At 58.0% G+C, this 56,865-nt stretch carries 55 protein-coding genes (2 of these 55 only partly in view); 31 read left to right on the forward strand and 24 right to left on the reverse strand.

Features of this window, described 5'->3' with window-relative positions; all coding sequences use genetic code 11:
• On the reverse strand, positions 1-541 hold the 5' portion of the coding sequence (locus DK510_RS15415; protein WP_160116548.1) for a hypothetical protein. It extends 20 nt beyond the left edge of the window; only the first 541 of its 561 coding nucleotides appear in the window; it begins with the start codon at positions 539-541; its stop codon lies off the left edge, out of view.
• A gap of 268 nt (positions 542-809) precedes the next feature.
• Between DK510_RS15415 and ettA the strand changes: the two genes are divergently transcribed.
• Positions 810-2,465 carry an energy-dependent translational throttle protein EttA gene (gene ettA, locus DK510_RS15420; protein WP_109312841.1) on the forward strand — a complete coding sequence of 552 codons (1,656 nt, stop codon included), beginning with the start codon at positions 810-812 and terminating at the stop codon, positions 2,463-2,465.
• A 237-nt stretch (positions 2,466-2,702) separates the two neighbouring features.
• Here the strand turns inward: ettA and DK510_RS15425 are convergent, their stop codons facing one another.
• A complete protein-coding gene (locus DK510_RS15425) occupies positions 2,703-2,909 on the reverse strand; it encodes a hypothetical protein (RefSeq protein WP_109312842.1) in 207 nt (68 codons plus the stop codon).
• Positions 2,910-4,202: 1,293 nt separating this feature from the next.
• Here DK510_RS15425 and DK510_RS15435 point away from each other — a divergent pair.
• Entirely contained in the window at positions 4,203-4,409 is a 207-nt protein-coding gene (locus tag DK510_RS15435; RefSeq protein ID WP_058273677.1) for a cold-shock protein, read from the forward strand.
• A gap of 178 nt (positions 4,410-4,587) precedes the next feature.
• Positions 4,588-5,148 carry a L,D-transpeptidase gene (locus tag DK510_RS15440; RefSeq protein ID WP_058278724.1) on the forward strand — a complete coding sequence of 187 codons (561 nt, stop codon included), beginning with the start codon at positions 4,588-4,590 and terminating at the stop codon, positions 5,146-5,148.
• Positions 5,149-5,153: 5 nt separating this feature from the next.
• On the opposite strand, the gene DK510_RS15445 is transcribed toward DK510_RS15440, so the two are convergent.
• Together DK510_RS15445 and DK510_RS15450 are read right to left on the reverse strand one after the other, a co-directional pair.
• Positions 5,154-5,768, reverse strand: coding sequence for an SOS response-associated peptidase (locus DK510_RS15445; protein ID WP_109312843.1), 615 nt, complete (start codon positions 5,766-5,768; stop codon positions 5,154-5,156).
• Positions 5,769-5,772: 4 nt separating this feature from the next.
• A complete protein-coding gene (locus tag DK510_RS15450; RefSeq protein WP_109312844.1) occupies positions 5,773-6,414 on the reverse strand; it encodes an arylesterase in 642 nt (213 codons plus the stop codon).
• 51 nt (positions 6,415-6,465) lie between these two features.
• On the opposite strand from DK510_RS15450, the gene DK510_RS15455 reads away from it, so the two are divergent.
• Both DK510_RS15455 and DK510_RS15460 read left to right on the forward strand, forming a co-directional pair.
• Complete coding sequence (locus DK510_RS15455; RefSeq protein ID WP_109312845.1) at positions 6,466-7,161, forward strand: ABC transporter ATP-binding protein; 696 nt, start codon at positions 6,466-6,468, stop codon at positions 7,159-7,161.
• Positions 7,158-9,686, forward strand: a complete 2,529-nt coding sequence (locus tag DK510_RS15460) for an ABC transporter permease (protein WP_109312846.1) — start codon at positions 7,158-7,160, stop codon at positions 9,684-9,686. The genes DK510_RS15455 and DK510_RS15460 overlap by 4 nt, the downstream gene beginning before the upstream one ends.
• Here DK510_RS15460 and DK510_RS15465 read toward each other — a convergent pair.
• The gene (locus DK510_RS15465; RefSeq protein ID WP_109312998.1) at positions 9,683-10,135 is read right to left on the reverse strand and encodes an Rrf2 family transcriptional regulator; all 453 of its coding nucleotides are present in this window, start codon (positions 10,133-10,135) and stop codon (positions 9,683-9,685) included. The genes DK510_RS15460 and DK510_RS15465 overlap by 4 nt on opposite strands.
• Positions 10,136-10,230: 95 nt before the next feature.
• Between DK510_RS15465 and DK510_RS15470 the strand changes: the two genes are divergently transcribed.
• Positions 10,231-10,800, forward strand: a complete 570-nt coding sequence (locus DK510_RS15470; RefSeq protein WP_109312847.1) for a gamma-glutamylcyclotransferase family protein — start codon at positions 10,231-10,233, stop codon at positions 10,798-10,800.
• Between the two features lie 52 nt (positions 10,801-10,852).
• Here the strand turns inward: DK510_RS15470 and gltX are convergent, their stop codons facing one another.
• Together gltX and DK510_RS15480 are read right to left on the reverse strand one after the other, a co-directional pair.
• Positions 10,853-12,178, reverse strand: a complete 1,326-nt coding sequence (gene gltX / locus DK510_RS15475) for a glutamate--tRNA ligase (protein ID WP_109312848.1) — start codon at positions 12,176-12,178, stop codon at positions 10,853-10,855.
• 60 nt (positions 12,179-12,238) lie between these two features.
• Positions 12,239-12,673, reverse strand: coding sequence for a DUF1801 domain-containing protein (locus DK510_RS15480; RefSeq protein ID WP_109312849.1), 435 nt, complete (start codon positions 12,671-12,673; stop codon positions 12,239-12,241).
• Between the two features lie 117 nt (positions 12,674-12,790).
• Here DK510_RS15480 and DK510_RS15485 point away from each other — a divergent pair, with 117 nt between their 5' ends.
• Entirely contained in the window at positions 12,791-13,723 is a 933-nt protein-coding gene (locus DK510_RS15485; RefSeq protein WP_058278732.1) for an MBL fold metallo-hydrolase, read from the forward strand.
• 4 nt (positions 13,724-13,727) lie between these two features.
• Here DK510_RS15485 and DK510_RS15490 read toward each other — a convergent pair whose 3' ends face one another.
• The 3 genes from DK510_RS15490 to DK510_RS15500 all read right to left on the reverse strand — a co-directional run bounded on the left by DK510_RS15490 (position 13,728) and on the right by DK510_RS15500 (position 17,438).
• Positions 13,728-15,056 carry an FAD-binding oxidoreductase gene (locus DK510_RS15490; protein ID WP_109312850.1) on the reverse strand — a complete coding sequence of 443 codons (1,329 nt, stop codon included), beginning with the start codon at positions 15,054-15,056 and terminating at the stop codon, positions 13,728-13,730.
• A 154-nt stretch (positions 15,057-15,210) separates the two neighbouring features.
• The gene (locus tag DK510_RS15495) at positions 15,211-15,444 is read right to left on the reverse strand and encodes a hypothetical protein (protein WP_109312851.1); all 234 of its coding nucleotides are present in this window, start codon (positions 15,442-15,444) and stop codon (positions 15,211-15,213) included.
• Between the two features lie 335 nt (positions 15,445-15,779).
• Entirely contained in the window at positions 15,780-17,438 is a 1,659-nt protein-coding gene (locus tag DK510_RS15500; protein ID WP_109312852.1) for an NAD+ synthase, read from the reverse strand.
• Between the two features lie 147 nt (positions 17,439-17,585).
• On the opposite strand from DK510_RS15500, the gene DK510_RS15505 reads away from it, so the two are divergent.
• The gene (locus DK510_RS15505; RefSeq protein ID WP_109312853.1) at positions 17,586-19,043 is read left to right on the forward strand and encodes an MORN repeat-containing protein; all 1,458 of its coding nucleotides are present in this window, start codon (positions 17,586-17,588) and stop codon (positions 19,041-19,043) included.
• Between the two features lie 5 nt (positions 19,044-19,048).
• Here DK510_RS15505 and DK510_RS15510 read toward each other — a convergent pair whose 3' ends face one another.
• Positions 19,049-19,714, reverse strand: coding sequence for an SDR family NAD(P)-dependent oxidoreductase (locus tag DK510_RS15510; protein ID WP_109312854.1), 666 nt, complete (start codon positions 19,712-19,714; stop codon positions 19,049-19,051).
• 288 nt (positions 19,715-20,002) lie between these two features.
• Here DK510_RS15510 and DK510_RS15515 point away from each other — a divergent pair, with 288 nt between their 5' ends.
• On the forward strand, positions 20,003-21,577 hold the full coding sequence (locus DK510_RS15515; RefSeq protein ID WP_109312855.1) for a 2-isopropylmalate synthase: 1,575 nt from the start codon (positions 20,003-20,005) through the stop codon (positions 21,575-21,577).
• Positions 21,578-21,632: 55 nt separating this feature from the next.
• On the opposite strand, the gene DK510_RS15520 is transcribed toward DK510_RS15515, so the two are convergent.
• From DK510_RS15520 to DK510_RS15530, 3 genes are all read right to left on the reverse strand, one after another.
• On the reverse strand, positions 21,633-22,130 hold the full coding sequence (locus DK510_RS15520; protein ID WP_109312856.1) for a DUF2141 domain-containing protein: 498 nt from the start codon (positions 22,128-22,130) through the stop codon (positions 21,633-21,635).
• Between the two features lie 18 nt (positions 22,131-22,148).
• Complete coding sequence (locus DK510_RS15525) at positions 22,149-23,048, reverse strand: sterol desaturase family protein (RefSeq protein WP_109312999.1); 900 nt, start codon at positions 23,046-23,048, stop codon at positions 22,149-22,151.
• A gap of 176 nt (positions 23,049-23,224) precedes the next feature.
• A complete protein-coding gene (locus DK510_RS15530) occupies positions 23,225-24,016 on the reverse strand; it encodes a 23S rRNA (adenine(2030)-N(6))-methyltransferase RlmJ (protein WP_109312857.1) in 792 nt (263 codons plus the stop codon).
• Positions 24,017-24,171: 155 nt separating this feature from the next.
• Between DK510_RS15530 and DK510_RS15535 the strand changes: the two genes are divergently transcribed.
• From DK510_RS15535 to DK510_RS15560, 6 genes are read left to right on the forward strand one after another with little or no spacing between them, the layout of a single operon-like run.
• Positions 24,172-25,218 carry a rod shape-determining protein gene (locus tag DK510_RS15535; protein ID WP_039523195.1) on the forward strand — a complete coding sequence of 349 codons (1,047 nt, stop codon included), beginning with the start codon at positions 24,172-24,174 and terminating at the stop codon, positions 25,216-25,218.
• A gap of 59 nt (positions 25,219-25,277) precedes the next feature.
• On the forward strand, positions 25,278-26,180 hold the full coding sequence (gene mreC, locus DK510_RS15540) for a rod shape-determining protein MreC (RefSeq protein WP_108860807.1): 903 nt from the start codon (positions 25,278-25,280) through the stop codon (positions 26,178-26,180).
• Positions 26,173-26,709, forward strand: coding sequence for a rod shape-determining protein MreD (locus DK510_RS15545; RefSeq protein ID WP_109312858.1), 537 nt, complete (start codon positions 26,173-26,175; stop codon positions 26,707-26,709). The genes mreC and DK510_RS15545 overlap by 8 nt, the downstream gene beginning before the upstream one ends.
• Complete coding sequence (gene mrdA, locus DK510_RS15550; protein ID WP_109312859.1) at positions 26,706-28,655, forward strand: penicillin-binding protein 2; 1,950 nt, start codon at positions 26,706-26,708, stop codon at positions 28,653-28,655. The genes DK510_RS15545 and mrdA overlap by 4 nt, the downstream gene beginning before the upstream one ends.
• On the forward strand, positions 28,652-29,791 hold the full coding sequence (gene rodA, locus DK510_RS15555) for a rod shape-determining protein RodA (RefSeq protein ID WP_058273483.1): 1,140 nt from the start codon (positions 28,652-28,654) through the stop codon (positions 29,789-29,791). The genes mrdA and rodA overlap by 4 nt, the downstream gene beginning before the upstream one ends.
• Positions 29,792-29,806: 15 nt before the next feature.
• Positions 29,807-30,739: a glyoxylate/hydroxypyruvate reductase A gene (locus tag DK510_RS15560; RefSeq protein WP_109312860.1), complete on the forward strand. Its 933-nt coding sequence runs from the start codon at positions 29,807-29,809 to the stop codon at positions 30,737-30,739.
• Between the two features lie 5 nt (positions 30,740-30,744).
• Here the strand turns inward: DK510_RS15560 and DK510_RS15565 are convergent, their stop codons facing one another.
• The 6 genes from DK510_RS15565 to DK510_RS15590 all read right to left on the reverse strand — a co-directional run bounded on the left by DK510_RS15565 (position 30,745) and on the right by DK510_RS15590 (position 37,335).
• Positions 30,745-32,760, reverse strand: coding sequence for a M3 family metallopeptidase (locus DK510_RS15565; protein ID WP_109312861.1), 2,016 nt, complete (start codon positions 32,758-32,760; stop codon positions 30,745-30,747).
• 105 nt (positions 32,761-32,865) lie between these two features.
• On the reverse strand, positions 32,866-33,915 hold the full coding sequence (locus DK510_RS15570) for a molybdopterin-synthase adenylyltransferase MoeB (RefSeq protein ID WP_109312862.1): 1,050 nt from the start codon (positions 33,913-33,915) through the stop codon (positions 32,866-32,868).
• Positions 33,915-34,370 carry a dUTP diphosphatase gene (dut, locus tag DK510_RS15575; RefSeq protein WP_058273487.1) on the reverse strand — a complete coding sequence of 152 codons (456 nt, stop codon included), beginning with the start codon at positions 34,368-34,370 and terminating at the stop codon, positions 33,915-33,917. The genes DK510_RS15570 and dut overlap by 1 nt, the downstream gene beginning before the upstream one ends.
• 15 nt (positions 34,371-34,385) lie before the next feature.
• Positions 34,386-35,582, reverse strand: coding sequence for a bifunctional phosphopantothenoylcysteine decarboxylase/phosphopantothenate--cysteine ligase CoaBC (coaBC, locus tag DK510_RS15580; protein WP_109312863.1), 1,197 nt, complete (start codon positions 35,580-35,582; stop codon positions 34,386-34,388).
• A 62-nt stretch (positions 35,583-35,644) separates the two neighbouring features.
• On the reverse strand, positions 35,645-36,460 hold the full coding sequence (locus DK510_RS15585; protein ID WP_109312864.1) for a ChaN family lipoprotein: 816 nt from the start codon (positions 36,458-36,460) through the stop codon (positions 35,645-35,647).
• Positions 36,457-37,335, reverse strand: a complete 879-nt coding sequence (locus DK510_RS15590; RefSeq protein ID WP_058273490.1) for an RNA polymerase factor sigma-32 — start codon at positions 37,333-37,335, stop codon at positions 36,457-36,459. The genes DK510_RS15585 and DK510_RS15590 overlap by 4 nt, the downstream gene beginning before the upstream one ends.
• A 100-nt stretch (positions 37,336-37,435) precedes the next feature.
• On the opposite strand from DK510_RS15590, the gene cobU reads away from it, so the two are divergent.
• The 4 genes from cobU to DK510_RS15610 are packed head-to-tail and all read left to right on the forward strand — an operon-like array spanning position 37,436 to position 41,035.
• Positions 37,436-37,957 (forward strand): bifunctional adenosylcobinamide kinase/adenosylcobinamide-phosphate guanylyltransferase, encoded by a 522-nt coding sequence (gene cobU, locus DK510_RS15595; RefSeq protein WP_109313000.1) that lies wholly within the window; start codon positions 37,436-37,438, stop codon positions 37,955-37,957.
• The gene (locus tag DK510_RS15600; protein ID WP_109312865.1) at positions 37,954-38,532 is read left to right on the forward strand and encodes a histidine phosphatase family protein; all 579 of its coding nucleotides are present in this window, start codon (positions 37,954-37,956) and stop codon (positions 38,530-38,532) included. Before cobU ends, DK510_RS15600 begins: the two co-directional genes overlap by 4 nt.
• A 58-nt stretch (positions 38,533-38,590) precedes the next feature.
• The gene (locus tag DK510_RS15605) at positions 38,591-39,475 is read left to right on the forward strand and encodes a glutathione S-transferase (RefSeq protein WP_109312866.1); all 885 of its coding nucleotides are present in this window, start codon (positions 38,591-38,593) and stop codon (positions 39,473-39,475) included.
• Between the two features lie 45 nt (positions 39,476-39,520).
• On the forward strand, positions 39,521-41,035 hold the full coding sequence (locus tag DK510_RS15610) for a YifB family Mg chelatase-like AAA ATPase (RefSeq protein WP_109312867.1): 1,515 nt from the start codon (positions 39,521-39,523) through the stop codon (positions 41,033-41,035).
• Here DK510_RS15610 and gshB read toward each other — a convergent pair.
• The 3 genes from gshB to rsmI all read right to left on the reverse strand — a co-directional run bounded on the left by gshB (position 41,032) and on the right by rsmI (position 43,256).
• A complete protein-coding gene (gshB, locus tag DK510_RS15615) occupies positions 41,032-41,964 on the reverse strand; it encodes a glutathione synthase (RefSeq protein ID WP_109312868.1) in 933 nt (310 codons plus the stop codon). The genes DK510_RS15610 and gshB overlap by 4 nt on opposite strands.
• A 61-nt stretch (positions 41,965-42,025) precedes the next feature.
• On the reverse strand, positions 42,026-42,397 hold the full coding sequence (locus tag DK510_RS15620; RefSeq protein WP_058273496.1) for a YraN family protein: 372 nt from the start codon (positions 42,395-42,397) through the stop codon (positions 42,026-42,028).
• 1 nt (position 42,398) lies between these two features.
• Positions 42,399-43,256, reverse strand: coding sequence for a 16S rRNA (cytidine(1402)-2'-O)-methyltransferase (rsmI, locus tag DK510_RS15625; RefSeq protein ID WP_109312869.1), 858 nt, complete (start codon positions 43,254-43,256; stop codon positions 42,399-42,401).
• Positions 43,257-43,344: 88 nt separating this feature from the next.
• On the opposite strand from rsmI, the gene DK510_RS15630 reads away from it, so the two are divergent.
• From DK510_RS15630 to murJ, 3 genes are read left to right on the forward strand one after another with little or no spacing between them, the layout of a single operon-like run.
• On the forward strand, positions 43,345-44,517 hold the full coding sequence (locus DK510_RS15630) for a penicillin-binding protein activator (protein ID WP_109312870.1): 1,173 nt from the start codon (positions 43,345-43,347) through the stop codon (positions 44,515-44,517).
• Between the two features lie 7 nt (positions 44,518-44,524).
• Positions 44,525-47,296: a [protein-PII] uridylyltransferase gene (locus DK510_RS15635; RefSeq protein ID WP_200833251.1), complete on the forward strand. Its 2,772-nt coding sequence runs from the start codon at positions 44,525-44,527 to the stop codon at positions 47,294-47,296.
• Complete coding sequence (gene murJ, locus DK510_RS15640) at positions 47,293-48,834, forward strand: murein biosynthesis integral membrane protein MurJ (RefSeq protein ID WP_109312872.1); 1,542 nt, start codon at positions 47,293-47,295, stop codon at positions 48,832-48,834. The genes DK510_RS15635 and murJ overlap by 4 nt, the downstream gene beginning before the upstream one ends.
• On the opposite strand, the gene DK510_RS15645 is transcribed toward murJ, so the two are convergent.
• On the reverse strand, positions 48,835-49,521 hold the full coding sequence (locus DK510_RS15645) for a rhomboid family intramembrane serine protease (protein WP_109312873.1): 687 nt from the start codon (positions 49,519-49,521) through the stop codon (positions 48,835-48,837).
• An 86-nt stretch (positions 49,522-49,607) separates the two neighbouring features.
• On the opposite strand from DK510_RS15645, the gene trpS reads away from it, so the two are divergent.
• The 9 genes from trpS to DK510_RS15690 form a co-directional block, all read left to right on the forward strand.
• Positions 49,608-50,636 carry a tryptophan--tRNA ligase gene (gene trpS / locus DK510_RS15650; RefSeq protein ID WP_109312874.1) on the forward strand — a complete coding sequence of 343 codons (1,029 nt, stop codon included), beginning with the start codon at positions 49,608-49,610 and terminating at the stop codon, positions 50,634-50,636.
• A gap of 59 nt (positions 50,637-50,695) precedes the next feature.
• Positions 50,696-51,559, forward strand: a complete 864-nt coding sequence (locus DK510_RS15655) for a branched-chain amino acid aminotransferase (protein ID WP_109312875.1) — start codon at positions 50,696-50,698, stop codon at positions 51,557-51,559.
• Between the two features lie 65 nt (positions 51,560-51,624).
• A complete protein-coding gene (locus DK510_RS15660; RefSeq protein ID WP_109312876.1) occupies positions 51,625-52,080 on the forward strand; it encodes a universal stress protein in 456 nt (151 codons plus the stop codon).
• 9 nt (positions 52,081-52,089) lie between these two features.
• Entirely contained in the window at positions 52,090-52,683 is a 594-nt protein-coding gene (locus DK510_RS15665) for a 2-hydroxychromene-2-carboxylate isomerase (protein ID WP_109312877.1), read from the forward strand.
• A 69-nt stretch (positions 52,684-52,752) separates the two neighbouring features.
• On the forward strand, positions 52,753-53,316 hold the full coding sequence (locus DK510_RS15670) for a NifU family protein (RefSeq protein WP_109312878.1): 564 nt from the start codon (positions 52,753-52,755) through the stop codon (positions 53,314-53,316).
• Positions 53,306-53,890 (forward strand): tRNA (adenosine(37)-N6)-threonylcarbamoyltransferase complex dimerization subunit type 1 TsaB, encoded by a 585-nt coding sequence (gene tsaB / locus DK510_RS15675; RefSeq protein WP_109312879.1) that lies wholly within the window; start codon positions 53,306-53,308, stop codon positions 53,888-53,890. Before DK510_RS15670 ends, tsaB begins: the two co-directional genes overlap by 11 nt.
• Positions 53,890-54,303: a GNAT family N-acetyltransferase gene (locus tag DK510_RS15680; RefSeq protein WP_109312880.1), complete on the forward strand. Its 414-nt coding sequence runs from the start codon at positions 53,890-53,892 to the stop codon at positions 54,301-54,303. Before tsaB ends, DK510_RS15680 begins: the two co-directional genes overlap by 1 nt.
• Positions 54,304-54,462: 159 nt before the next feature.
• Positions 54,463-55,461, forward strand: coding sequence for a BMP family protein (locus DK510_RS15685; protein ID WP_109313001.1), 999 nt, complete (start codon positions 54,463-54,465; stop codon positions 55,459-55,461).
• An 89-nt stretch (positions 55,462-55,550) separates the two neighbouring features.
• Positions 55,551-56,865, forward strand: the 5' portion of a protein-coding gene (locus DK510_RS15690; protein ID WP_109312881.1) for an ABC transporter ATP-binding protein. Its footprint extends 215 nt past the window's final position; only the first 1,315 of its 1,530 coding nucleotides appear in the window; its start codon is at positions 55,551-55,553; the stop codon falls past the right edge of the window.

Consider the following 56,865-nt stretch of genomic DNA (forward strand, 5'->3'; position numbering starts at 1 on the left):
AAAATCTATGTGCGCTGTCTAAGATGTTCAAATGTAAACAAGAGTAAACGTTGTAGCCGGACTGCTGCCATAGCTTGCGTTGGTCTTCCGTTGGATTGCCTCCTTTTTCCACAATTTTGCCCTCACTGTGGATCGCAACCATCACCAAATCTAAGAAGCTCAATTTTCTAACGTCTTTGACGGGTTTTGCTTGAGATTGCGTATGAGTGCCGCCCATCTTGTCTGCCACAAAGCGTGCTATTTCTTCCCGCGTAATGAATTTTCCTGAAGAATACCCAACTTTTTGTACCCTGAACGCATTCAAGTCATAGATAGTATCGCCTTTCTTACATCGTGACGTTACCTCAGCATCTTTTATGAATTGCACCTCAACCGCGAGGCCAAGCGGAACCGGAACCGCGGCAAACCATTTGTTTATTGCCTTTTTAATTTTAGCCTCATTCACAAATCCAGAATGGTCTGGAACACTAAACATAGATTGTTGGCCGCCAAGCTCTTTATGAACAGGATTCATACCGTTGTCGCACATCCATTTTCTCAAGATTGGCGCCAGTATCTACCTTATCTCATGCTGAGAGGGGAACTCATGGTTGGGTGAAACTTGGTAACGAGAGAGTATATCAAGATCGCCTTTTAATTCATCAATCAAGGTGTCAAAAGAATACAAATCCGCCTCCGCAATTGATGTTCGGAAATAGATAAGTAATCATTTTTGATAGTAAATATGTATGTCAGCCGCCGCTTGCCCCTCCGAGATACCTCCGCTATCACCCCGCCCAACCTGATTTCCCCGACCCAGAGGACGCGACATGGCCGCCTATCAATATGTCTACCACATGCAGGGTGTCTCCAAGACCTATCCCGGTGGCAAGAAGTGCTTTGAAAGCATCCACCTGAGCTTTCTGCCCGGCGTGAAAATCGGTGTTGTCGGCGTCAACGGCGCCGGTAAATCGACGCTGATGAAGATCATGGCGGGCCTCGACAAGGACTTCACCGGCGAGGCCTGGGCCGCCGAGGGTGCCAAGGTCGGCTATCTGCCGCAGGAACCGAAACTGGATGAAACCCTCAGCGTTCGTGAAAACGTCATGCTGGGCGTGGCCGAAAAGAAGGCGATCCTTGATCGCTATAACGAACTGGCGATGAACTACAGCGACGAAACCGCTGATGAGATGGCCAAACTGCAGGACGAGATCGACAGCCAGAACCTTTGGGACCTCGACAGCCAGATCGACGTCTCGATGGAGGCGCTGCGCTGCCCGGCCGACGACGCCAACATCGCCAACCTTTCGGGCGGTGAGAAACGCCGCGTCGCGCTCTGCAAACTGCTGCTGCAGGCCCCCGACATGCTGCTGCTCGATGAACCGACCAACCACCTGGACGCCGAAACCATCGCCTGGCTGCAGCAACACCTGATCGACTACAAGGGCACCATCCTGATCGTCACCCACGACCGCTATTTCCTGGACAGCATCACCGGCTGGATCCTTGAACTCGACCGTGGTCGGGGTCTGCCTTACGAGGGTAACTACTCCGCATGGCTTGAACAAAAGGCCAAACGGCTGGAGCAGGAGGCGCGCGAGGACAAGTCCAAGCAGAAGACCCTACAGCGCGAACTGGAATGGATGCGTCAGGGCCAGAAGGCCCGTCAGGCCAAATCCAAGGCCCGGATCAACGCCTATAACGAGCTGGCAGACCAGTCCGAACGCGAAAAGCTGACCCGCGCCCAAATCGTCATCCCCAACGGCCAGCGCCTTGGCGGCAAGGTGATCGAGGTCGCGGGCCTATCAAAACACATGGGCGACAAGCAACTGATCGAAGGTCTGGACTTCGCCTTGCCCCCCGGCGGCATCGTCGGTGTCATCGGCCCCAACGGCGCCGGTAAATCGACCCTGTTCAAGATGCTCACCGGGCAGGAACAGCCCGACAGCGGCACCATCACCCTGGGCGACACGGTCGAGCTGTCCTATGTCGACCAGTCCCGCGACGACCTCAAGGACAACGACACTGTGTGGGAGGCGATCACCGGCGGCGCCGAGATCATCCAGCTGGGCGACGCACAGGTCAATTCCCGCGCCTACTGCTCGTCCTTCAACTTCAAGGGCGGCGATCAGCAGAAAAAGGTCTCACTGCTATCTGGTGGTGAGCGCAACCGCGTCCACATGGCCCGACTGCTGAAAGAGGGCGGCAACGTCCTGCTGCTCGATGAACCAACCAACGATCTGGACGTCGAAACCCTGCGTGCGTTGGAAGACGCGCTGGTCGATTTCGCCGGCTGCGCCGTGGTCATTTCCCACGACCGCTTTTTCCTCGACCGGATCTGCACGCATATTCTGGCGTTCGAGGGTGATGCCCATGTGGAATGGTTCGAGGGCAACTTCGAGGACTACGAAGAGGACAAAAAGCGCCGCCTGGGCCCGGACGCGCTGGAGCCCAAGCGGTTGAAGCATAAAAAGTTTGCGCGGTAAAAACTTTGTTTGAAGCCCGGAACCAACGGATTTGATTCCGGCCCTCAAATAGCCTGTTTGAAATGAGTAACAGCGTAGATATCTGTAGTACGGTTTGACTGGTGTGTGCGGCTATTATTCTAAGCTTCTCCAGACCATTTGTGAGCCTTAAGCAGCCGGTCGGACAGCCCCTCACAACATAAGTCACGTTGTCCGCGCGTTCTCGATCTGTGCCTTACAACAGCCGGCGGTAATCAGTTACTTTTGCGACTGGCCGACTGGCTGTTGGTTTTCACCACTCCGAACCTGTTTCTCGTTCAGAACATCTCCAAAAAGCACAGTCAGTTCTTTTTTGTTAACCGCTCCAGAATTTGCAATTTGCGTTTTCCCGGCAAGCTCTTTGGGCATCGAATTTGCCTGCTCCGCTGACTTGAAAATATGGTCTAGGATCGACTTGAAAAACATATCTTTCCCCGTGCGTGTTGGGTTTCTCGAAATTGTTTGAAACTGAATATTCGTTGCAATGTTCCGCTGCGGGCCGATCCGAGCGTGCGGTGGACGTCGGCTCAAGGACCGTGTTTCCGTGAGTGGCCACCCGCAGCGGTGCAGCGTACATATGAAAGAAAGATCAAGCGCCAACGGGGAAGAAAACCGCGCTCCGCATCATTTTTGAATAGCCCGTCAAAAAGTCATTTTGTGATGCGGCTTTGCGAGCTAAAGCTAATGCCGCTGCCCCAATTGTGACGTTACGACACTATTTATTACTGATAGTTTTGGGTGCTTCTTTTGCGGATTGTCTGGATTCTCAACTGAGGTTTTTCGGCAGCGCGGGATGGGTGCTCGCAGCTTTCATTCCTCAGTTTTAAAGAATCCAACTATAAAAAGGATGGGGGAATTCACCGACCCTACGGTCCCCCAAGCTTCCTTTTGGTGACGCAGCCTCTTCATTCCAGATCAACCCGACCCGCACGAATATCGCGGTACATCGGCGAACATGGCCAATGGGTTGGATAGTTTACGAATCCGTGTTTGATGGGATTAACCCAGCAATATGCCATGTGATTGCGATAATCTCGTCCATCACGGATCCAGTGCTCCCAAAACCTGCGTTGCCAATACCCACGTTCCTGTTTGACAACTTTCGACCCACTCCGCGGGCCAAACGCGCCGACGCCCCGCACAAAGCGACTTTTTATTAACCACCACCGTGTGGAATTATCCGCATCCCCGTTGGCAAGGTCCAAACCGCGTGCAGATGATCGGGCAACACAATAAACGCATCACACCAGAATGGCCGCTCTCTCTGCGTCATCACAAAGGCCGCCCGCAAATGTGCCACCTCGTGCACTAACTGCTCCGATGATCGATCGGCCAGAGACACGGTGGGAATGTACCTGACTCCGGGCATTCGGATGCGGCAGTAACTCGTCATGCCGCAACCTGATCACAAGCTTGGTCAAAGGTTTCTAAATGCCCATCCAGCGCCCCGATCGCATAGCTTTACCTTATCAATGGCCGCTGAGCCAATAACCAAACCCGTCGGCGGATTCTTGTGCAAATCGGGAAACTGGCCCTCAAACCCTTGTACGAAACGCACAAAATCCCTTGTCACACGCCCACCCCGATGCCATATCAATGGGGCTTACGTTTTTCTATTTCGACCCACTGTCACCGTTTCCGGCGCTCAGTCTATCGATACAGACAACGACGCCGGGCTGCCGCAACTCCGTGGGCAGCACTAAACAGGAGACAACGGATATGCCCACAGGCACCGTAAAATGGTTCAACACCACCAAAGGTTTTGGCTTTATCGCACCTGAAGATGGCGGCAAAGACATCTTCGTTCACATCTCGGCTGTCGAGCGTTCGGGCCTGACCGGTCTGGCCGACAACCAGAAAGTCACGTACGAGCTGCGCGCTGGTCGTGACGGCCGCGAAAGCGCCGACGATATCGCACTGGCCTAAGGCCATGAAAGGGCAGAGGTCACCTCTGCCCTTTTCACATCACGCGGGACAAAACTGCAACACAAGTGTGTCCCTGCGATTACATCACAACACGGTTACTCTTGGCAGATGATTGACCAGATCGGTTATCATTCCGACACTGGTTTACGATTTTCCTGTTGTCCTTAAGAGAACCGATATGTTCACACGTCGCACTTTCCTTGCAGCATCTGCTGCCGCTGGCCTGACACCCGGTATTGCTTCGGCCAAGAAGAAAGCCGTTGAATACGACCCCACGCCCCAGTTCGTTCGGGTCAAGAAACAATTTCTGCCGGGGCAGCTTCTGGTCGCGCCACGGTCCTTCTACCTGTATCTCATCACAGAACCGCGCAAGGCGATCCGCTATGGGTGCGGCGTTGGCAAGGCAGGTCTGGAGTTCACCGGCACAGCCACGATCGACGTCAAGAAAGAGTGGCCGACCTGGCGCCCCACGAACGAGATGATCGAACGTGAACCGCTGACTTACGCCAAGTTCAAGGACAATGATTATGTTCAACCGGGCGGAGATGGTAACCCTCTGGGGGCACGCGCGCTCTACCTGTTTCAGAATGGGGTCGACACCTATTTCCGTATCCACGGAACGACGCAGCCGCAAACCATCGGGCGCGCGGCCTCAAACGGATGCATTCGGATGCTGAACGCCCATGTCATCGACTTGTATGAGCGTGTACCGGTCGGAACTGTGGTCACGGTGGTCTGAGGCGGTCACGGCCCGGACCAGTCGACGTCCGTCGCCTCCTCGATCTGCAACAACCCGTCAGGCCAAGGCTGCGCCAGCGCCTTGGCGTCGTCCTCGGTTCCTGTAAGCCATGTCTGAATGTCGGCAGGATCCAGCAGGACACCCATTCGATGGTGTATCGGCTCCAGATCGGCATTTGGTGGGCAGGTCACAGCCGCAAATTGGTCAACGCGCAGACCGCCCGGAGCCTGCCAACTGTCGGTGATCGCAGCGAAGAACAGAGGTGAGCCATTCGCCGAGGCGATCCGCCATGCGGTTTTTCGACGTTTTTCACCCGTCCACTCGTACCACCCGTCCACCGGAATCACGGCCCGGCCAACGCCGTCGAAGGCGGTTTTGTCAAAGACGGTTTCGGACCGGGCGTTGATTATAGTTTCCATCACAGGCCGACCGCGCGCATTGACGCGCCCAACCGGGATCATGCCCCATCGCATGGGTGTCAGGCCGTGGGCAGTCAGGACGATCAATTCCTGACCCGGTTGAATGTTTTTTCGCAGCGGCTGCAGGTCCACATCACATCGGACGTTCAGTGCCTGGGCGATCTCAGACATTGGCCGTGTCAGAAAAAATCGCCCGGGCATCTTCTCAATCCTGCTTGGCCGAGGTTTCGACCAACTCCAACACGTAAGGCCCAAGCGCTGCTACGATCCGCGCCACGCCTTCTTTGTTGGGGTGAATTCCATCCGGTTGCATGAACTGCCGGACAGCGTTCGGGTCGCCGTTTGGCTGCAACCCTTCAAAAAAACTTTCTGCAAACACAAGTTGATATGCCTTGGCCAGATCCGGGTACATCGCATCAAATGCCTGCTTGTAATCGACCCCGTAATTCCCCGGTGCCTGCATTCCGATCAGCAAAACCTCAACCTCCGCCGCCCGGGCGGAGGTTACGATTGTCTCAAGGTGCGCGCGCGACACAGCCGGGTCGATACCGCGCAGCAGGTCATTGCCGCCCAGCGCCACAATCATCGCGTCCACGTCAGGTGTCAGTGTCCAATCGACACGCGCCGCGCCGCCCGCAGTTGTATCCCCGGATACTCCGGCATTTATCAATTGCACGTCTGCGCCCTGATCCTTCAGCCATTGATCCAACTGTGGTACGAACCCGTCCTGTTCCGGCAGCCCGTATCCTTGTGTCAGCGAGTCCCCGAGGGCCGCGATGACCAACGGTTCCGCTGTGGCGGCAAAGCCGCAACACGCAAACAGTAAAGCCGTCAGAGCCTTGCGCATTTTTTGAACCACTCCATATCCCAAAATGACCGCCTCCTTTTGGAAGTACCTATGACGACACCTGTTCTTTCGCTTCAAAATGCCGCTTTGTCGCTGGATGGCAATGCCGGCCGGGTCAATATCCTGCACGATATTACCCTGACCGTCGCAAAAGGCGAAACGCTCGGGCTTGTCGGGCCGTCCGGGTCCGGTAAATCCTCGCTGCTGATGCTGATGGGCGGGTTGGAACAGGCAAGCGCAGGCAAGATCACAGCCCTTGGCCAGGATCTGACTGGCATGGATGAAGATTCTCTGGCCCGTTTCAGACGCAATGCGATGGGGGTCGTCTTTCAGAACTTCCATCTGATCCCAACCATGAGTGCCCTGGAAAACGTGGCCACGCCGCTGGAATTGGCAGGACACAAGGATGCGTTTCAACGCGCCGCGGCAGAACTTGACGCGGTTGGCCTGTCGCATCGCCGCGATCATTATCCGGCGCAATTGTCAGGCGGCGAACAACAACGCGTTGCACTGGCCCGCGCCGCCGCACCGCGTCCGCAGATTTTGCTGGCGGATGAACCAACAGGAAATCTGGACGAAACGAACGGCGCGGCGATCGTCGATCTATTGTTCGGCCTGCGCGACAAACACGGTGCCACTCTGGTGCTTGTAACCCATAGTCATAGTCTGGCGCGCAGGTGCGATCGGGTTGTGCGATTGCGCGACGGGCGGATTTCGGAAGACAGCCAGCAAAAGGCCGCGGAATGAGCCTTCGGCTGGCCGGGCGGCTGGCACGCCGTGAACTTCGGGGCGGGCTGCGTGGGTTTCGCGTTTTCCTCGCGTGTCTTGCGCTGGGTGTCGCAGCAATCGCAGCAGTCGGGTCGGTGCGCCACGCGATCCAGGCTGGATTGGCCGAAGAAGGCGCGGCCCTGTTGGGCGGGGATGCGCAACTGGAATTCACCTACCGGTTTGCTACAAATGACGAACGCGCCTGGATGGACCAGACCGGAACAGCTGTCTCTGAAGTGGTCGATTTTCGCTCAATGGCCGTTGCCGATCAGGACGCTGAAACGCAACGCGCGCTGACTCAGGTCAAATCGGTCGACGACACGTACCCGTTATTGGGATCTCCGGTTTTGCAGCCTGCACTGCCCCTGTCGGCGGCTTTAGGGACGCATCAAGGGCTTCCGGGCGCAGTTATGGACCCGTCGCTTATTGATCGGCTAAGCCTTTCCTTCGGAGATCGCTTTGCACTGGGGACGCAGGAATTCATCCTGACCGCCGCATTGATCCATGAACCGGACGGGGCGGCAGATGGCTTTGGTCTGGGCCCTCGCACGCTGGTGCGGACCGAAGACTTGCAAGCATCCGGCCTGTTGGCCCCGGGAACTCTGTTTTCCACCAAATACCGCCTGGCCCTGCCATCAGGAACCGATCTGCAAGATCTAGCGGTAGAAGCGCGTCAGAATTTTGAGGGCACCGGTATGCGATGGACCGATGCTCGCAACGGAGCGCCGGGGATTGCGGAATTCGTCGGGCGGCTCAGCGCATTTCTGGTTCTGGTCGGGTTATCAGGCCTTGCAGTCGGCGGCATCGGAGTTTCCGCGGCCGTGCGCGCCTATCTGTCCCAAAAGACAGAGACCATCGCGACATTGCGCACACTGGGCGCTGACAAGGCGACAATATTCCAAACTTACATGATCCAGATCGGTGTCCTGTCGGGGATCGGGATCTTGCTGGGCCTTGCCTTGGGCGGGTTGCTGCCGCTGCTGCTGGCCCCCTTGATTGAAGCCCGGCTGCCTGTACCCGCAGTTTTCTCGTTTTATCCGGCGCCGCTTGCCGAAGCAGCGTTGTACGGTTTACTGACGGCCTTTCTGTTCACGCTCTGGCCCCTTGCCCGCACCGAAGACGTCCGCGCAGCGACGCTGTTTCGGGATGCTCTGACCTCGGCGCATGCGGTTCCGCGAGGGGTATACCTCATCGCAACTGGTTTCGGCCTCGCGCTGCTGATCGCGTCAGCCGCCTGGTTCAGCGGCTCGGCGCGCCTGACGTTCTGGACCGCCGGAGGGTTGGTGGGCGCGTTGCTGCTGCTGTCCGCTGCGGCCTATGCGGTGCGCCGGCTGGCTCGACTTAGCGCCCCATCAGCGCGCGGGCGTCCGGCCCTTCGGTGGGCCTTGTCGGCCATTTCCGACCCGCGAGAGGGCGCTGCATCCGTTGTACTGTCTCTGGGTCTTGGGCTTTCGGTTCTGGCGGCCGTTGGACAGATCGACGGCACCTTGCGCAATGCAATTTCCGGCAACTTGCCGGACGTTGCCCCGTCTTACTTCTTCGTCGACATCCAGAAGGACCAGATGCCGGGATTTAACGACAGGTTGACCACCGACCCCGGCGTCAGCCGGATCGAAAGCGCACCGATGCTGCGGGGGATCATCACACAGATCAACGGCAAACCCGCCCGCGAAATGGCAGGCGATCATTGGGTTCTGGATGGCGACCGGGGCGTCACCTATTCCGTCCGTCCGCCCGAAAACGCACGCATCACCTCGGGCGAATGGTGGGCCGATGACTATACCGGTACCCCACAGGTGAGTTTCGCAGCCGAGGAAGCGGAAGAAATGGGCCTGAAGCTCGGCGACCAACTGACCGTGAACATTTTGGGCCGGGACATTACCGCAGAACTCACATCAACGCGCGAGGTTGATTTCTCGAACGCCGGTATGGGCTTTATCATGTCGATGAATCCATCGGCCCTTGCAGGTGCCCCGCACAGTTTCATCGCGACGGTCTATGCCGAAGAACAGGCCGAAACTGCAATTCTGCGCGATTTGGCCGGGAAGTTCCCTAACATAACGGCGATCCGGGTGCGCGATGCGATTGACCGCGTCTCGGGCCTGCTGGCGGGCATCGCAGCGGCCACGTCTTATGGCGCGGGTATTTCTCTGCTGACCGGCTTCTTGGTCCTCATCGGTGCTGCCGCGGCCGGGGAACCCGCGCGCCGATATGAGGCCGCAATCCTCAAAACACTAGGCGCGGACCGGCAGCGCATCCTGTTCAGCTTTGCCCTGCGCGCCGCGCTGTTGGGTACGGCCGCAGGTGGCGTTGCGCTGCTGACCGGCATCCTGGGTGGGTGGGCCGTTGCCACCTATATTTTCGACACGAAATTCTCGGTGATCTGGCCGTCCGCAATCGGAATTGTTCTGGCGGGCATCATCGTGACGCTTGGCGCGGGGCTGATCTTTGCTCTGCGACCCCTGGCCGTCCGCCCAGCCCGCATCCTGCGTGCCAGCGATTAACCGGCGCGCGCGCAGGTAACCGGTTGCAGTATCTGCAGTAAAGGATCGTTGTCGCAGATCAGGGCGTCGAGCGTGATCTCGTCCAGTGAGGCATAGAAGACCTCAGCCGCGTCCTGAAGCGCCATCCGCAATCGACATGCATCCGTCAATGGGCAGGTGTTGTCGGCATCCGCAAAACACTCAGCCAGCGGCAGGTTGCCTTCGACATCACGAAACACCGATCCGATCCGGATCTGTTCGGCCGAACGCGCCAGAACCATACCACCGTTACGACCGCGTTGGGTGCTAAGATAGTCCAACTGGCTTAGCTGATTGATGACCTGCGCAAGATGGTTCTCGGAAATATTGCAGACTTCGGCAATCTCGGACTTGGTAACCAGCCTATCCTGATGAGCTGCACAATACATCAGCAGCCGTACCGCAATGTTCGTCCGTTTGGTTATCCGCATCGTGACCTCCCAAGTTTCAAGATGCAGACTTATTGCATGTCCGGCATAAAAGCGGTTTGACATACATCAATCGTCAGGAAAGGACGCACAGGCCCATGGCAGATCCCTATTTCTTTGGCTACGGCAGCCTTGTGAACCTTTCGACGCACGACTTTCCCGATCCGCATCCTGCCCGGCTAAAAGGCTGGCGGCGCGCGTGGCGACACACTGACCTGCGACCGGTCGCCTTTCTGACGGCAGTTTCGGACCCTGCGTCCGAAATCGAAGGCATGATCGCGCATGTGCCGAAAAATGATTGGATCGCCCTAGACGAACGGGAATGGGCCTATAAACGAATTCCCGCCACACAATCCGTCACGCACCCGGTAAAGCATGAGGTCGAGATTGCCGTCTACGCTGTGCCTCTTGACCGGCACAATGCTCCAAGCAATCACCACCCATTGCTACTGAGTTACATTGATGTGGTCGTGCAGGGATACCTGCGCGCATTTGGTGAAGACGGCGCAGATCGTTTCTTTGCCACCACAGATGGATGGGATGCGCCGATCCTGAACGACCGGGCCGAGCCCCGATACCCGCGCCATCAACAGTTGAAATCGGTTGAGACCGAATTCGTGGATGATCGTCTCAGCCTTCTCTCAACCCGGATTGTGCAGAACGCATAGAAAAAAGGCGGGATCGAATGACCCCGCCCTTCCTCATTCTATTGCCGTACACTCAGGCTTTTGCGCGGATCACCTGCAGCAGTGGCAACAGAATGGCCATCTCAGGCCCCCGCTCCATGCCGGTCAGCGCCTTGCGCAGCGGCATGAATAGCCCTTTGCCCTTGCGGCCGGTCGCTTCTTTAACCGTGCTGGTCCATTTGCCCCAGGTTTCGCCATCGAACGAACCTTCAGGCAGCAGCGCCATAGCCTCGGCGATAAACTCACGGTCCTCATCCGCGATCAGCGGCTCAGCCCCATCGCGACACAGTTCCCACCAGCCCTTGAGATCAGCCAAAGTGGTGATGTTCTCGCGTGCCATCGCCCAGAAGGGTTCGGCCAGATCGGCAGGAACACCAGCATCAGCCACGGCCTCGGCCACGTCGGCCAAAGGCAGGGACTGCAAATGCTTTGCCGTCAGCGGGAACAGGTCCTGCACATCGAACTTGGTCGGCGCGGCCCCGAAACGGTTCACATCGAAGCCTTCAATCAGTTCCGCCATTTCCGAGCGCAGCTCAACCGGGTCGGAGGAGCCCAGACGCGCCATCAGGCTCAGCAACGCCATCGGCTGCACGCCCTGTTCACGCAGATCACGCAGGGCAAGCGTGCCCAACCGTTTTGACAGGGCCTCTCCTTGAGGACCGGTCAACAACGAGTGATGCGCAAAGCGCGGGCAGGTGCCGCCCAGCGCCTCGATGATCTGAATCTGGGTCGCGGTGTTGGTCACATGGTCCGAGCCGCGCACCACATTGGTGACGCCCATTTCGGTGTCATCCACCACCGACGCTATCGTATAGAGAACCTGTCCGTCGCCCCGGATCAGAACCGGATCGGACACGGATGCCGCATCGATCGAGATGTCGCCCAGAATGCCATCATTCCACTCAATCCGCTCGTGATCCAGCTTGAAGCGCCAGACGCCGTTGCCACGCTTGGCCCGCAGCGCCTCTTTCTCGGCATCCGAGAGGTTCAGCGCGGCGCGATCATAGACCGGTGGCTTGCCCATGTTCAGCTGCTTCTTGCGCTTGAGGTCCAACTCGGTGGGCGTCTCAAACGCCTCATAGAACCTGCCCATCTCGCGCAGCTTGTCTGCGGTTTCGGCATAACGGTCCAGACGATCCGACTGACGTTCAACCCGGTCCCAGTGCAGGCCCAGCCACTCCATGTCCTGTTTGATGGCGTCGACATATTCTTCTTTCGACCGCTCAGGATCGGTGTCGTCAATCCGCAAGATGAACGTGCCGCCTGCTTTGCGGGCGATCAGATAGTTCATCAAGGCGGTGCGCAGGTTGCCCACGTGGATGTAACCGGTGGGCGACGGGGCAAAACGGGTGGTTGTCATAGGTGTCTCCTGTTGGCGCGGCTCTTGTCACAGGATTGGCCAATTGTCCAGCAAAGGCGTTCAGGTCGGCTGGACCGGCCAGTGCCGATCCAAGTCCTTTAACCCGGCGCAGATCAGTTCAGACAGAACATTCGTGTCAATATCCGCCAGCTTGTTCACATAGAGACAGGACTTGCCCAGCTTGTGTTTACCCAGTCGTGACAGAATATCCCCGAAATCTGCATAGCCGGGCATGATGTAGATCGACAGAGCCGTTTTGCGCGGGGAAAACCCGGTTGCCAGAAACTCTCCTTCGCGCCCGGACTTGTAGCGATAATGGTATCGACCATAGCCCACAATCGACGCACCCCACATAACAGGTTCAAACCCGGTCGCGTGCCGAAAGAGGGCATCCAACGCCCGCGCATCATCTGCCTTCTTCACCGGTTGAACAGCCGCCAAAAAGCCCTCGACACTTTGCCCTGTGGGAACGGTTTTGTTTTCAGATCGCGCCATAAACAAAAATTAACACGTAATGTTCATCCACGCAGCCCATTTGAAAAGGGTATACACTGGCAAGAGACTCGCGCCGACCTAAACTCACTGAATGCTGTTCTGACAGGGAGAACCAATATGACCATCAAATTGACACGCCGCGCGGCACTGGGTACCGCGGCAGCTTTGCCCTTTGCCGCAGCTGCAGCGCCGGTTCTGGCAGCCGGAGCTGAGACAAAGGCAAATTCAACCGTCGCCAAATCCTTTGCGTTGGGCGATTTTACCGTAACGACATTGTTGGACGGCAGCCTGCCGCGCGATGGCGCCCAAGAAATCTTTGGCGGCGGAGCGTCAGATGAAGACTTCGCGAAAGTCTCAGCAGACAATTTCATCTCACCGGATGTCGCGCAGTTCTTCTTTACCCCGACTCTGGTCAACACCGGGTCTGAGCTGGTCCTGTTCGACACGGGGCTGGGGCAAGGTGGTATTCAGGCGGCCTTGGCCGATGCGGGTGTGACACCGGATCAAATCAATGTCGTCGTCATCACCCATATGCATCCCGACCATATCGGGGGCATGACGACCGATGACGCGCCGACCTTCCCGAACGCGCGCTATGTCACCTCCTCTCCGGAATATGACTTCTGGGCGGCGCAGGACGCGGGCAATCGTGTCGGAGATCTGGTCGCGGCCAAGGTCACACCTTTGGCCGAGAAGATGACCTTTGTTGAAAATGGCGGCGAAGTCTCGTCGGGTATCACCGCTGTTGCAGCTTATGGCCATACACCTGGCCACACGGTGTATCATCTAGAAAGCAACGGGCAGCGTCTGGTTCTGACCGCCGATCTGGCAAACCACTATGTCTGGTCCTTTGCCCATCCGGAATGGGAAGTCCGTTTTGACATGGACAAAGCAGCCGCCACGGCATCGCGCCGCGACGTGCTGGGCATGCTGGCCGCCGACAAGGTTCCGATGATCGGCTATCACATGCCATTCCCGGCAGCTGGCTTCGTTGAACCCCGTGGCGACGGGTTCCGCTTTGTGCCTGTCAGCTACCAGATGATGGGATAGTACCCTAGTATCCCGGGTCCGGCCGCACCTTTGAACCATCCGTAAATCGGGACAGGCGAAAGGCGGCCGGATCAACGCATGGCGTGGTTTCACAAACCAGATCGGCCATTAAACGCCCCGCTCCGGGGCCGATCCCAAATCCATGACCTGAAAACCCCGTGGCGATGAACATCCCTGACATGGTATCGACTGAAGATATTACCGGAATGGCGTCCGGGGTGACGTCGATCAAACCTGCCCAGCTTTGAACGATCTCTGCCTGCTCCAGCACCGGGAACCCTTTGCGCGCGCGCGCCCATGTCCGCCTCAGGACCTTGGCCGAGGGCTCAGGATCCAGCACACGGCAATGTTCGAATGGCGTGACGTCGGTGTGCAACCATGTTCGGTCCTCACCGGCCTCTGCCGCCCAGCGTTTGGACAGCCTGAAACGCAAGGATCGCCATTCCTGTCGGAACGCCGGAACAAACTGCAGCGCAAGCCGAAAACTATCCGGGACAATATCAACCGTATTCTCGTGCCCGGATGCAATTGTATAACCGCCATCGGCCCTTTTTCGCATCGCGAAGTCATCTGACCATATTGCTGTTTCCGGCCCATTCACCGGTGAAGTGCGTAGGACCGTGTTGAGAACCTTAAGCTGTGGCAGGTCAATCCCCGCATTGCCCGCAAACAGCCGCGACCACGCGCCTCCGGCAAGAACCACCCGTGCACAAGCCACCCGACCACGTTCGGTAAACACACCTGAGACATAACCGTTCTCGACATCAACGCTGCGCACTGCGCAGTTGGTCATCAGGCACGCCCCTTTGTCTCGTGCGGCTTCAGCGATCGCAGGGGCGGCCCATTGCGGTTCAGCCCGTCCATCCCGTGGCATGTGCAGGGCAACTTTCAATCCCGATTGATTGTCGGGCAGCAAGCCATCCAGTTCAGCACCCGAAACCATCTCAGCGCCAGTGTGCAGACCTTCAACATGGCGCATCCAGCGTTCAAGATTTGCATGATCCCGCTTCCCCGAGGCGCCAAAAAGGATGCCGGAACGCGCAAACCCGGTTTGGCGCCCTGTGCGTTGATCCAGATCCTGCCAGATCTGCTGCGCTTCTAGCATGAGCGGGATTTCCCGAGGGTCCCGCAGCCCCAAACGCACCCATCCCCAGTTTCGCGAACTTTGTTCGCCCGCAATATGGCCTTTTTCGCACAGCAAAACCGACGCGCCCCGCTCTGACAGATCTAAAGCTGTTGATGCGCCGATGATTCCGCCGCCTATGACCACAACGTCAACAGACTTGGGCAGATGCAGATCAGGTTCTACAGGAGTTGGTTTTGGACCGGGCATCCGCCGCTCTTACTTCATTGCTCGGACCGCAATGAATGCGCGATATCAGGCAATAGGCAACATGTCGCCTGACGCGCCGATCACAATTTTCAGAAGCTGTGGTTATAGTGCCAGAATGATCTCTGGCACTGTTCAATTCAGCGGGCTCGGGCCGTCAAGCAGCGCCGCAGAGTTCCGCCCACTTCTGACGCAATGTGGCTGTAAGCCCAGCATCGTTATCGACAGAGTCTTCGGCCATACTTTCTTGTGAAAGCAGTTCAGGCAGAATCGAAAAAGCCACTGATTGCCCTGGTGCCGCTTTTTGCTCTGGCGGCATCTCAGCCCCCAAGAGGTCGGCAATGGCAGAATCGACCTGATTTTCGTCTAATTCATGACCCTCAGATTCCATCGAACGCCACGGAGGCGGCGAGTGGAGTGGTCTATCGTATTGCTCACGCATATTCACACCAAATCGTTAACACAGACACTCAATTCACGATGCGTAACAAACAAAGCCCGATTAGAAATGCCGAGCCAATTAAGAATGCGCCACATCCGCCCCACTTGAGGCGGCAATTGAGCTAAAATGTGTCAGAAAAATGTCCTCACTTCAAGCGTGTTCAAAGGTTGAAGCTGAATCCAAGCGCACACTGTCCCCACTATGGGGACAATGAATAAATTTCCATTAGTGAGAATTTGTTTCAGAAACTATCGGGCCTCTAAGAGACCGTGCGCGGGTTCGATTTAAGACGGATCCCGCCAACGATTCACAATCGGGTATCTGCGATCCAGCCAGAAGGCTCGATTGGTCAATCGCGTACCTGGTGCGGACTGGAACCTCTTGTATTCGCTGATATAGATCAGATGCTCTACGCGACGGGCGACATCTGCTTCGAATCCTGCTGCTTCGCAATCAGCGATGGAGCCATCGCGGTCGACCAGGATTTCCAGGATCGCGTCCAGTTCCGGGTAGTCCGGCAGGCTGTCACTGTCTTTCTGGTCTTCACGCAGTTCAGCACTTGGGGGTTTGTCGATGACCGACGGGCGGATCACCTCACCCTCAGAGCCCATCATCCAGTCGCGGTGATTGGCGTTGCGCCAGCGGCATGTTTCGAACACGCGCGTTTTATACAGATCCTTGATCGGGTTATAGCCGCCGTTCATGTCGCCATAGATGGTCGCGTAACCCACAGCCACCTCGGACTTGTTGCCCGTGGTCAGCAGCATTTCGCCAAACTTGTTCGAGATCGCCATCAGCATCAAACCGCGCAGGCGGGATTGGACGTTTTCCTCGGTCAAATCCGCCTCGCCGCCCGCAAACAACGGGGCCAGAGTGTCTGTCACCGCCGCCCGACTGTCCGAGATCGGAACATAGTCGTAATGCACGCCCAGCGCCTTGGCGACGGCTTCGGCGTCATCCAGCGAGGCCTGGCTGGTGTATTCCGACGGCAGCATCACGCAACGGACGTTTTCCGCACCGATTGCATCAACAGCAATTGCCGCGACCAACGCCGAGTCCACTCCACCCGACAGCCCCAACAACGCCTTTTTGAACCCGGTCTTGCCCATGTAATCGCGCAGGGATTGGACCATGGCGCGATAGTCCTGCTCCCATTCATCCGGCTGCGGCACAACTTCAGCAGGCACAATACGCCAGCCTTCATCACTGCGCTCCAGATCGACATGCGTCAGGGCTTCATCAAAGACCGGCATTCGAAAGGCCAGCTCTCCGCCCGGATTCAGGCCGAAAGTCGCGCCATCAAAGACCTGATCGTCCTGCCCGCCTACCATGTTCAGATAGATCAGCGGTAAACCGGTCTCGACCACACGGGCAACCATGTGGTTCAGGCGCACATCATATTTGTTGCGGAAGTAAGGTGAACCATTGGGGATGAGCAGAAACTCGGCCCCGGTCTCTTCCAGTGTTTCCGAGACGTCCGAGTGCCAGCTGTCTTCGCAGATCGGGCTACCGATCCGCGAGTTACCAACCGAGTACGGCCCCCCCAAAGGGCCCGCGTCGTAAAGGCGAACTTCGTCGAACACGGTTTCATTCGGAAGGTGATGTTTCAGCACCTTGCTGCCGATGCGACCGCCCTTGAGGATCAGGTAGGCATTAAAAAGCTTGCCGTCTTTCGTCCATGGACCACCAATTGCAATGGCAGGGCCATCGGCACATTGCGCTGCAAGCGACTGAACCGCTGCCATGGCCGCCTGATGGAACACCGGCTTCATCACCAGATCCTGAGTGTTGTAACCGGTAATGAACATTTCGGGGAAAGCCACAAGGTCGGCACCAGCTTCGCGCCCCTGCTCCCACGCCGCAAGCGCCTTGTCCAAATTGCCTTGGATGTCCCCAACAACGGGGTTGAGTTGTGCCAGAGTAATGCGGAAACGGTTGGCCATGCTGCCCTCTTGCCCTCGTCAGTCCTAATGCCATTTAGCAGATCGCACCGCGAGTGAAAGTCAAATGCGGCAAAACACGTTGCTCTGCCCGCACGGGTATCTTAGTTTTGCTTTAAAACGTGACAACCGGGCAAGGCAGGAAAAACCATGAACGCTATCCGCATTTCTTTGGCCGCCACGGCGATGGCTTTGCTGGCTACATCCGCCTTTGCGCAGGACGGACAGGTTATCGTTGCGGATGATGATGTTGGCGGCGTGTACGAGGGCACTTTCCTGAACGGCCTGCGCCACGGCGAAGGCACTTACCGCCTGCCGAACGGGTTCGAATATGTCGGCGAATGGGTCGAAGGCGAAATTCAGGGCAACGGCATAGCGCGCTATGTCAACGGCTCGGTCTATGAGGGGATGTTCGCGAAGGGGCAACCCGAAGGGCAGGGCAAGATCATCTACCCTGACGGCGGCAGCTATGAGGGGGACTGGGCCGAGGGGTCAATCAACGGAACCGGAGTTGCAAAATACACCAACGGTGTCCGATACGAGGGCAGCTTCAAAGACGCCCGCTATCACGGCAAAGGCGTCCTGACCGATCCCAGCGGTTACGTCTACGATGGCGACTGGAAGGATGGCGTCAAGCACGGCGAGGGCAAAATCACCTCGACGCAAGGCAGCGTTTACGAAGGGCAAATCAACAACGGCTTGCGCGATGGTCAGGGTACTCTGACCGTTCCGGATGGCATGACATATAGCGGTGATTGGTCTCAGGACCGCATGACCGGCAAGGGCCGCTTGTTGCAGGCCAATGGCGACCTTTACGAGGGCGATCTGGTTGATGGCCGCCGTCGGGGCAATGGCAAGGCCACCTATGCCAACGGTGCGACTTATGAGGGCGAATATGCCGATGACCGCCGCCACGGAAAAGGACGCTTTCTTGGGACCGACGGGTTTGATTACACCGGCGAATGGGTGGACGGCCAGATCGAAGGACTGGGTGAGGTCACCTATCCTGATGGCGCGACCTATACCGGTGATTTCAGCGCAGATCTGCCGCATGGCAAAGGCGTTCAGACCTATCCGGATGGCACCGTCTATGACGGCGAATGGACGGCCGGCATTTTTGAGGGCAATGGCAAGGCCACGTATCCCAACGGTGTTGTTTACCAAGGACAGTTCAAGAACGGTCTGAGCAATGGCACGGGCGTTCTGACATTCGCGAACGGATATCGGTACGAAGGCGACTGGGTAGATGGCGCGCGTCAGGGTAAAGGCAAGGCAACTTTCCCTGACGGAACATCCTATGAAGGTGATTTCCAAGACGGTCAGCGTCACGGCGAGGGAACTATAAAAACCCCACGCGGATTCAGCTATACCGGCGGCTGGGCCGAAGGCAAAATCAGTGGTCAGGGTGTGGCAACCTATGCCACCGGCGACGTGTACGAAGGCACCTTTCTGGATAACAAACGCCACGGCAATGGCACGATGCGTTATGCCAATGGCCTGGAAGAAACCGGCGTCTGGGAAAACGGAGTCCTACCCAGTGAGAACGTAAGCGCGCCCGACGCGACGGATGCCGAAACCGAGCCTGATACATCCGCCTCTGACGGGTAATCAAGCTACCAGGGCACTGGCTTTCCCGCCCAGTCAAAAAACCCACCCGTATCAGCCGCATTTAACGCGGCTGATACGGATAGCAGGTTCCGGGCGGCCTCATCAGGTGCAACCGCAGGGTGCCGCCCGACATATTTCCGGGTGAATGCTGTCGTGACCGTACCGGGGTGCAAGGCGACGCAGATCGCCTGTTTATGGCTCCGGGCAAGCTCGATCGCGGATGTGCGGACAATCTGGTTCAGCGCCGCCTTGGACGCCCGATAACTGATCCATCCACCAAGCCGGTTGTCACCAATCGACCCCACTCGCGCAGACAACACGGCAAAGACGGCGCGCCGGTCGCGCGGCAGCAAGCGCGCGGCATGCGCAAGAACTAACGCAGGTCCGACCGCATTCAGCGCGAACTGATCCATCATCGCCGGAGCGGATAGCAGTCTGATGGTTTTCTCGGGGGTGGCACCATTAACCTCAAGAGCGCCAGCAGCGACCAGGATCAGGTCGAACGGACCGGAAACGCCCGCCAATGTCCGATCGACGATCTCGGGGTCGGTCAAATCAAATCCGTTCTGTGACCGGGACAATGTGGTGACGTCGACCGACTGTTGCCTAAGCCTATTGGCGATGGCACCTCCGATCCCACCCGAGGCGCCGATGATAAGTGCTGTTTCCATGCGGGTTGAACTAGCCGTCGGCAATGCGTGATCAACACATGTGGGAAAAAAGAAATCTCTTCATATGCCGGAGGAAAATTCGTTCTTTTCATTCCCGCCGCGCGATGTATAACCTCAACCCCATGATCAACCGCGCAGATATCCTGATTGCCGACACCGCCCTTCGCGGTGCGTCTCTGCGTGGCCTACTGATCCTAATCCGCCTCTGAGCGTGCCATCCGGCGCGCCCGCTCAGAGGAGGACGCCCGCGCGCCATAGGCTTTAGGACAGAAGAAGAAAGAGAATCCCATGACCAACGTGACCGACCAAGACCGCGTCTTGATCTTTGACACAACCCTGCGCGACGGCGAGCAAAGCCCCGGCGCAACTATGACCCATTCGGAAAAGCTGGAGATTGCCGAGCTGTTGGACGACATGGGCGTCGATATCATCGAAGCGGGGTTCCCAATTGCCTCCGAAGGTGACTTCAAGGCCGTATCTGAAATTGCCGAACGGTCAAAGAACAGCCGTATCTGCGGCCTGGCCCGTGCCAATTTCGCCGATATCGACCGCTGTTGGGAGGCGGTGAAACATGCAGGCAAAAGCCGCATCCACACCTTCATCGGCACCTCACCGCTGCATCGTGCCATCCCGAACCTGACGCAGGACGAGATGGCCGACAAAATCCACGAAACGGTCAGCCATGCGCGCAATCTGTGCGAAAACGTGCAGTGGTCGCCGATGGATGCGACGCGGACCGAATGGGATTACCTCTGCCGCGTGATCGAGATTGCGATCAAGGCTGGCGCGACGACAATAAACATCCCCGACACGGTCGGCTACACCGCTCCGATGGAATCCGCCGACCTGATCAAACGCCTGATCGAAACGGTTCCCGGCGCGGATGAGGTGGTCTTCGCCACCCACTGCCACAACGACCTTGGCCTGGCGACCGCGAACTCGCTGGCTGCGGTTGCGGGTGGTGCGCGTCAGATTGAATGTACCATCAACGGCCTTGGCGAACGCGCCGGCAACACCGCGCTGGAAGAGGTGGTGATGGCACTGCGCACACGCAATGACATCATGCCCTGGAACACCGGCATCGACACGACCAAGATCATGCATATCTCGCGCCGGGTCGCGACGGTGTCGGGCTTCAACGTGCAGTTCAACAAAGCCATCGTCGGCAAGAACGCCTTCGCGCATGAAAGCGGTATCCACCAGGACGGCATGCTGAAGAACCGCGAAAACTTTGAAATCATGCGCCCCGAAGATATCGGTCTGTCCGGGACATCCTTGCCGCTGGGCAAACACTCGGGCCGCGCAGCGCTGCGTGATAAGCTGAACACGCTGGGTTATGAGGTTGGCGACAACCAGCTCAAGGACATTTTCGTTCGGTTCAAGGAACTGGCCGACCGTAAGAAAGAAGTGTTCGACGACGATCTGATCGCGTTGATGACGCTGGATGATGACGACGGCGACGATCACCTGCAACTGGTTTCGATGAAGGTTACCTGCGGAACCGTCGGCAAGGCCGAAGCCACCATCGAGATGGAAGTAGGCGGCAAGGAATTCATCGCCACCGAACAAGGCGACGGCCCGGTCGACGCTGCCTTCCGCGCCATTCGAGTTGTGCATCCGAATACGGCGCACCTGCAGCTTTATCAGGTGCACGCCGTGACCGAAGGCACAGACGCGCAAGCCACGGTATCGGTGCGTCTGGAAGAGGACGGCATGATCGCAACCGGTCAATCCGCCAACACCGATACTGTCGTGGCCTCGGCCAAGGCGTATATCCACGCGCTGAACCGCCTGATCGTGCGCCGTCAAAAGGCGGGTCCGGGCGCAGATACCCGGGAAATCAGCTACAAAGATCTTACTTGAACAAAAAAGGGGCGGTCGATTGTCGACCGCCCCTTCTCTATTATCTCCAGTCGCATTACGGCCAATAGAACAAGGTCAGATCTGCTGGCTTTTCTGTCCCGATCAACGAGTAGTCATACACCGGCGTGTCGTTGAGATCGTTCAGCCCCGATACTGCATACCCATCAGTTGGTATGGAGTTCGCGTCATAGTTCAGATCGTAATCCCCGTTTTCATCCTGAAACGCGATAACAGCAAAATACCCGCTGTCGAGGTCGTGAAAGTCGAAGCGGAGCGGGTCCTCGGACGCTGGTGCCTCAAGATAACCGGCGGCCTTGGTGTAATCCATGTTGTCGAACGCCGTCGCCTGGTCAAAGGCCATGACAATCACGTTGCCCTTGGTGCTGCGCGCTCCATGAAGATTGACGGTCAGACCTTTGTCTTGCGAAGTCCCTGTGGTGGAGGCCGCTGCTTGGTCAATATCTGTGGTGAACCCCGAGGCGACCCAGGCGCCTCCGACAAACAGACCTGCCGTAACGATGGCCGCCACGATGCGTTGTGTGTTGCTTGGCATCTTTTGCGCTCCTACGCCTTACTTAGCGGGTTTACTCTGTTTGCGACCGTTCTTTGGCTGCCAACCCGGCGGTCCGAAGAAAACACCCAGCTTGTTGCCGAACCCCGGCATGTTCCGGACATCCTTGAACAGGCGGGCAAAGCCGTGAAGGAAGGCGACGAAGGGATTGATCGAGTCGATCGGTTTGACGAGGCCATAGACCACCTCTTCCTTTTCTTCCTCGAACGTTCCGAACATGCGGTCCCAGATGATCAGAATCCCGGCATAGTTCTTGTCCAGGTATTTCGGGTTTGATCCATGGTGAACGCGGTGATGCGACGGCGTGTTGAAGATGTATTCAATCGGGCGCCACAGCTTTTTGATAACTTCGGTATGCAGGGCCGTCTGATACAGCTGCACCAGCAGTTCCGCGACCAGCACCATGAACGGGTTGAACCCCAAAAGCACAAGCGGCAAGTGGAAAAACAACGGCCAGAAGCCATCCAGCGGACCATGGCGATAAGCCACTGATATATTGAAGAAGGGAGAGCTATGGTGAACCGAATGCGTGGCCCAGAGAAAGTTGATCCGGTGCAGAATCCGATGCTCCCAGTAATAGGCCAGATCTGCAAGGATCAGCACAATGATGAACGAAGCCCATGTTGTCGGAATATTGAACACGGCAAATTGCGAAGCCCAGACATAGGCACCGATATAGAAACCAGCCAACAGAACAAAGCTGATACCGATGAAGAAAACGAGCGTTATGAAATTGGTGACGGTGTCACCCATCATCTGCCAATTCAGTTTTTTGACGACTGCATATCGGATCAATTCGAAGGCCAGAAAGGCCATAGCGAAAACGAAGAACCAATCGTCAATCAAGGTTTCCCAGTAATTCAGATGAAAGTCACTGATATGGCGGCTTAGGAAGTCCATCGAAGCAATCCGATTCTCGTTTGCTGTCACACATGACATTTTATTTACGAGATCACCGCCGGAAATCAAGGTCCCGGCGGTGAAAAAACGGTTTCTCCTGCAAGTCCAATGCTGTCACAGCAGATTTTTCTCCTGCGTGGCATACTTTGGGAAAACCCCATGTGATCACTGATTGCTCATCCGCGCAGTTTGCCGAACCGGCCGTCCAACGTTTCGGCGCACTCGTTCAGACCATAGGGCGCGTTCACAACAAACATTCCCGATCCAACCATACCGTGCCCTTCGCGTGCGGCCGGAAAGTGGACCTCGTGGTGCAGAACCTTGGGGAAATCCCGTTTTGCCAAAGCGTCGCGCATGGCCTGATGCCGTCCATTGGCCAGTATCGGATACCACAGCGCGATCACACCTACATTCCATTTCCGATTCAGCGAAGCGATGATGCCGGGCAGTCTGTCATAATCGGATTTGACCTCATAACTTGGATCAATCAGCAAAACGCCACGGCGCGGCGTTGGCGGCAGCAGAGATTGGGCCAGTTCAAAGCCATCCTGCCTATAGGTCCGGGCCCCGGTCGTGATCATGACGTCGCTCAGCGCCCGATATTCCTGCCGATGCAATTCAGCAAGGTGCATCTTGTCCTGCGGACGCAACAGGTTCGCCGCGATCAAGGGCGACCCCGGATACGCCGTTTTGCCATACCGATCATGCACAGCGACAATGGCCCTGCTCAGGGGATGATCGGCGTCAAACCAGCCTTCGGTCAACGCACGTTCAATTCCCGCTGCTGCTTCACCGGTCTGAACGGCCTGATCCGAGTCCAACTGGTACAGCCCCCGCCCCGAATGGGTTTCGATGTAGCTTAGCGGTTTGTCCTTTTGGGTCAGATAAGCCAGCGTTTCTGCCAAAATTGCGTGCTTATGGACGTCCGCAAGGTTACCTGCGTGGTAAATATGTTGATATGAGAGCATGATGCCTTCTAAAGTCCCTGCAATTAAGGCGGAAAGGTGCTGAGTGTCGCGGAATCAGCCCTTTTACCGGGCGAGTTGGCACCCTATAAGTCATCCGTCCCGGAACCGTCGAGTCGCGGGCAGTAGAAAACTGACATACAGGATCAGGGAAAAATATGGGGATCTTTGGCAATCTGGGCGGCCTGTTCACAGCGGACATGGCTATCGACCTTGGGACAGCGAACACGCTGGTTTACGTCAAGGGCCGCGGTGTTATCCTTTCTGAACCCTCCGTGGTAGCTTATCACGTCAAGGACGGCGTGAAAAAGGTTCTGGCCGTTGGCGAAGACGCCAAGCTGATGTTGGGCCGGACCCCCGGTTCGATCGAAGCCATCCGCCCCATGCGCGAGGGCGTGATTGCCGACTTTGATACTGCCGAGGAAATGATCAAGCACTTCATCCGCAAAGTGCACAAGCGTTCAACTTTCTCGAAGCCCAAGATCATCGTCTGCGTTCCCCACGGCGCGACCCCTGTTGAAAAACGCGCGATCCGTCAATCGGTTCTGTCCGCAGGCGCCCGCCGCGCCGGTCTGATTGCCGAACCTATTGCTGCCGCGATTGGAGCGGGCATGCCCATCACCGACCCGACCGGCAACATGGTTGTCGATATCGGCGGCGGCACCACCGAGGTTGCTGTTCTGTCGCTGGGTGACATCGTATATGCCCGCTCGGTCCGCGTCGGCGGTGACCGTATGGATGAGGCGATCATCTCGTACTTGCGCCGCCAGCAGAACCTGCTGGTCGGTGAATCCACGGCCGAGCGGATAAAGACCACCATCGGCACTGCGCGCATGCCCGACGACGGCCGCGGCCAGTCGATGCACATTCGCGGACGCGACCTGCTGAATGGTGTGCCCAAGGAAATTGAAATCAGCCAGGCCCAAGTGGCCGAGGCGCTGTCCGAACCCGTCCAGCAGATTTGCGAGGCGGTAATGACCGCACTGGAAACCACTCCGCCTGATCTGGCAGCGGATATCGTGGACCGGGGCGTGATGCTGACCGGCGGCGGTGCGCTGTTGGGTGATCTGGACCTCGCCCTGCGCGAACAGACCGGTCTGGCCGTGTCGATTGCAGATGAAAGCCTGAATTGTGTGGCTTTGGGCACCGGCAAGGCGCTGGAATACGAAAAACAACTGCGCCACGCGATTGACTACGAAAGCTGAGGCGCGCACCCTTTACCACATAGGGTAAATTCGGCACGAGCAGCACGGGAAGGAGTCCTGTGGCAAAAGACCGATCACAGCGCGATGAATACACAACCCCCTTGCGCCGCCTGTTGCTGGGGATTGTTGTGTTGTGTCTGCTAGGCATCTTTCTGATCTGGCGGATCGACAGCCCGCGCGTGGAACGGTTTCGCGCACAGGTCGTGGACAGTGTTGTGCCGTCGATGGAATGGGCCATGGTTCCTGTCACCGCCGCCGTCAATCTGGTGCGCGATTTCCAAAGTTACCAACGGCTGAGTGATCAGAACCAGGAATTGCGCAGCGAATTGCGCATAATGCGCGCCTGGAAAGAGGCCGCGTTGCAGCTGGAGCAGGAAAATGCCCGGCTTCTGGACCTGAACAACGTGCGTCTTGATCCGCGCCTGACCTATATCACCGGGGTGGTCATGGCCGATAGCGGCTCGCCCTTCCGCCAGTCGGTCCTGCTGAACGTGGGTGAAAGGGATGGGATCAGGGACGGCTGGGCCACCATGGACGGGATTGGCGTCGTCGGGCGTATCTCGGGCGTTGGCCCCGACACCGCGCGTGTCATCCTGATGACAGATGCATCCAGTGCAATTCCTGCCACGATTCAACCGTCTGGCCAAACCGCTCTGATCACCGGCGACAACACGCAATCCCCGTCGGTGGAGTTTCTGGAAAACCGCGAACTGGTACGTCCCGGCGACCGCGTTGTAACCTCGGGTGATGGCGGCGTGTTCCCCGGAGGGTTGCTGATCGGGCAGATCACCGAAGACCCAGGCGGGCGTTTGCGGGTGCGCCTCTCCGCAGATTTTGAACGACTGGAATTCCTTCGCGTTCTGCGCTTCCACTTGGCCCCGGTGATCTCGGATCCTGGCGGCATCGTGGGCCCACGGCAACCCGAGGCTGCCCTGACCCCACCGGAGGTCGGCGATGGATAGGCAAACCTCTCATCTTTGGCTCAAACGCTGTTTGTACGTGTTCCTGGCGTTACTGATTATGTTCCTGCATCTTCTGCCTCTGGATACACAGCCGGACCGGTGGCCGTTTCCGGACATGCTTATTGCGTTAACGTTCGCCTGGGTTCTTCGCCGACCGGAATACGTTCCCATTTTTCTGGTTGCTGCAGTGATACTGATGGCCGATTTGCTGCTGCAACGGCCTCCGGGCCTGCTGGCGGCACTTGTGGTTTTGGGATCGTCCTATCTGCGCTCGGCTGCGCCCGGAATGCGCGACGCCGGGTTTATGGCTGAATGGACAACGGCCGCTGTGGTGATCGCGGGAATTTTCATATTGAACCGTGTCATTCTTGCTATTCTATCGGTACAGCAAGCAGCGTTGGTTCCTGTGGTGATACAAGTGGTTCTGACAATTGCGGTTTATCCTCTGGTCGTTCTTCTCAGCCAGAATGCGCTTGGCGTTCGGCGCGTGTCAGTGTCGGATCCCGGCACAAGAGGGGCCCGGGCATGAAACAACGCAATCCCAAAGCGCAAGGTTTGGCATACAAACGCCTACCGCGCCGCGCGTTGATCCTGGGCGGGTTGCAGACTGCGTTTATCGGCGGCCTGGCAGCGCGAATGCGCTTTATGCAAGTGGATCAGGCTGACGAGTACCGTCTGCTGGCCGAAGAAAACCGGATCAACATTCGCCTGATCCCGCCAACACGCGGGCGCATCTATGACCGCAACGGCCAGATCATCGGCCAAAACACGCAGTCCTATCGTATTGTTATGGTCCGCGAAGATGCGGGCGACGTCGACAAAGTCATCGCCAAACTTTCAGAGCTTATCCCGCTGACTCAAGAAGAGATTAATCGCGCCAAGACTGAGATGCGCCGCTCTGCCCCGTTCCTGCCAGTCACACTGGCCGATCAGGTCACGTGGGAGGATATCTCCAAGGTCGCTGTCAATGCGCCCGCGCTGCCCGGCGTTACGCCCGAAGTGGGCATGGCCCGTCAGTATCCCCGCTACGAGGATTTCGCTCATGTCGTTGGTTACGTCGGGCCGGTCAGTGACTATGATCTCAGCCTGATCGAAGATCCCGAACCGGTGCTGCGTATCCCCCGGTTCCAGATCGGCAAGGTCGGTCTGGAGTCCAAACAGGAAATCAGCCTGCGCGGAAAAGCTGGCGCAAAACGTGTCGAGGTCAACGCCACAGGCCGCATCATGCGCGAGCTTGACCGGCAAGAAGGCGAGGCAGGGGCCGATCTGCAATTGTCCGTTGATGCGGACCTGCAGCAATACACCCAGGCGCGCCTGGCCGGTGAAAGCGCGGCTGCAGTCGTCATCGACTGCGAAACCGGCGATATCCGGGCCATCAGTTCTGCCCCCAGTTTCGACCCGAACCTGTTCGTGCGCGGGATATCGGTCGCGGATTACCGGGCATTGACTGAAGATAACTACCGCCCGCTGGCCAACAAGACGGTTCAGGGCACCTACCCGCCGGGTTCGACCTTCAAGATGATCACTGCGCTTGCCGCACTTGAGGCCGGAGTTGTTGGCCCCGGCAACACCGTCTATTGCCCCGGCCACCTGAAGGTCGGTAGCCGCCGCTTCCACTGCTGGAAGCGCGGCGGGCATGGGACTGTGGATCTCAATTTGTCGCTAAAGCGCAGCTGCGACGTCTACTATTACGATGTCGCGGTGCGTACCGGCATCGACAAAATCTCGGAAATGGCGCGCAAGTTCGGACTGGGCGTCAAGCACGACATCCCGATGTCAGCTGTCGCTGCCGGTTTGGCCCCCAATCAGGAATGGAAAGAGCGGGTCCACGGTGAAGGCTGGCTGGTAGGCGACACGGCGAATGCCTCGATCGGGCAAGGGTTCATGCTGGCCTCGCCCCTACAGCTTGCGGTCATGACGGCAAGGATCGCCACAGGCCGGGCCGTGAAGCCACGTTTGGTGCGCTCCGTCAATGGCGTCGAGGAACCGTCAGGAGCAGGTGAGCCGCTTGACGTCAATCCGTACAACTTGAATCAGGTACGCAAAGCGATGTTCTCGGTCTCAAACGATAGGGCTGGCACCGCCTATCGCAGCCGCATCATCAATGATGAATTCCGCATGGCCGGCAAAACCGGCACCAGCCAGGTGCGCAACATCACCAAGGCCGAACGCGCGGCTGGCGTAATCCGCAACGAAGACCTGCCGTGGGAACGGCGCGACCACGCGCTGTTCGTCAGCTATGCGCCGTACGACAATCCGAAATACGCCGTGGCAGTGGTGGTGGAACACGGCGGTGGCGGATCCAAGGCAGCGGCCCCGGTCGCGCGGGACATCATGCTGCAGGCTCTGTACAACGGCACCCCACCGCTTGAGGCTTATCCGGTTGCAGATCGTGACCGCATCAAGGAACAACAAAAACGGCTTGAGGGCGACCGCCGCCCTAAAGCGCGACCTGATGAAAAGGACCGCGCATGAGCTATCTTGAATACGCCGTCAAATCCACGCCAACGGGGTTTCGCAAGTTCCTCTACATGAACTGGCCGCTGACTTTGTTGCTGATCAGCGTCGCCAGCGCCGGATTTCTGATGCTGTATTCGGTCGCGGGCGGGTCCTGGATGCCATGGGCCGAACCCCAGATTGAGCGGTTCGGACTGGGATTGACCGTTATGTTCATCATCGCGTTGGTACCGATCTGGTTCTGGCGCAACATGTCCGTCTTGGCCTATCTCGGCTCGATCGTTCTGCTGATTTTTGTGGAACTCTTCGGCACCATCGGCATGGGTGCGCAGCGATGGATCGACCTTGGTTTCATGAGGCTCCAGCCTTCCGAAGTCATGAAGATTGCGCTGGTCATGGTTCTGGCTGCCTACTACGATTGGTTGCCGTCTCATAAGACATCGCGACCGCTCTGGGTGCTTATTCCAGTCATCCTGATCCTGATCCCTACGGCTATGGTTCTGAAACAACCCGATCTGGGCACCTCGATCCTGTTGTTAGCGGCGGGCGGGGGACTGATGTTCCTGGCAGGTGTGCACTGGGCTTATTTCGCCGCCGTTATCGCGGCGGTGGTCGGCTTGATTGCGACCGTGTTCAACAGTCGGGGCACCGAGTGGCAGTTGCTCAAGGATTATCAGTTCCGCCGAATAGACACTTTCCTTGATCCCTCCACCGATCCGCTGGGTGCAGGCTATCACATTACCCAGTCGAAAATTGCGCTGGGGTCAGGCGGCTGGAACGGGCGCGGGTTCATGCAAGGGACGCAGTCGCGCCTGAACTTTCTGCCCGAAAAGCACACGGACTTCATCTTTACCACGTTGGCCGAGGAATTCGGGTTTGTCGGAGGCATCACTTTGCTGACCCTTTACGCCCTGATTATTATCTTCTGCATGGTTACGGCTTTGGCGACAAAGGACCGGTTCTCATCCCTAGTCACCTTGGGGGTTGCGCTCAACTTCTTCCTGTTCTTTGCGGTCAATATGTCCATGGTCATGGGCCTTGCGCCGGTTGTGGGCGTGCCCCTGCCGATGGTCAGCTACGGCGGGTCCGCCATGCTGGTTCTGATGGCTGCCTTCGGCATTGTTCAAAGCGCGCATATTCACCGCCCTCGCTGAATTGAAAGGCCCCTCATGCCCGTCAACGTCCTGTTTTCCGCGCGCCCAGAACAATGGCCTGTGTATGAACCTCTACTTACAAAAGGGCTTTCGCAGGCCAATCTAGACTTCCGTCTGGCAACTGAGTTTGAGCCTGATCAGGTCGACTACGTCGTTTATGCACCAACAAGCGGGCTGCTGGATTTTTCACCCTATACACAACTGAAGGCGGTTCTGAGCCTTTGGGCCGGTGTTGAAAAAATCGCGGGCAACGAAACGCTGACCGTGCCATTGGCCCGGATGGTGGACCACGGGCTGATGCATGGCATGACCGAGTGGGTCGTCGGCCACGTGCTGCGCTATCACCTGGGCATGGACCGCTATATCACCGTGCAGGACGGCGTGTGGACACCCGATGCCCCACCGCTTGCCAGTGAACGGAATGTGTGTGTGCTGGGCCTTGGTGCATTGGGAGAAGCCGCCGCAACCGCGCTTGCCGCGTTGAATTTCAAAGTGACCGGTTGGAGCAGAACCGCAAAGGACATCCCGGGGGTAACGTGCCTGCATGGCACCGAGGGCTTGCGCGCCGCGTTGTCCAGTGCCAAGATCGTTGTCCTGTTGCTGCCCGACACCCCCGCAACGGAAAACGCACTGAATGCGGACACTTTGGCCTTGCTGCCCAAAGGCGCTCGGATCATCAATCCCGGTCGCGGTCCATTGATCGACGACGACGCGTTGCTGGCCGCACTGGATTCCGGACACATTGCCCACGCCACGTTAGACGTATTCCGCGTGGAACCCCTGCCGCCGGAACACCCGTATTGGGCGCACGCCAATGTGACCGTCACGCCGCATATCGCGTCGGAAACCCGTCCGACAACTGCGGCCCAGGTGATCTGCCAGAACATTATACGAGGGGAGGAAGGCAAACCCTTCCTCCACCTCGTCGACCGCAATCTGGGCTACTGATCCGGTCAGGTCGCGATAAGCCCGCGACCTTTCAACAGCGCCTCGACCCCTGGCAAACGCCCGCGGAACGCCAGATACAGCTCCTCAGCTTCGCGCGAGCCTCCGGTGGACAGGATATTGTCCTCCAGTGCTTTGGCGCGCTCTGTGTCAAAGGCTCCCCCGGCTTCTTCGAAGGCCGCGAATGCGTCTGCATCCATGACCTCGGACCACATGTAGCTGTAATAGCCCGAGCTATAGCCATCGCCAGCGAAGACATGGGCAAAATGCGGGGTCGCGTGGCGCATACCGATGGCATGCGGCATATCGATACCATCAAGAACCTCGGTCTGTTTCGCCATCGGATCAGCTGGCGCTTCGCCTTCGTGGAACGCCAGATCGACCAAGGCTGAGGCTACGTATTCCACGGTCTGGAACCCCTGATCAAAATTCGCGGCCGTCAGAACCTTCTCAAGCATATCTTGCGGCATCGGCTCACCAGATTCGGCATGGGTCGCAAATTCGGCCAAGACTTCCGGCACTTCCAGCCAGTGTTCATAAAGCTGGCTGGGAAGCTCTACGAAGTCACGCGCGACGCTGGTGCCAGAGATGCTTTCATAGGTCACGTTGGACAACATCTGGTGCAATGCGTGACCGAACTCGTGGAAAAGCGTGCGCGCATCGTCATAAGACAGCAGCGCCGGGTCGCCCTTGGCGAAGTTGCAAACGTTGATCACGACGGGGGCCTGCACCTTGGGGAACTTTGCCTGGCTCCGCATGGCGCTGCACCATGCGCCCGATCGTTTGGAACCACGCGCGAAGTAGTCACCGATGAAGACAGCAATATGCTGCCCGTCGCGTGTTACGTCCCAAGCCCGGCAATCGGAGTGATAAAGCGGTACATCCAGCGGGGCAAACTCCAGCCCGAACAGCCGGTTGGCGCAGGAAAAGGCAGCCTCGATCATACGATCCAGCTGCAAGTACGGCTTCAGCGCAGCTTCATCCAAATCATGTTCAGCCTTGCGGCGCTTTTCGGCGTAGTAGCGCCAGTCCCACGCCTCGAGCGGACCGTTGATGCCATCTTCCTGCATCATCGCGGTCAAGGTTTCGGCGTCGGCGTCGGCCCTTGCCTTTGCCGGCCCCCAAACCTGCATCAACAGATCGCGAACGCGGTCCGGCGTTCGGGCCATTTCAGTTTCCAGCTTGTAGTCCGCGAAACTGGAATATCCCAATAGCTTGGCACGTTCTTCGCGCAAGTTCAGGATCTCGGCCGCAATCTCGCGGTTGTCCGTTTCACCACCATTGGCACCACGCGCGGTCCAGGCCCGATACGCGTTCTCACGCAGATCGCGGCGCGGTGAGAATTGCAGGAACGGTACAATCAACGACCGCGACAGAGTGACGACAGGACCATCAGCACCCTTCTCTTCCCCGGCAGCGCGGGCTGCATCCACGACGAAACCCGGCAAACCTTCCAGATCATTCTCGGTCAAGTTCATGAACCATTCGCGCTCGTCCGCCAAAAGGTTCTGGGTGAAGGACGTCCCCAGCATGGCAAGGCGCGACTTGATCTCTTGCATGCGGGTGTCATCATCGCCTTCCAAAGCCGAACCAGCGCGCACAAAACCGCGATGGGTCAGCATCAGAACGCGGGCCTGTTCATCGGTCAGGTCAAGCTGATCCTTGCGCACCCACAGGTCCGCAACTCGCCGAAACAGCGCCTTGTTTGACGAAATTCCCGAAAAATGCGCCGAGAGTTTTGGTGAGAATTCGCGTTGCAGCTCTTCCCGCGCCGGGTTGCTGTCAGCACCTGCAACGGTGAAAAAGACAGACAGAACCTTGTCTATCTGCTCTCCGGCCGCCTCAAGTGCCTCGATTGTATTTGCAAAACTGGCTGGGTCGGAATTGTTGGCAATCGCGTCGATCTGAGCGTTGTGGGCGTCCATCGCCTTGTCCAATGCAGGCGCAAAATCATCATCCGAAATCTCGGCAAATGGCGCGATTTCAAATGGAGCGGTCCAGGCGGACAGGATCGGGTTGGTCATGCGGATCTCCTTTGCTGGTCAAGCTAGGGAGCCGGGCTGGAATGGTCCAGAGGGGGTGCCCGCGATACCGCCGAAATCTCTTACCAATCTAGCGCGACAGTAGGCTTACGCGTCGACTTCTCCGCAAATGGGGCAATCAGGGCGTCGGGTCAGGGTGATCTTGCGGCTTTCGCCATAGAGCGCGTCATAGATCAGCATTTCGGCGCGCAGAGCCTGCCCGGCCCCAGTGATCACCTTGATCGTCTCAACCGCCATCATGGACCCCACAACGCCGGGCAACGGGCCAACAACCCCTGCTTCGGCACAGGACGGGGCCAGACCGGGGGCCGGTGCCTCAGGGAAGATACACTGATAACAAGGCGCGTCATTGGCGGAGTCAAAGACGCTTAGCTGACCTTCCCATTGTGACAGAGCACCTGAAATAAGCGGTTTTCCCAGTGCGACCGCAGTACGGTTGGCCAAGTAGCGCGTGTCAAAATTGTCGGTACCGTCGAGGATCAAGTCGAAATCGGCGAACAGGTCTGCTGCAATCTCATCAGTCAGACGACGATGGTAGGGCAGAACAATCACGTTCGGGTTTTGCGCCTGCATGGCTTGCTGGGCCGAGAAAACCTTGGGCATGCCAATGTCGGCATCGCGGTGAATCACCTGCCTCTGCAGATTGGCGTTTTCAACAATATCGTCGTCGATCACGCCGATGGTGCCCACACCGGCCGCCGCAAGATACTGCAACGCAGGCGCACCAAGACCGCCCGCGCCGATCACCAGCACACGAGCCTGTTTCATCTTTTTCTGCCCCGGCCCGCCCAGTTCGCGCAGGACGATGTGGCGGGCATACCGCTCCAACTCGGTCTCAGAGAACTTGTCAGACTGCATCGCGGTTTCCTCGGCTGGCTGTGGCGCGGCACGGTTGCGCAGCGTTTTGAGCACCTTGCCATAGCTCAATACCAAAACCGCGGCACCACCTAGGATCAACCACAATGCCGCAGACCCGCCGGTTGCCTCGCGCAGCGGGTGCCCACCCGGCAACGTCAGTTGGATAACAAGTACTCCGATCAGCAAAACGCTGACCGACACGGAGCGAGCAGTTCGGGACACCCCCGCTACGTACCCAATGCCCCACAGAGCACCGGCAAGGATCAGAACCAGAAGCATCAACCGCGTCCAGTCGAGCCAAAACCGCCTGCGCCGCGATCCGTGTCGCTGAGCACCTCAACGGGTTCAAACGCAGCCTGCACGACTGGGGCGACGACCAGTTGCGCGATGCGTTCGCCATGCGCAATCTCAAAACTTTCCTGACCGGCGTTCAGCAGGATCACCCCCAGCGGGCCGCGATAGTCACTGTCGATCGTGCCGGGCGTATTAGGCAGGGTAATCCCGTGTTTCAGCGCAAGGCCGGATCGGGGTCGAACCTGCACCTCGTACCCATTTGGAATCTCGATCCGTAGCCCCGTGGGAATCAAAGCGCGCTGCCCCGGTTCCAACATGATCGAATTTCCATTCGGCAGATTCGCCCTGACATCCGCTCCCGCCGCGCCAGTCGTTTCATAAGCCGGCAAAGCGATGGCCGGATCGGCCCCGTCTTCGCGGATCACACGAATTGCTACCATCACTGCACCTCTTGTTCAGCTTGTCAGAGCGTCGGCGATCTTTTGCGCCAGACGTTGCGCCACTGCATCCTTGTCCATGCGCGGCCATTCTTCGGCCCCTTCGTCCGAGATCAGGGTGACCGCGTTTTCCGATCCCCCCATGATGCCCGTCGCAGGGCTGACATCATTGGCGACGATCCAGTCACAGCCCTTGCGCGCGCGTTTCGCAGTGGCGTGTTCAAGCACGTTGTCAGTTTCTGCGGCAAAGCCAACCACCAAGGTCGGCCGCCCCGCATCCAGCCTGGACACGCGTTTGAGGATGTCGGGGTTCTCAGCAAACTCCAGCACCGGAAGACCATCGCGGCTTTTCTTCAGCTTCTTGTCTAAAGGCGCCGCCATGCGCCAATCCGCAACCGCAGCAGCAAACACACCCGCATCTATCGGCAGTGCAGCGTCGACCGCGTCAGACATCTGCTGCGCGGTTTCCACGAGGATAACCTGCACCCCTTCGGGCGGCGAAACATCGGCAGGGCCGGTAACAAAAACCACATCAGCGCCCAGCGCAGACAACGCCCGTGCCACCGCGGTGCCCTGCGCGCCCGAGGACCGGTTGGCGATGTAGCGCACGGGGTCGATCGGTTCATGTGTCGGGCCGGAGGTGACCAGAATGCGCTTGCCCTTCAGCGGACCGTTGCCAAGTTGCGCCTCGACCGCGGCCACAATCTCAAGAGGCTCCGACATTCGACCTGGGCCGTACTCTCCACAAGCCATGTCACCCTCATTTGGGCCAACGAACCGGATACCATCTGCCTGCAGTTGCTTGATGTTGCGATGTGTTGACGGATGATCCCACATGCGGACATTCATCGCCGGTGCGCACAAAACCGGGGTATCTGTCGCCATCAGCAGGGTCGAGGCCAGATCGTTGGCTAGCCCAGCCGCCATCTTTCCCATCATGTCCGCCGTTGCCGGTGCGACCACGATCAGATCGGCGGACCTCGACAGCTGAATATGGCCCATCTCGGCCTCATCCGTCAGGTCGAACAGATCGCGATAAACCTTCTCGCCGGCCAGCGCCGAGACCGACAGCGGGGTCACAAACTCTTCTGCCGCGCCGGTCAGAACCGGTGTCACAGAGGCACCACGTTCTTTCAGCCGCCGGATCAGATCCAGCGACTTGTAGGCCGCGATTCCAGCGCCGATGATTAGAAGAATGCGTTTCGATGCCAGCATATTTTGCCCTTCCCGTCCCGGTCGGCCCGACATTAGGCAAGGCCAACGGACAGTTCCAGCGGTTAATTCTGTGTCTCAAACGCCAGACAAGGGTCTTCACGTTCGATGCCGGGGCTGTCGATCACAGCGTCGAACTCACCGTCAATGACGCCATCCTCGGACTGACCCAGCACGAAAACTTTCAAACCGGGGCGTAGCCGGGACAGAAAGGTTGGAATCCCTCTGTCCTTACGGGCATGACCATTGCCAGTGATCACCGCAACCGGTCCACCGGTATCATCCACAGCGCGCAATATGGCCCTTGTCAGAACCGCATCCCGCAACCGTTGGATTGCGACCAATTGCGGCAAGGCGGTCTCGGGTATCGCATTGCAGTGGGCGGCCAGCTGATCGGCTTCGCGCGCCGCCTGCTCATCCGGTGGCAAGGGGACGGTCAGACCATATCGCGCGGCATCTGCGCCTAGGGCCGTCGCAGCGCCGCGTTCCATAGCCGCGCGCGCCGCCGCGCGCGGAACCATGGCACCGTAAACCGGCGCGTCTGAGGCCTGAAAGACCGGGTAGTACATGCTAAGCGGCGGCCAGCCGGATTCGAGCCACTTCAGAATTCTGGCAAGCTCTTCCGGATCGGAAATGGCCTTGTCCGCCAATCTCTGAGCACCTTCTTCAGTCACCATTTCCCAGACAACCGCCGAGGGATTGATGACCTTCAACGCTTCGGCCTGAATGATGTGGTGCTGCGGGTTGTCGTGAATTTCGCCTAATATGACGACGTCCGCAGACGTCATCGCAGACACAACGTCGTCGGGCATCAGCTCATCGGCATGGCCAGGGTTGGCCATAACCACCAGTGCACAAAGCAGAATCGCAAGATGTTTCATGCGATGAAGTGTTGCACCTCACGCGATTGGGCTTCAAGGTTCTTGCGCATTTTCACAAAAGCCGCAGCCTCAAGCTGACGCACGCGTTCTTTGGATAGGCTAAGTTCCTGCCCAAGGCTTTCCAACGTTCGGGCAGGTTCGCGCAACTTTCGTTCGCGGACAATGAACCGCTCACGATCATTCAATGCCTGCATTGCCGTCACCAGCCATTCACGCAATTGCTGGGTATCGTGACTGTTTTCGACAGCTTCAGCGGCTTGTTCACGCTCATCCTCAAGCGCGTCGATCCATTCCCGGCCGTCTTCATCTGCCGATTGAACGGCATTCAACGAAAAATCGGAGCCGGACAAACGACCTTCCATCATTTCCACGTCCCGCAGCGGCACGCCGATCTCTGCTGCGATCATCTGATGCAGCTGATGCCGGTCCAGATCCATGCCATCGGACGCGGCCTCACGCTCTAGCCGGGCCTGCACACGTCGCATGTTGAAGAACAGGGATTTTTGCGAAGACGTGGACCCGGTGCGAACCATTGACCAGTTGCGCATCACGTAGTCCTGAATGCTCGCCTTGATCCACCAGACCGCATAGGTCGAAAACCGCACGCCCCGGTCGGGGTCGAACTTGTCGGCAGCTTTCATCAATCCTAACCCAGCCTCCTGGATCAGATCATTCATCGGCGCCCCATAGCGTTTGAACTTGGCCGCCATCGAAATGGCCAGCCGCATATAGGCGGTGATCAATCGGTGAAGGGCCTGTTCATCGCGGTCGTCCCGCCACGCATATGCCAACTTCAATTCGGTTTCCGCATCCAGAAGTTCGGCTTTCATTGCCCTCCGGGACATCGAGAAGTCGTTCGCATTGTCCAGTGCCATTGAAATCTCCCCTTTTCACAGGCGCGGGCCGGGGTTGCTTTGCCGACCTATGAACGATACGCAAAACAAAACCGGGTGGATCACATGGAAGGTAATTATCGTGAGTCCGGATTTAACCTTTGTGTTGGGCGGCGCGGCCTCGGGCAAGTCGGCTTTTGCCGAACATCTTGTTGTTTCTTCAGGAAAAAAGAGAGTTTACCTGGCGACATCACAAGTGTTTGATGATGAGATGCGAGGTAAGGTTCAGCGCCATGTTTCCCAACGGGGCGAAGGCTGGAAGACAATCGAGGCACCGTTTGACCTTGGCCCGACATTGGCGGATTTGCCCCCGAACTCTGTTTGTCTGATCGACTGCGCCACCATGTGGCTGACCAACCACTTGCTTGCAGAAAACGATCTGGAGCAGGCGCAAAGCGCGCTTTTGCAGTCCCTACGCTTGTGTTCCTCACAGGTCGTCATCGTCTCGAACGAGGTTGGACACGGGATCGTCCCTGACAACGCGCTGTCCCGCCGGTTTCGCGAAGCGCAGGGACGGCTGAACATCGCATTGGCCGCCGAAGCCGATCTGGTGGTGCAAGTCACGGCTGGCCTGCCGTTGGTATTGAAGGGGCGACTGGATTGACACGTCTGCATCTCGTGCGTCACGGCCCGACCCACGCCAAAACGATGGTTGGCTGGTCCGACCTGCCTGCTGACCTCAGCGATCGCGCCGCCGTTGCCCGGTTGCATGACCACCTGCCTGCGGACGCTATCTTTGTTTCCTCTGACCTGAGCCGCGCCGCGGATACTGCATCGGCCATTCAAGGCACTCGGCGGCGGCTGCAACATCAGTCTGCGCTGCGCGAAATCAATTTCGGCACTTGGGAGCTGCGCGCCTTCAAAGAGATTGAGGCTGAAGACCCCGAACTTGCCTTTGCATATTGGGACAACCCCGGCGATGTGCGCCCTCCAAACGGGGAAAGCTGGAACGAGGTCCGCGAACGCGTCGACGCAGCTGTTGACCAATTGATCCAACAACACACAGGATGCGATCTGGTGGTCGTGGCGCATTTTGGCGTGATCCTAACCCAGGTCCAAAGGGCGCTCGACGTTGACGCGCAAGAGGCTTTTGGCCATCGCATCGACAACCTTTCGGTTACCGAAATCACGCATCTCGGCGATCGCTGGTCTGTCGGACGGATCAATCATCTTCCGTGATGCAACCGCGCACAAATCACTGATTTACGGAATGGATCGGCCACGCCATCCTAGCCGCATGACTTATGATTTGTTTATCGGAGACCGCCTGTTTTCCAGCTGGTCCATGCGCGGGTGGTTGATGCTGGAAAAGTTCGGCCTGCCCTATCGTTCCCACATGATCGGCCTCTACTCCGGCACCATGGCCGAGGATATGAAACCCCTCGCGCCGGCCCGCCTTGTCCCGGCCCTGCGATTGCCCGACGGCACCGTGGTTGGGGAAAGCCTGGCGATGGCGGAAACCCTTGCCGAGTTACATCCCGAAACGGGGCTTTGGCCCAAAGACCCCGCCGCGCGCGCCACTGCGCGGTGGCTTTGCACCGAAATGGTAGCCGGGTTTGGCGCGTTGCGCAGGCAGTGTCCAATGCAGCTCAAACAGTGCTGGCAGGGGTTCGCTCCGTCGACCGAAACACGCACCGATCTTGCAAGGATCGAGACCTTGTGGGCCCATGCCCGTGATGTGTCAGGCGCGGACTCCGGTCCTATATTCGGCCACTATTCCCTTGCGGACGTGTTCTATACGCCGGTCGCGGCACGGATTATTGGCTATGGCTTGCCGGTCGCTGAGGTCAATCGCAAATACTGCCTTGATTTGCTGTCGGATGTTTCTGTCCGCCAGTGGCGTGCGATGGGGCTGACGGTCAACTACGACCCTTTTCCATACCCCGTGGATCTGCCATCGGAACCTTGGCCAATTGCCGGTTCTTTGCAGGCAAAAGCCGTGAACGGAAATATGTCAATCAACGACGCCTGCCCCTATTCCGGCAAAGCGATCACCGCAGTTCTTGAACTGAACGGCCAGCGTTGGGGGTTCTGCAACCAGTTCTGCCGTGACAAAACAGTCGCTGATCCCGGTGCCTGGCCAAAATTCACCGAGATGACCCGCGCCGTTAACGATTCTTAAACCGCGGCCGTGGCAGCAACGACCTGTTAACCAAAAAGGTCATTCATGATTGCCCGCGCCCACACTGTTGCTTTTCAAGGGGTCGATGCCCGCCCGGTCGAGGTGCAGTGCGCCGTCTCACCGGGCCTGCCCGCATTTTCCATCGTCGGGCTGCCCGACAAAGCCGTGTCCGAAGCGCGGGACCGCGTCCGCAGCGCGCTGAGCTCGATGGCGATCGCGTTGCCGTCAAAACGGATCACCATCAACCTGTCGCCTGCCGACCTACCCAAAGAGGGCAGCCATTTCGACTTGCCCATCGCAGTTGCCTTGCTGTCTGCTTTAGAGATCATTCCGCGGGACGCCGCCGAAGGTGCGGTTTCGCTAGGCGAGCTATCTTTGGATGGCTCACTGGTGCCTGTGGTCGGTGCCCTGCCCGCGGCAATGACTGCGGCGGCTGAGGATCGGGCCCTGCTCTGCCCCCGTGCCTCTAGTGCCGAGGCTGCTTGGGTTGATGCAACACAGGTGATCGGCGCTGGGTCGCTTGGGGACGTGGTGCGGCATTTCTCTGGCCAGTCTCCGCTATCCGCCGCACAGCCCGGCGAAGTCACACTTGAGCCCAGCGCGCGTGACCTGCGCGACGTCAAAGGGCAAGAACGTGCAAAGCGCGCCCTGGAAATCGCCGCAGCAGGTCGGCACCATCTGATCATGACCGGCACACCCGGTTCCGGCAAATCCATGCTGGCTGCACGCCTGCCCGGGATTTTACCGCCGCTGACACCGACCGAGGCGTTAGAAACTTCGATGATTCAGTCGTTGTGCGGGCTATTGGACGAAGGTGGGATCAGCCGCAGCCGCCCGTTTCGCGAACCTCATCACACGGCGTCCATGGCTGCGATCGTTGGTGGCGGCAGGGGGGCAAAGCCGGGCGAGATTTCACTGGCCCACAACGGCGTTCTGTTCATGGACGAGCTCCCGGAATTCCCACGCACGGTTCTAGAGACACTACGCCAGCCTATTGAAACTGGAGAGGTCATTGTCGCGCGTGCAAATGCCCATGTGAAATACCCCTGCCGGTTCATGCTGGTCGCGGCGGCCAACCCTTGCAAATGCGGCTACCTCACCGATCCCGGGCGCGCTTGTTCCCGCGCACCTGTTTGCGGAGAGGATTACCTGAGCCGAATCTCCGGGCCGTTGATGGACCGGTTTGATTTGCGGATTGAGGTGCCCCCGGTCAGATTCACCGATCTGGACCTACCACCCTCGGGTGACAGTTCCGCCACCGTTGCCGCGCGCGTCGAACAAGCCCGGTCGATTCAGGCAGAGCGGTTTTGCGATACACCGTCCACCCGTCAGAACGCCGATGTCGAGGGTAAATTGCTGGATGAAATCGCTGCCCCGGATGCTGAAGGCAAAGACCTGTTGCTGAAGGCAGCCGAGCGATTTGGCCTGTCTGCCCGCGCCTTTCACCGCATCCTGCGCGTAGCGCGTACTATCGCTGATCTGGACGGGGCGCCGGATGTCCGGCGCCCTCATATCGCCGAGGCGCTGAGCTTTCGTATCAGCGCCAAGGCGGCATCTTAAAGCTTGGCTTCAATCGCCTGCCAAATTTTTTCGGCGACGTTCACGCCGTTGAACCGCTCTAGCTCTTGAATGCCTGTTGGCGAGGTCACATTGATTTCCGTCAGGTAATCGCCGATCACGTCGATGCCGACAAATATCTGGCCTTTTTCCTTCAGCAGCGGTCCGATCGCGGCACAAATTTCCAGGTCGCGCTCGGACAGGCCAATCTTTTCGGGACGACCGCCTACATGCATGTTCGAACGTGTTTCGCCCGCGGCCGGTACGCGGTTGATCGCACCTACGGCTTCACCATCAACCAGAATCACACGTTTGTCGCCATTGCTGACATCCGGCAGGAATTTCTGAACAATCAAAGGCTCGCGCGAGAACCCGGTGAACAGCTCATGCAAAGAGGTCAGGTTGCGATCATTCGCGTCCAACCGGAAAACTCCGGCACCGCCATTGCCATAAAGCGGTTTGAGGATGACGTCGCCGTGCTTTTCCTTGAACGCCTTTATGGCCTGCAGATCCCGCGCAATCGTTGTGGGCGGCGTCAGATTCGGGAAATCCAGAACCAGTAGTTTTTCGGGGTAGTTCCGCACCCAGAACGGATCATTCACAACCAAAACTTGCCCCTTTAGACGGTCCAGCAAGTGGGTCGATGTGATGTAATGCATGTCAAACGGCGGGTCCTGACGCAGCCAGATCACGTCGAACTCTGCCAGGTCCACTTCACGTTCGGGGCCAAGTTCCGCCGGATTGCCCGCCACCCGTTGAACTTTCATGTCCTGACCGCGCGCGGTGATCCGCCCCTCTTGATAGGCCAGCTGATCCGGGCTGTAGAAAAACAGCGTATGTCCGCGCGCCTGCGCCTCTTCGGCCAGACGGAATGAGCTGTCGGCATTGATATCCACGGCCCCGATTGGGTCCATCTGAAAGGCGATTTTCATGGCGTGTCCCTCAGTTTCACGCCAGATACATGGCCCAGCCACGTCGGGGGTTCAATGGGGATCAGGCTAAACCGAAGGCGTTTTCGATAATTTGAACGGCGCCCGAGGCATCCACCAAAGCCGCGTCAAACCGCACATTGGTCAATTGCCCGTTTGGTTCGGTTTCCAGGAATTGGGCCGCCGATGCGCAGATCCTATCCATTTGGCGCCGATTGATCCGGGCGGCAGCGGCATCGAAACTGACACTTTTTTTCACTTCGACAAAGACAATCCCGTGAGCGTCGCGCGCAATAAGATCGATCTCCCCACCGGCGCCGCGCCAGCGGCGATTCAGGATGAAATAGCCGCGTTGTTCATAATTTGACGCAACCTGCTGCTCCGCCGCCTGCCCGGCATGATAGGACACCGAACTTCGAACGGATCGTGCAGCCATGTCATCCCTTTCCCAATTTCAGAGCCTTCTGATAGATCGGGCGGCGCGGCAGCTTGTACATCTCTGATACCAGATCGGCCGCGTCGCGAACTGAATGGGTTTCCAAGGCTCGTTTCAACGCCTCTTCTACGTCGGATTCGTTAACAGTTTCTGAATGTCCGCGGTCCACGAGCAGAACAATTTCACCTTTGACTGTCTGCCCATGCAGGTTGGCCGCCAGTTCTTCCAACGTCCCGCGACGAACCTCTTCGAATTTCTTTGTCAGTTCGCGGCACATTGCGGCCTGACGGTCATTGCCTAGCACGGTTGCAAGATCCGACAAACACGCCGCTACGCGTTTCGGAGATTCGTAAAACACCAGTGTGCCCGGCACGTCCCGCAATGCCTCGATCCGCGACCGGCGCGCGCCGGTCGCGTTCGGCAAGAAGCCCGCAAAAAAGAATGCATCTGTCGGCAGCCCGGCCAGTGTCAGCGCCATTAGCGCCGCTGACGGTCCCGGTGCGCAGGTCACCTTATGACCCGCTTCGGCGGCCTGCTTCCCCAAATCGTATCCCGGATCGGCAATCAGCGGCATTCCGGCCTCAGATGCATAAGCGACAGACTTCCCGTCCAGCAAAGCATCAAGGATTTTGCCGCGCGCGCCTACGCCGCTGTGATCGTGATAGGCTAGGATTCGCCGCCCATCCAGCGGTACGCCGTGAATCTCCATCAACCGGCGCAAGCTGCGCGTGTCTTCGGCAGCAATGACGTCAGCCGAGGCCAGCACATCCAGCGCTCTGAGCGTGATATCGCGCGCCGCACCGATCGGAGTGGCAACAAAATACAGGCCCGCGCCCAATCTTACATTTTGAAAATTCAAAGCTGGACCCTCACAGCGTGACGTTTATTATCGCGGCATAACAGTTTGGTGGCACCCCAAGCCGCCGGGACAGGGAGTTTTCATTTAGATGTTTACCGTTTGCAAGCCCGTTCGCAAGCTGGCGAAATCCGCCGCGATCCTGGCAACCGCCGCATTCCTCGCGGCATGTGAGCCCGGCGGCCTTGGCGGAGGCCCGTCAATCAACACGTCCAAACCCGTTCCGGTCGCACTTTTGGTTCCCGCGGGATCGGGAAATTCCGGCGACGCCGAACTAGCGCGGAGCCTTGAGAACGCGGCGCGCCTGGCCATGGCTGATCTGCAGAATGTTAAGATTGATCTGCGCGTTTATGACACGCGCGGCAGCTCGACCACGGCCGCGACAGTGGCGCAACAGGCCGTCGCGGATGGGGCGAAGATAATCATTGGCCCGGTTTACGCGCAAGCAGCAAACTCGGCAGGTCTCTCCGTACTAAATAATAAGGTCAACGTGCTGTCCTTCTCGAACAATACCGGCATTGCAGGTGGCAACGTCTTTGTTCTGGGCCCGACCTTTCAAAACACTGCGAACCGTTTGGTCAACTTTGCCGGTTCACAAGGCAAGACCAGCATGGTCATCGTCCACAGCAACGATGCAGCCGGGCAGCTTGGTCAATCAGCGATTGCAACTGCGCTTGCCAGCAGCCGCGTAGCGAACGCGGGTACGGTTGGCTATGACCGGTCTCAGCAAGGCGTCATCAATTCGGTTCCAACGATCAAGGCAACCGTGGATGCTGCCGGTGCGGATTCGGTGTTTCTGACGGCAACGACAGCTGGCGCACTGCCGCTGTATTCGCAGCTGTTGCCAGAAGCTGGTGTGTCGTCGGCTACCACCCAGTTCCTCGGCCTGACGCGCTGGGACATACCGGCACAGACGCTGGAACTGCCGGGTGTTCAAGGGGGCTGGTTCGCCCTGCCCGACCCGGCAAAGGCGCAGGCGTACCGTCAGCGGTATAACAGCACCTATGGTGAGGCTCCGCACCCGATCAGCGGTCTGGCCTATGATGGCATTGCAGCGATTGCGGCTTTGGTGAGCCAGGGAAAATCCGACGCGCTGACCACATCTGCCCTGACACAAAATGCCGGTTTCCAGGGCGTTGGCGGCATCTTCCGCCTGCGATCAGACGGCACGAATGAACGCGGTCTGGCCGTTGCCACGATCCAGAACAAACAGGTAGTAGTGATTGACTCCGCCCCTCAAAGCTTCTCTGGCGCCGGTTTCTGATCAGCCGATGCTGACGCTCACCCCCAAGGGTGAGCTGATCTGCCCGGCCGATGAAATTTTCGACAGTACCGCCATCCTGGCGCAACTGTCGGAAGCCTTTGAAAATATTCAAGACAATGCCGCGCGGCGGAATGAAACCGTGCGCATCCTGCGCGATGCCCAAAAGGCTGGGCGCAAGACCATTGCGGATGCCTTCGCTAAACGCCCCTTTGACGCCAGACCTTTGACCCGATCCTACACCTATTTAACCGACGGGTTGGTCTGCACAGCGATGCAAGTGGCCAGCACCTATCTACATCCGCTGGCAACCCCGACGCAGGGCGAAAAGATTGCGGTTCTTGCTGTTGGTGGATATGGCCGCGGCGAAATGGCCCCGGCTTCGGACGTCGATCTGCTTTTTTTGACGCCCTACAAGATCACCGCCTGGGCCGAGAGCGTCATCGAGTCCATGCTCTACATGCTTTGGGATCTACGCCTGAAGGTTGGCCATTCATCCCGAACAATCAAGGATTGCCTGCGACTGGGCACCGAGGATTTCACCATCCGCACCGCCATGCTCGAGCAACGCTATCTGGCTGGGGACGCGGCCCTTGCCGAAGAACTTGATGACCGTCTGAAAACCGAGCTGTTCAAGGGCAGCGAGCGTCAATTCATCGAGGCCAAGCTGCAGGAACGGGACGAGCGCCACCACAAGCAGGGTGAGCGTTACATGGTCGAGCCCAATGTCAAAGAGGGCAAAGGCGGGTTGCGCGATCTTCAATCGCTCTACTGGATTGCAAAGTACATCTATGGCGTTCAGGACGTGGCTGAACTGGTCCCTCTGGGCCTGTTTGAACCCGAGGAATTCAACACCTTTGTAGAGGCCGAAGAGTTTCTGTGGGCCGTGCGTTCACATCTGCATCTGGTGACCGGTCGTGCGACGGAACAACTGACATTCGACCTGCAGGTCGAGGTTGCCGACCGTATGGGTTATGAAGACAGGGCCGGGCGACGGGCTGTTGAAGTGTTCATGCAACGCTATTTCCGCGAGGCAACGCGCGTTGGTGAACTGACCCGGATCTTCCTGACCAAACTCGAAGCGTCACACGTGAAAGGTGCCGCCCTACTGGAACGCATCTTTAGGCGTCGACCGCGTGTCAAAGCAGGGTACAAGGTCGTTCACGGTCGCTTGGATGTAGCGGACGCCAAGAAGTTTCTGTGCGACAAGCTGAACCTTCTGCGTCTGTTCGAGGAAGGTCTTCGCACTGGCATGCTGATCCACCCGGATGCGATGCGGCTGGTAACAGCCAACCTAAGCCTCATCGACGACGACATGCGCCAAAACAAAGAGGCGCAGCGCATTTTTCTGGACCTCATGCTGAAACACGGCAACCCGGAACGCGCCCTGCGCCGCATGAACGAATTGGGAGTATTGTCGGCGTTTTTGCCAGAGTTCGAACACATCGTGGCGATGATGCAGTTCAACATGTATCACAGCTATACAGTGGACGAGCACACGATCCAGACCATCGTCAACCTGGCCCAGATTGAACGCGGTGAATTGGTCGAGTCACTACCGCTGGCCTCATCGATCCTGAAACGCGGGGTTAATCGCAAGGTCCTCTACGTAGCGTTGCTGCTGCACGATATCGCCAAAGGGCGACCCGAGGACCATTCCATTCTGGGCGCTCAGATCGCGCGCAAGGTTGCTCCACGGTTGGGTCTGAACAAATCAGACTCTGAAACCGTGGAATGGTTGGTACGATATCATCTTTTGATGTCGGACATGGCGCAGAAACGCGACATCTCGGACCCGCGCACAGTGCGCGATTTTGCCAAGGCGGTTAAGACGGTCAAACGGTTGGATCTGCTCACGGTTCTGACCGTGTGTGACATTCGCGGCGTTGGGCCCAACACCTGGAACAACTGGAAGGCCACCCTGCTGCGCGCCTTGCACGCTGAAACCAAACGGGCGCTTGAAACCGGTATGGAAGACCTGAACCGGGCCAACCGTGGCGCCGAAGCCAAAAAGGCGCTGCGTTCGGCGCTTGACGATTGGTCGAAGGCTGACCTGAAGGCCGAAACAGGACGACACTATGCGCCCTATTGGCAGGGCCTGAACCTGTCTACACATATTGAGTTCGCGAAAATGCTACGCGCTCTGGAACAAAGCGGCGACCCCGGCGCGATGGAAATTCACCTGCATCCGGATGACGATCGCGACGCCACCCGCGCGTGTTTTGCCATGGCAGACCATCCGGGGATTTTCGCCCGCATCGCCGGGGCGCTTGCGTTGGTTGGGGCCAACGTGGTCGACGCCCGTAGCTATACCACCAAGGACGGGTACGTCACCGATGCGTTCTGGATTCAGGATGCCGAGGGCCACCCTTTTGAGGCCAGCCGATTACCGCGACTGACACAGATGATCCAAAAGACGCTCAAGGGCGAAGTCGTGGCGCGTGACGCTCTGAAATCGCGCGACAAGATCAAGAAACGCGAACGCGCCTTCAATGTGCCGACCCATATCATCTTCGATAATGACGGGTCCGAGATCTACACCATCATCGAGGTTGATACCCGCGACCGCCCGGGCCTGTTGTATGACCTGACAAGAACGCTGGCTGCGGCCAATGTCTATATCGCCAACGCCGTGATCGCGACCTATGGCGAACAGGTTGTCGATACCTTTTACGTCAAGGACATGTTCGGCCTGAAATACCATTCCGAAAGCAAACAACGCGGTCTTGAGACCAAGCTGCGCAAAGCCATCACTGAAGGTGCGGAGCGCGCGATCTCATGAAACAGATCCGGTTGTTTTCAGGCCTGTTCACGGTCGGATTCTGGACTCTGGCCAGTCGAATTTTGGGATTTCTCCGGGAGATTCTGCTAACCGCCTATATCGGGCCTGGTCCGGTGATGGACGCCTTTGTTGCCGCTTTCCGCCTGCCCAACATGTTTCGTCGTTTCTTTGCCGAAGGTGCCTTCAACGCCGCCTTTGTACCGATGTTCTCGAAACGACTGGAGGGCGAAGAAGACGCCGAAGGGTTTGCTCAGGATGCCTTCAACCTGCTGACGGCGGCTGTTTTGGCACTGGTTGGATTGGCGATGGTATTCATGCCTGGACTTGTTTGGCTGACCGCCGAAGGGTTCTATGGCGATGAACGCTTCGACATGGCTGTCGACTACGGTTACGTCGTTTTTCCCTATATCCTGTTCATGTCGCTGGCCGCGCTGTTTTCCGGCGTTCTGAATGCCACCGGTCGGTTCGCGGCTGCCGCTGCCGCGCCTGTCTTACTCAATATCTTTGCCTGTACTGCTTTGATCGCAGGCGCGCTGTCTGGCGGCGACGTAATCTGGTGGCTGATCACGGTCATTCCGCTGGCAGGGGTCGCGCAACTGGCGCTGGTTTGGGTGGCGACAGAACGAGCAGGTATTCGCATCCGTCCCGGCCTGCCCAAGCTCAGCCCGGAAATGCGACGCATGGTTCGCATTGCAGTGCCCGCCGCTTTGGCGATGGGCGTCACGCAGGTCAATCTGGTGGTTGGCCAGTTGGTCGCGTCCAAAACCGAAAAGGCTGTCAGTTGGCTATTCGCAGCGGATCGGCTGTATCAATTGCCATTGGGCGTGGTCGGTATTGCGGTGGGGATCGTCCTGCTCCCAGATCTGTCCCGCCGCTTACGGGCCGGGGACAAGGGCGGGGCGCGCAATGCCTATTCCCGCGCCGGAGAGTTCACACTGCTGCTGACCCTGCCGTCCACGGTTGCCTTTCTGATCATTCCAATACCTCTGGTGTCGGTCCTGTTCGAACGAGGCCAATTCAGCCCCGAGGACACGGCAGCCACTGCCTTGGCCGTAGCTATCTATGGCGTCGGCCTGCCCGCTTTCATGCTGCAAAAGCTGCTGCAGCCCTTGTTCTTCGCGCGCGAAGACACCCGCTCTCCGTTTCGCTATGCCGTAGTTGCGATGGTGATCAATGCCGGACTGGCCTTTGGTCTTTACCCAGTGGTGGGGTGGATCGCACCGGCGATCGCGGCTTCGGCTGCCGGTTGGGCGATGGTTGCCTTGTTGGCGATTGGAGCGCGCCGTTTCGGCGATGAAGCACGGTTTGACGACCGGTTCAAACGACGTACCTGGCGCGTCGTCGCGGCATCGCTGGGTATGGGCGTTGTGCTTTTCGCCGCCCTTCATATTTTTGGTTGGACCTTCCAAGTACCCGGATGGCGTTATCTGGCGCTGCTTGTCCTAATCATAGTTGCAGCTGCCGCCTATTTCTTACTCGGTCACCTCTTCAAAGCGTTCGAACTGTCCGAATTCAGAAAAGCGCTGCGTCGGTCCTGATCAGTCGCGGCGAATACGTCCCACGATCCGCGCCCATCCGCCCGGTGCCAGGAAAAACGATAGACCAAATCCGGTGGCAAACCCGCCCAGATCGGCAACCCAATCGGACGTGCCGCCAAACAAAAGTCCGAACACCAGCTGGATGCCCATCAAAACCGCGATCAGGCTGAAGGCCCGAGACTGGTTTTCGCCGACCAGTGACAACTTGCGCCACAGCAGCCATGTGAACGCGCCGATCAGACCGTAAACCGGCGGGAACCCTCCGACCAGCGGATAGGCGGGATTCAGCAACAGCCCATAGGCCAACGCGCCACCGATACCGGACAAAACGAAAATGATCAGCATCTGAAAACCGCCGAAAACTTCGGCCACCATTTTTCCCATGGCCAGAACGAAGACGCTGACAAAAACCGCCTGGGTAAAACTGCCCGATACGAACGGATAGGTCACGAAACGGATCACATGTTCAAACGGCCAACGGCCATTCTCGATCATCCAGTGAAAAATATCCGGGGAAAAGGTGTAACTCTGCAGGGCATCCAACCGCCAACCTACCGCTGATGGCCCACCCACAAGACCGCGTGCACCCAGTGTAAACGCCAATTCGATCCCCATGATGAACAGGACCAACGCCACCACAACGGGCGGCAGAGGGTTTACGGCGGGTGTATAATGCTCACTGCTCATTGGGCTGGCCTTTCGCGGCTGTTGACGTCCCTTGACCTCATGGGTAAGCGACGGGGGCTGATTTTTCCAGACGGGAGTTCCCTTCGATGACCGAAACCAAGTTCACGCCGCGCGTGTTTTCCGGCATCCAGCCTTCGGGAAACCTGCACCTTGGCAACTACCTGGGTGCACTCAAGCGTTTTGTGGATATGCAGGGCGAAGATTTCGAGACCATCTACTGCATGGTCGACCTGCACGCGATCACCGTCTGGCAAGACCCGGCCCGTCTGCGCGAAAAGACCCGCGAGGTTTGCGCCGGTTTCATCGCCGCCGGTCTGGACCCCGAAAAGTCCATCCTATTCAACCAAAGCCAGGTGGCCGAGCACACGCAGCTGGCGTGGATCTTCAATTGTATCGCCCGCATGGGTTGGATGCAGCGAATGACACAGTTCAAGGACAAGGCGGGTAAGAATGCTCAGAACGCCTCGCTGGGTTTGTTTGCCTATCCGGCGCTGATGGCGGCGGACATCCTGACCTACCACGCGACACATGTGCCGGTGGGCGAGGACCAGAAACAGCATCTGGAGCTGACTCGCGACATCGCGATCAAGTTCAACCATGATTATGGCGTGGAATTCTTTCCGGTGACCGAGCCGGTAATCGGTGGACCCGCGCCGCGCGTGATGAACCTGCGGGACGGCTCGCGGAAGATGTCATCTTCGGACGCGTCCGATATGACCCGGATCAACATGACGGACGATGCCGACGAGATCGCCAAAAAGATCCGCAAGGCCAAGACCGACCCGGATGCCCTGCCTTCAGAAACCGACGGTCTGTCCGAACGTCCCGAGGCGCGCAATCTGGTCAACATCTATGCTGCGCTCAGCGATCAAACGGCGGAACAGGTTCTGGCCGACGTCGGCGGCAAACAATTCGGTGAATTCAAACCGATGCTCGCTGAGTTGGCGGTCGCCAAACTGTCGCCGATCTCAACCGAGATGGCGCGTCTGATGGGGGAAGAGGCCGAGATTGACCGGATTCTCGCACGCGGCGCGGAAAAGGCGCGGGCGATAGCGGCCCCGATCCTGCAACAGACCTACGACATCGTGGGTATGGTTGGCGCAAAACAAGGCTGATTGCGCTGGACCTTCCTGTGACGCCTTCCTAGGTTGCCCCAAGGGCAAAGGAGGGCGTCATGGCAGTCGGCAAAAATATCCGCACCTATTTTGATGGTCAGTGGCACAACGGGGACGCCCCGATCATGCGGGCGGCAGACCATGGCGCTTGGCTGGGGTCTTCGGTGTTTGACGGCGCGCGATTCTTCGACGGGCTGACCCCGGATTTGGTGGCCCATTGCGAACGGGTCAACCGCTCGGCCGAGGCGCTTTTACTGACCCCAACCGTGACGACCGAACAGATGGTCGAAATCGTCCGCGAAGGGCTGGATGGCTATGCCAAAGGTTCCGCCGTCTATATTCGGCCGATGTATTGGGGCATTGACGGTGACGCCACGGCCATTGTGCCTCAGCAGGACAGCACCGGATTTGCTATTTGTCTGGAAGAGATACCAATGGCACCGGAGACAGCTTCGGTTACGCTGACCACCACGCGGTTCCGCCGGCCGGTTCTGGAATCAGCCGTTGTGAATGCCAAAGCCGGATGCCTGTATCCCAACAACGCCCGAATGCTGAAAGAGGCCAAGTCCAAGGGGTTCTCGAACGCGCTGGTAGCGGATGCCTTGGGTCATGTGGCGGAAACCGCCACCGCAAACATCTTCATGGTCCGGGACGGCGAGGTATTCACCCCTACGCCCAATGGAACTTTTCTGGCCGGAATCACCCGAGCGCGACATATCAAAAACCTGCGCGATGACGGCGTGACGGTCCACGAATCCGTCCTCAGCTTTGAAGATTTTCACAAGGCGGATGAGGTGTTTATGACCGGTAACATGAACAAGATAACGCCGGTCACCGCATTAGAAGACACCCAATATCAGGTCGGACCGATTGCACGTCGCGCGCGCGAGCTTTATTGGGACTGGGCGGCAGGCACTCGGTAGTCATACGCCGTGTTGCCAGCCCGCATTTGGTCGGGCATGATCCCCCTAAATACACGAGGACACCCATGCGTAAGTTTCTAGTCATTCTGGATGACAGCCGTGAATGCCTTAACGCGATGCGTTTCGCTGCAATGCGTGCAGCCCATACCGGTGGAGGGGTAACGATCCTGTCCGTCATCCCACCCGATGAGTTCAATCACTGGATCGGTGTTGCCGAAACCATGCGCGAAGAGGCACGCGAACGCATTCATGCGCATTACGAAGTTTTCGCCAAATGGATGCGCGACAAACAAGGGATCGACCCCGAACTGTCCATTCGCGAAGGCGACCCTGTCCCTCAGATCATCGAACATGTCCAGTCAGACCCGAACATCGGCGTTCTGGTCCTGGGGGCTGGCATCGAAAAGAAAGGGCCTGGCCCTTTGGTAACGCAGCTGACTAAAAACTCGGGCAGCTTGCCGATTCCAATCACAATTGTGCCCGGCGACCTTAGCAAGGAAAAGCTGGAAGCCATCACCTGAGGCCACCCAATGCAACGCCGCATCCAGTTCTGGTTCGAATTCGCATCGACCTACTCCTACCTCAGCGCCATGCGAATCGAACAGGCTGCGGCACAGAATGACGTCGTCGTAGAATGGCATCCCTTTCTTCTGGGGCCCATTTTCGCGGCGCAGGGCTGGAACAATTCCCCGTTTAACATCTACCCGGCCAAGGGACGTTATATGTGGCGCGATATGGAGCGTTTGACGGCGCAACGCGGCCTTTCCTTCCGGCAGCCGGACCCGTTTCCGCAAAACGGCCTGAAGGCTGCGCGCCTCACGCTGTCTATTGAAGATCAGTCCCACAGAGCGCGTTTCGTTCGGGCGGTCTATACAGCGGAGTTTGCACGGGGTCAGAACGTGTCGGACGATGCGGTTCTGGTTGATTGCCTGAAATCCACCGGTTTGCCTGACGACCTATTGGACAGAACCCAAGACCCCGAGATCAAGTCTGCTTTGATCAAGCAGACCAAAACCGCTCAGGCCAAGGGACTGTTTGGCGCGCCCAGTTTTCTGGTCAGCGACGAACTATACTGGGGTGATGATCGGTTGGATGAAGCGATCCGGTTGGCAGCCAACATTTAGAATCGTTCCAAATCTTGACTTATCCGGCTCGGACCCGCATATCAGATGCAACTGAAACGGAGCCGTGACATGTTCATCCAGACCGAATCCACGCCGAACCCTGCAACCTTGAAGTTTCTGCCCGGCCAGACCGTGCTGGAAGCGGGCACTGCGGATTTCCCATCGGCTGATGCCGGTGAAAAATCACCTTTGGCAAAACGGATTTTTGCGGTTAGCGGAGTAACGGGTGTATTCCTCGGCAATGACTTCGTGACCGTCACCAAGTCCGATGACGTCCAATGGGATCACATCAAGCCCGCGATTCTGGGTGCGGTGATGGAGCATTATCAATCCGGCCAACCGGTCATCGGAGCTGGTGAAACAGCCGCATCGGGCCATGCAGAGCACACTGGCGAGGATGCAGAAGTCGTTAACCAAATCAAAGACTTGCTGGATAGTCGCGTCCGTCCGGCAGTTGCTCAGGATGGTGGCGACATCACGTTCCACGGGTTTGACCGGGGCGTTGTCTACCTGCACATGCAGGGTGCTTGCGCGGGCTGCCCGTCTTCGACCCTGACGTTGAAGATGGGAATCGAAAACCTACTGCGCCACTACATTCCCGAAGTGACTGAGGTTCGCCCTGTTGCCGTCTGACCCCATTATTTTGGCGTTTGATACATCGGCCGCGCATTGCGCGGCCGCTTTGTTGTGCGGCAACCGGATCGTGACTTCGCGCATCGAAGCCATGTCACGCGGTCAAGCCGAACGTCTGATGCCGTTGCTGGAAGAAGTTCTAGCAGATGCCGGATATGGGTGGAAAGACCTGTCCGCGATCGGTGTCGGCGTTGGACCCGGAAACTTTACCGGCATCCGAATCTCGGTTTCTGCGGCGCGGGGCCTAGCCTTAGGACTTGGCGTTCCAGCGGTAGGCGTGTCCGGGTTCGACGCATTGGCCGAAATGTCTATGGACGCCCTGCCCGCGATCCGCGCCCCACGTGATCAGGTTTACGTGGCGTTGCGGGACCAAAGTCCGATGCTTATGCCTCAAATTGAGGCAGAATCACTTGGCCCCCTGATCCTGAATGACGACCCGGATGCGCAAATCCGCGCAATTGCCCGGATCGCCGGGCAAAAGTGGCAGACCAACACCGCGCAACCAGCTCCACTCTATGTTCGGCCTGCGGATGCGGCCCCTTCCAAAGACACCCCCCCGGTTTTGCTGGACTGATGACTCCCGAGGATCTTGCCAGAACACACGCGGCGGCATTTACCCGGTCACGGTCGTGGGCTGCGGTCGAATTCTCGGATCTTCTGAACAATCGGTTCATCCATGCCGTTGGAAATACTCAATCTTTCGCGCTTTTTCAGGTGATCGGCGATGAGGCGGAATTGCTGACGATCGCCACGCATCCGCACGTTCAGCGACAGGGCTTAGCCCGAAATTGCATGCATGAATGGCACACGAAGGCAAAGGCCTTGGGCGCGACGCGCGCTGTGCTGGACGTCGCTGCAGATAACTTGCCGGCCATCGCGCTGTATGGACACAGTGGCTATCGCGCCTGTGGAGAGCGCAAGGGGTATTACCTGCGCGAAAACAATCAGAAAATTGATGCTATCGTGATGGAATCCGCGCTGGATTGACCGCCTAAGATACACTTTTTCGACCAAATGGTCAAAAATCTGTTGACCACGGTGGTTGCAAACGTCCTTAATTCCCGCCATCACAACAGTTATGCTCGCTCACAGTGGGTGAACGGGGCTAACTTCGCCCCGACCGATAATAACAAACGGGAGTATAAAATGACCCTGATGAAATCCTTGATGGGTGCCACCGCCGCAGTCGCACTTACGGCTGGCGCTGCGCTGGCAGATCCTGCCCTGATCTTTGATCTTGGTGGCAAGTTTGACAAATCCTTCAACGAAGCTGCCCACAACGGCGCGTCGCGTTGGGCCGAAGAAACAGGCGGCTCGTATAACGAGATCGAGATCCAGTCCGAAGCACAGCGCGAGCAAGCTCTGCGCCGTTTCGCTGAATCCGGCTCGAACCCAATCATCACGATGGGTTTTGGCATGGCTGATCCGCTGTCCGCCGTGGCCGCCGATTACCCGGACACCAAATTCGTTGCGGTTGACGTCAACTGGCTGGACATCCCCAACATCCGCCAAATCGGTTTTGCCGAACATGAAGGGTCATATCTGGTTGGCATGATGGCCGCGATGGCATCGGAATCCGGCACCGTCGGCTTTATCGGTGGCATGGATATCCCGCTGATCCGCCACTTTGGCTGCGGTTATGCGCAGGGTGCCAAGGCTGTAAACCCTGACATCAATGTTGTTGCCAACATGACCGGTACCACCCCGGCAGCATGGAACGACCCGGTGAAGGGTTCGGAACTAACCAAAGCACAAATCAGCCAGGGCGCTGATGTGATCTATGCGGCCGCTGGTGGCACCGGTGTTGGCGTACTGCAGACCGCGGCAGACGAAGGCATCCTGTCGATCGGTGTGGACAGCAACCAGAACCACCTGCACCCGGGTAAGGTTCTCACCTCGATGCTGAAACGCGTTGATGTTGCCGTTTATGACGCGATGTCAGCGGGCGAAGGCCTGGAAACCGGCGTGTTCCAGATGGGTCTGGCCGAAGAAGGTGTTGGCGTTGCCATGGATGACAACAACGCACCTCTGGTCTCGGACGAGATGAAGGGCGCAGTCGAAAAAGCGCGTCAGGACATCATCGACGGTAACGTCTCTGTTGTCAGCTATTATGAGAACGACAGCTGCCCGGCACTGCAGTTCTGATATCACGCAAGGCGGGGGTACAACCTCCGCCTTGCCCCCGACTCTGCCGCGTATGACACCGCGGCCCTTTCGGCAATTGAGGACAAGACATGACCGTCCCCGCCATTGAGCTCAAAGGGATATCCAAAGCCTTTGGGCCGGTTCAGGCCAATAAAGACATTTCTATCAGCGTCGCCCCCGGTACGATCCATGGGATCATCGGTGAAAACGGTGCGGGCAAATCCACGCTGATGAGCATCCTCTACGGCTTTTACAAAGCCGATAAAGGTGAAATCTGGATTAACGGCAACAAGACCGACATCCCTGACAGTCAGGCGGCCATTGCTGCCGGGATCGGGATGGTGTTCCAGCATTTCAAACTGGTTGAGAATTTCACCGTTCTGGAAAACATCGTTCTCGGTGCCGAGGACGGCGGGCTGCTGGCCCCGTCCCTGTCCAAAGCGCGCAAAGAACTGAAAGCGCTGGAAGAGGAATACGAGCTGTTCGTCGATCCCGACAAGCGCATCGACGAGATTGGCGTCGGAATGCAGCAAAGGGTCGAGATCCTGAAAGCCCTGTATCGCAAGGCCGAGATTCTGATTCTGGACGAACCCACCGGGGTTCTGACCCCGTCCGAGGCTGACCAGCTTTTCCGCATCCTTGACCGCCTGCGCGCCGAAGGGAAGACGATCATCGTGATCACGCACAAGCTGCGCGAAATCATGGAAAACACCGATACGGTTTCGGTCATGCGTCGCGGTCAGATGACGGCAACGGTGAAAACAGCCGACACCAGCCCCGAGGAACTGGCCGAGCTGATGGTGGGCCGCAAGGTGCTGCTGCAGGTCGACAAAGTACCTGCGCAACCCGGTAAGCCCGTTTTGGAAATTGAAAAGCTCAGCGTTTTTGATTCGGCCGGGGTCGAGCGGGTCAAGGGCATCGACCTGACCGTTCGGGCTGGTGAAATCGTCGGTATCGCTGGCGTGGCCGGAAATGGCCAATCGGAGCTTCTGGAAGTTCTGGGTGGCATGCGTCCGGGTCAGGGTTCGATCAAACTGAACGGTGCCCCGCTGGCGCTTAGCGGTCCGGGATCGGACGGTCAGGCCCGTCGCGCCAAGCATATTGCGCATGTTCCCGAAGACCGTCAGCGCGAAGGTCTTGTGATGGACTTCCACGCTTGGGAAAACGTGGCCTTTGGCTATCACCGTGATCCTGCCTATCAGAGCGGGATTTTCATGAACAACGCCGCTCTGCGCGCCGATACCGAGCGCAAGATCGAGAAATTCGACGTCCGGCCACCTGATGCGTGGCTTACAGCCAAAAGCTTCTCGGGCGGGAACCAACAAAAGATTGTTGTCGCGCGCGAAATTGAACGGAACCCGGATCTTCTATTGGTGGGGCAACCAACCCGCGGCGTCGACATCG

The organism is Ruegeria sp. AU67, assembly GCF_900312795.1.
Taxonomy (GTDB): domain Bacteria; phylum Pseudomonadota; class Alphaproteobacteria; order Rhodobacterales; family Rhodobacteraceae; genus Ruegeria; species Ruegeria atlantica.

Excerpts from the sequence above, each read along its gene's own strand:
- DK510_RS15610 (WP_109312867.1), top strand. The coding sequence starts at position 39,521 with ATGATTGCCCGCGCCCACACTGTTGCTTTTCAAGGGGTCGATGCCCGC.
- coaBC (WP_109312863.1), bottom strand. The coding sequence starts at position 35,582 with ATGCTGGCATCGAAACGCATTCTTCTAATCATCGGCGCTGGAATCGCG.
- DK510_RS15665 (WP_109312877.1), top strand. The coding sequence starts at position 52,090 with ATGCAACGCCGCATCCAGTTCTGGTTCGAATTCGCATCGACCTACTCC.
- DK510_RS15425 (WP_109312842.1), bottom strand. The coding sequence starts at position 2,909 with ATGTTTTTCAAGTCGATCCTAGACCATATTTTCAAGTCAGCGGAGCAG.
- DK510_RS15485 (WP_058278732.1), top strand. The coding sequence starts at position 12,791 with ATGACCATCAAATTGACACGCCGCGCGGCACTGGGTACCGCGGCAGCT.
- DK510_RS15590 (WP_058273490.1), bottom strand. The coding sequence starts at position 37,335 with ATGGCACTGGACAATGCGAACGACTTCTCGATGTCCCGGAGGGCAATG.
- DK510_RS15565 (WP_109312861.1), bottom strand. The coding sequence starts at position 32,760 with ATGACCAACCCGATCCTGTCCGCCTGGACCGCTCCATTTGAAATCGCG.
- DK510_RS15630 (WP_109312870.1), top strand. The coding sequence starts at position 43,345 with ATGTTTACCGTTTGCAAGCCCGTTCGCAAGCTGGCGAAATCCGCCGCG.
- mrdA (WP_109312859.1), top strand. The coding sequence starts at position 26,706 with ATGAAACAACGCAATCCCAAAGCGCAAGGTTTGGCATACAAACGCCTA.
- DK510_RS15660 (WP_109312876.1), top strand. The coding sequence starts at position 51,625 with ATGCGTAAGTTTCTAGTCATTCTGGATGACAGCCGTGAATGCCTTAAC.
- DK510_RS15455 (WP_109312845.1), top strand. The coding sequence starts at position 6,466 with ATGACGACACCTGTTCTTTCGCTTCAAAATGCCGCTTTGTCGCTGGAT.
- DK510_RS15495 (WP_109312851.1), bottom strand. The coding sequence starts at position 15,444 with ATGGAATCTGAGGGTCATGAATTAGACGAAAATCAGGTCGATTCTGCC.
- DK510_RS15570 (WP_109312862.1), bottom strand. The coding sequence starts at position 33,915 with ATGCTTCTGGTTCTGATCCTTGCCGGTGCTCTGTGGGGCATTGGGTAC.
- dut (WP_058273487.1), bottom strand. The coding sequence starts at position 34,370 with ATGGTAGCAATTCGTGTGATCCGCGAAGACGGGGCCGATCCGGCCATC.
- DK510_RS15655 (WP_109312875.1), top strand. The coding sequence starts at position 50,696 with ATGGCAGTCGGCAAAAATATCCGCACCTATTTTGATGGTCAGTGGCAC.
- DK510_RS15605 (WP_109312866.1), top strand. The coding sequence starts at position 38,591 with ATGACTTATGATTTGTTTATCGGAGACCGCCTGTTTTCCAGCTGGTCC.
- rodA (WP_058273483.1), top strand. The coding sequence starts at position 28,652 with ATGAGCTATCTTGAATACGCCGTCAAATCCACGCCAACGGGGTTTCGC.
- gshB (WP_109312868.1), bottom strand. The coding sequence starts at position 41,964 with ATGAAAATCGCCTTTCAGATGGACCCAATCGGGGCCGTGGATATCAAT.
- DK510_RS15510 (WP_109312854.1), bottom strand. The coding sequence starts at position 19,714 with ATGGAAACAGCACTTATCATCGGCGCCTCGGGTGGGATCGGAGGTGCC.
- DK510_RS15545 (WP_109312858.1), top strand. The coding sequence starts at position 26,173 with ATGGATAGGCAAACCTCTCATCTTTGGCTCAAACGCTGTTTGTACGTG.
- murJ (WP_109312872.1), top strand. The coding sequence starts at position 47,293 with ATGAAACAGATCCGGTTGTTTTCAGGCCTGTTCACGGTCGGATTCTGG.
- DK510_RS15500 (WP_109312852.1), bottom strand. The coding sequence starts at position 17,438 with ATGGCCAACCGTTTCCGCATTACTCTGGCACAACTCAACCCCGTTGTT.
- trpS (WP_109312874.1), top strand. The coding sequence starts at position 49,608 with ATGACCGAAACCAAGTTCACGCCGCGCGTGTTTTCCGGCATCCAGCCT.
- DK510_RS15685 (WP_109313001.1), top strand. The coding sequence starts at position 54,463 with ATGACCCTGATGAAATCCTTGATGGGTGCCACCGCCGCAGTCGCACTT.
- DK510_RS15480 (WP_109312849.1), bottom strand. The coding sequence starts at position 12,673 with ATGGCGCGATCTGAAAACAAAACCGTTCCCACAGGGCAAAGTGTCGAG.
- DK510_RS15585 (WP_109312864.1), bottom strand. The coding sequence starts at position 36,460 with ATGAAACATCTTGCGATTCTGCTTTGTGCACTGGTGGTTATGGCCAAC.
- DK510_RS15680 (WP_109312880.1), top strand. The coding sequence starts at position 53,890 with ATGACTCCCGAGGATCTTGCCAGAACACACGCGGCGGCATTTACCCGG.
- DK510_RS15515 (WP_109312855.1), top strand. The coding sequence starts at position 20,003 with ATGACCAACGTGACCGACCAAGACCGCGTCTTGATCTTTGACACAACC.
- ettA (WP_109312841.1), top strand. The coding sequence starts at position 810 with ATGGCCGCCTATCAATATGTCTACCACATGCAGGGTGTCTCCAAGACC.
- DK510_RS15505 (WP_109312853.1), top strand. The coding sequence starts at position 17,586 with ATGAACGCTATCCGCATTTCTTTGGCCGCCACGGCGATGGCTTTGCTG.
- DK510_RS15520 (WP_109312856.1), bottom strand. The coding sequence starts at position 22,130 with ATGCCAAGCAACACACAACGCATCGTGGCGGCCATCGTTACGGCAGGT.
- DK510_RS15435 (WP_058273677.1), top strand. The coding sequence starts at position 4,203 with ATGCCCACAGGCACCGTAAAATGGTTCAACACCACCAAAGGTTTTGGC.
- gltX (WP_109312848.1), bottom strand. The coding sequence starts at position 12,178 with ATGACAACCACCCGTTTTGCCCCGTCGCCCACCGGTTACATCCACGTG.
- DK510_RS15440 (WP_058278724.1), top strand. The coding sequence starts at position 4,588 with ATGTTCACACGTCGCACTTTCCTTGCAGCATCTGCTGCCGCTGGCCTG.
- DK510_RS15445 (WP_109312843.1), bottom strand. The coding sequence starts at position 5,768 with ATGCCCGGGCGATTTTTTCTGACACGGCCAATGTCTGAGATCGCCCAG.
- DK510_RS15450 (WP_109312844.1), bottom strand. The coding sequence starts at position 6,414 with ATGCGCAAGGCTCTGACGGCTTTACTGTTTGCGTGTTGCGGCTTTGCC.
- DK510_RS15490 (WP_109312850.1), bottom strand. The coding sequence starts at position 15,056 with ATGCCCGGTCCAAAACCAACTCCTGTAGAACCTGATCTGCATCTGCCC.
- DK510_RS15530 (WP_109312857.1), bottom strand. The coding sequence starts at position 24,016 with ATGCTCTCATATCAACATATTTACCACGCAGGTAACCTTGCGGACGTC.
- DK510_RS15525 (WP_109312999.1), bottom strand. The coding sequence starts at position 23,048 with ATGGACTTCCTAAGCCGCCATATCAGTGACTTTCATCTGAATTACTGG.
- DK510_RS15535 (WP_039523195.1), top strand. The coding sequence starts at position 24,172 with ATGGGGATCTTTGGCAATCTGGGCGGCCTGTTCACAGCGGACATGGCT.
- DK510_RS15635 (WP_200833251.1), top strand. The coding sequence starts at position 44,525 with ATGCTGACGCTCACCCCCAAGGGTGAGCTGATCTGCCCGGCCGATGAA.
- DK510_RS15645 (WP_109312873.1), bottom strand. The coding sequence starts at position 49,521 with ATGAGCAGTGAGCATTATACACCCGCCGTAAACCCTCTGCCGCCCGTT.
- DK510_RS15470 (WP_109312847.1), top strand. The coding sequence starts at position 10,231 with ATGGCAGATCCCTATTTCTTTGGCTACGGCAGCCTTGTGAACCTTTCG.
- DK510_RS15560 (WP_109312860.1), top strand. The coding sequence starts at position 29,807 with ATGCCCGTCAACGTCCTGTTTTCCGCGCGCCCAGAACAATGGCCTGTG.
- DK510_RS15465 (WP_109312998.1), bottom strand. The coding sequence starts at position 10,135 with ATGCGGATAACCAAACGGACGAACATTGCGGTACGGCTGCTGATGTAT.
- DK510_RS15620 (WP_058273496.1), bottom strand. The coding sequence starts at position 42,397 with ATGGCTGCACGATCCGTTCGAAGTTCGGTGTCCTATCATGCCGGGCAG.
- DK510_RS15670 (WP_109312878.1), top strand. The coding sequence starts at position 52,753 with ATGTTCATCCAGACCGAATCCACGCCGAACCCTGCAACCTTGAAGTTT.
- DK510_RS15460 (WP_109312846.1), top strand. The coding sequence starts at position 7,158 with ATGAGCCTTCGGCTGGCCGGGCGGCTGGCACGCCGTGAACTTCGGGGC.